We start from the raw sequence: 56,999 nt of genomic DNA on the forward strand, positions 1-56,999 counted from the left end.
CGACGGCAATTCTGTGCACCTGTCCCTGACTGCGAACCCTTCTCACCTTGAAGCGGTCAATCCTGTGGTTCTGGGCAAGGCCCGTGCTAAACAGGAACAGCTGAATGACGAAGAACGCACCAAGGTGCTGCCAATCCTGCTGCACGGCGATGCGGCCTTTGCTGGACAAGGTGTGGTTGCGGAATGTTTCGGCCTGTCCGGTCTGAAAGGCCATAAAACCGGTGGGACGATCCATTTGGTCGTAAACAACCAGATCGGCTTTACCACTGCGCCGCATAACTCGCGCTCCAGCCCTTATTGCACCGATATCGCCCTGATGGTGGAAGCACCGATCTTCCACGTAAACGGCGACGATCCCGAAGCTGTGGTCCATGCGGCGAAAGTGGCGATCGAATTCCGGCAGAAGTTCCACAAGGATGTGGTGATCGACATCATCTGTTACCGTCGTTTCGGCCACAACGAGGGCGACGAGCCCATGTTCACCAACCCCGAAATGTACACCCAGATCAAAAAACACAAAACCACGCTCGCGGTTTATACGCAGCGTCTGGTAAAGGACGGTCTGATCCCCGAGGGCGAAATCGAAGACCAGAAAGCCGCGTTTCAGGCCTATCTGAACGAAGAGTTCGAGGCCGGGAAAACATTTAAACCCAACAAGGCCGACTGGCTGGACGGACGCTGGTCCCATCTTGATAAACGGGGTGAGGAATACCAGCGCGGTGCGACTTCCGTGAACGAGGACTCCTTGCGCAGCGTCGGGGATGCCCTGACCACCCTGCCCGACGGCTTTAACGTCCACCGCACCGTGGCACGGCTGCTGGAAGCCAAAAAAGAGATGTTCAACTCCGGTAAGAACATCGACTGGGCCACAGCCGAAGCGCTTGCCTTTGGTACATTGCTGCGCGAAGGGTATCCGGTGCGACTGTCGGGTCAGGATTCCACCCGCGGTACATTCAGTCAGCGTCACTCCGGTATTATCGACCAGAAAACCGAAGAGCGCTACCTGCCGCTAAACCACATCGCGGACAAACAGGCGAAATATGAAGTCATCGACTCCATGCTGTCAGAATATGCGGTGCTTGGGTATGAATACGGCTACACCCTTGCGGAACCCAATGCGCTGACCCTCTGGGAAGCGCAATTCGGGGACTTCGCCAATGGTGCGCAGATCATGTTCGACCAGTTCATCAGCTCAGGCGAAAGCAAATGGCTGCGGATGTCGGGGCTCGTCTGTTTGCTGCCTCATGGGTATGAAGGCCAAGGGCCAGAGCACTCAAGCGCGCGTCTGGAACGCTTCCTGACCATGTGTGGCGGGGACAACTGGATCGTGGCGAACTGTACAACGCCTGCGAACTATTTCCACATCCTGCGTCGACAGATGCACCGGACCTACCGCAAGCCGCTGATCCTGATGACGCCAAAATCCCTGCTGCGCCATAAAATGGCCGTGTCCAAACTGGAAGAAATGGCCGAAGGCTCCAGCTTCCACCGCGTGCTTTGGGATGATGCGCAATACGGCAATTCCGACACGCAACTGGTGGATGACGCCAAGATCAAGCGGGTGGTTCTGTGTTCCGGCAAGGTCTACTACGATCTGCTGGAAGAACGCGACAAACGCGGGATTGATGACATCTACCTGCTGCGTCTGGAACAGTTCTACCCGTTCCCCGCCCATTCCATGGTGACAGAGCTGCAACGTTTTCAGGACGCCGATTTTGTCTGGTGTCAGGAAGAGCCCAAGAACCAAGGGGCTTGGTCCTTTGTAGAACCGAACATCGAATGGGTTCTGACCCGTATCGAACACAAAAACACCCGCCCGTCCTATGTGGGCCGTAACGCTTCGGCGTCGCCGGCAACAGGTCTGGCAAGCCAACATAAAGCAGAACAACAAGCGCTGGTGAATGACGCGCTGACATTAGAGGATAAATAACCATGGCCGACGTAAGAGTACCAACTTTGGGCGAAAGCGTAACCGAGGCGACAATCGCCACATGGTTTAAACAGCCCGGTGACAGCGTTGCAGTAGACGAAATGCTGTGCGAACTGGAAACGGATAAAGTCACCGTCGAAGTCCCTTCCCCAGTGGCAGGCACTTTGGGGGAGATCGTCGCTGCAGAGGGCGAAACTGTTGGCGTTGATGCGTTGCTGGCCGTGATCAGCGAAGGCGGCGAAGCGACTGCCGCTCCGGCCAAGAAAGACGCGCCAGCGGAAGCAAAAGCAGACGCAAAACCGGCTGACAATACGGCCAAACCGGCTGAAGGTGGGGAAGATGTGCCTGTGATGGTTCCTGCCCTCGGTGAAAGCGTCACAGAAGCCACTGTAGCCACATGGTTCAAGGCTGAAGGCGACGAAGTGGCTATGGATGAAATGCTGTGCGAATTGGAAACAGACAAAGTTTCTGTCGAGGTTCCTGCACCGGCTGCCGGAATCCTGACCAAGGTTTATGCCAACGACGGTGAGACCGTGGAAGCAGGCGCCAAACTTGCCCTTATTTCTGCCGGTGCTGGCAATGGTGCAGCGAAGTCCGACACACAAGCGGTTGCCGCAACAGCCGATCCTAAAATCACCAGCGACGGCATGAAAAACGCGCCTTCCGCGGAAAAACTGATGGCTGAAAAAGGTCTGACAGCGGATCAGATCACAGGCACAGGCCGTGACGGGCGGATCATGAAAGAGGACGTGCTTAAGGCCGAAGCCTCTGGCGGTGCGTCCAAACCGGCGGCTGCTACACCTCCACGCGCGGCAGCTTCGGCGCCGGTAGCGGCGGATCAGGCCGGGCGTGAAGAGCGGGTGAAGATGACCCGTCTGCGCCAGACCATCGCGCGTCGCTTGAAAGACAGCCAGAACACCGCCGCCATGCTGACCACCTACAATGAGGTGGACATGACCGAGGTGATGGCCCTGCGCAATGAATACAAAGACCTGTTCCTAAAGAAACACGGCGTAAAGCTCGGCTTTATGTCCTTCTTCACCAAGGCTTGTAACCACGCGCTGAAAGAAGTGCCCGAGGTGAACGCCGAAATCGACGGCACCGAAATTGTTTACAAAAACTACGTGAACATGGGGATTGCCGCAGGCACGCCGACAGGTCTGGTGGTTCCGGTGGTCAAAGACGCAGACAGCATGTCCTTTGCCGCGATCGAAAAGGAAATCGCACGTTTGGGTGGTCTCGCCCGTGACGGAAAACTGTCTATGGCAGATATGCAGGGCGGCAGCTTTACCATCTCTAACGGTGGGGTTTACGGCTCGCTTATGTCCTCGCCCATTTTGAACCCGCCACAATCGGGTATTCTGGGGATGCACAAGATTCAGGACCGTCCGATGGCAATCAACGGCGAAGTTGTTATCCGTCCGATGATGTATCTGGCCCTGTCCTACGATCACCGCATCGTGGATGGCAAAGGCGCTGTGACCTTCCTTGTACGGGTCAAAGAAGCACTGGAAGATCCCCGCCGCCTGCTTATGGATTTGTGATTGCGATAGGTTAATCCCCGCCCTACCGTGAAAGGTAGGGTGGGGTTTGCCCACCGCAAAACCAGCCAAAGGAGAATACCCATGACCTCCGAACTATCCATTCTTGCCCTCTATGGCCTGCTCGTCATCCTGACGATTGTTGTGCAGGCGTCTTTCGGTGCGGCGCAACTGGGCCTGCCCTATCTGGCGACCGCCCGTGATGAGGGGCGGGAACTGTCCGGCATGGGTGCGCGCGTTGAACGCAGTCTGAACAATTCGGTCGTCGCACTGGCCCTGTTTGCCCCTGCGGTGCTGATACTGGCCGTAAGCGGCGCAACCACAGCCAGCACCCTGCTGGCCGCACAGGTGTTTCTGATCGCGCGTATTCTTTATGCGCCAATTTACTGGTTTGGCATTCCTTGGGTACGGACCTTGGTTTGGGCTATCGGGTTTCTATCAACCATCTACCTTTATCTTGCGGCGCTCTGAGCTAGCTAAGACCGTGAGTACTTTTAAATCGCAACCCCGACGCAAAACGCGAAAAATTGTCGGGGTTGCAGCCTTCCGCCGAACTGAACCGGACAGAGTTTTATGACCACAGAGATCACAGTCCTGACCTATGCGGCCCTGCTGCAAGTGGTGCAATTCGCACTGATGTCGATTACGGCCAATCTGGATGTGGGACCGGGGAAGACCATGTCTGCCCGTGACCCTTCCCGACTGGGAAAACCGGTACAAGAACTGTTGTCGGAAAAGCCGGGCCGTCTGTTCCGCGCCTTCAACAATCACTTTGAAGGCCTGATCCTGTTCACAATCGCCGTCGTGGTGGTGACACTGGGCGAGCAATCCACAGGCTTTACCGCAATTTGCGCTTGGGTCTACCTCGGCGCACGTGTTCTTTACATTCCGGCCTATTACTATGGCCTCGCGCCCGGCCGTTCGATCATCTGGTTTGTCGGCTTCCTTGCCACGGTCTTCATGCTGCTGGCCACATTGGTATGATTGCGCTCGATCATATTGCGCTGGCGGCGGCTACCCTTTCCGAAGGCGTTGACTATGTGAAAACCCGAAGCGGCGTGACTGTGCCGTTCGGCGGTGCCCATCCGGGGCGTGGGACCCATAACGCGCTGACCGCCACTGGCGGAGGCAGCTATCTGGAGATCATCGCCCCCGATCCCGAACAGGATGAACCGCAAACCCCGCGCCTGTTTGATCTTGATGCAACAACCACAAAGGCCGCGCTGATGGGTGGGCCACGTATCCAGACCTATCTGCTGCGCACGGATGACATCGAACGGGACATGGCGATCTTTCGTGAACACGATTTTGATCTCGGCCAATCCGTCACCGCAGCGCGCGGCGATTTGCGCTGGCAGATTGCCTTGCGCGGTGATGCCAAGCTGAACGCCCAAGGGGTGGTTCCGGTGCTGTTGCAATGGCCGGACGGCCCCCACGTGAGCGAAAGCATGGACAATCAGGGCCTTAGCCTGCAGCGTCTGGATATACACACCCCACTGGCGGATGAGTTGACCGCGCTTTACCGCGCCCTTGGCCTTGTGGACGACCGTATTTCAGTGACCCCCGCAGCACATCCTGCGATCACTGCGACCTATCAAACACCCGACGGCAAACTGGCTGTATTGGGCGACTGACATTTTAAAGGAGACCTATCATGGCAGACTATGACGTAATCATCATCGGTGGTGGCCCGGGCGGCTATGTCTGTGCGATCCGCTGTGCGCAATTGGGACTGAAAACAGCCTGTGTTGAAGGCCGTGGCGCCCTTGGCGGCACTTGCCTGAACGTGGGTTGTATCCCGTCCAAAGCCCTGCTGCACGCGTCGCACATGCTGCACGAGGCAGAGCATAACTTTGCTAAAATGGGTCTGAAAGGCAAAAGCCCCTCTGTGGATTTCAAACAGATGCTGGCCTATAAAGACGAAACCATCACACAGAATACCAGCGGCATTGAGTTCCTGTTCAAAAAGAACAAAGTGGACTGGCTGCGCGGTTGGGGCAAGATCTCTGGCAAGGGCGAGGTTTCTGTGGATGGCGAAGTTCACAAAGCGAAGAATATCGTCATCGCGACAGGCTCCGAACCATCGAGCCTGAAAGGTGTCGAGGTGGACGAAAAAGTCGTCGTGAGCTCCACCGGTGCTTTGGAACTGCCTAAAGTGCCAAAAACCATGGCCGTGATCGGTGCCGGTGTGATCGGGCTGGAACTCGGGTCCGTCTATTCCCGTCTTGGCACGGAAGTGACCGTGATTGAATACCTCGACCACATCACGCCCGGCATGGACAAGGAAACCGGCAAGGCGCTGCAACGCACGTTGAAAAAGCAGGGTCTGAAGTTTGTTCTGAACGCGGCTGTGCAAAGCGTTGAGGCCTCCAAAACCAAAGCCAAACTGACCTATGAAACCCGCAAAAAAGGCGAATCCGTCACCATTGATGCGGATGTCGTTCTGGTCGCCACAGGGCGCAAACCTTACGTTGACGGTTTGGGTTTCACCGAACTTGGCGGCGAAATGACAGAGCGCGGCCAGATCAAAACCAACGGCACATGGGGCACCACCATTGAAGGTGTATATGCCATCGGTGACGTTATCGAAGGCCCGATGCTGGCCCATAAAGCAGAAGACGAAGGCATGGCCGTAGCTGAACAAATCGCAGGCAAACATGGCCATGTGAACTACGGCGTTATTCCTGGCGTGATCTACACAACCCCCGAAGTGGCTTCTGTTGGCAAAACCGAAGAGCAACTGAAAGAGGAAGGCGTGGCCTATAAGGTTGGCAAATTCCCCTTCATGGGAAACGCCCGCGCCAAAGCGGTGCATCAGGGCGATGGTTTTGTGAAACTGCTGGTGGATAAAGAAACAGACCGGATCTTGGGCTGTCACCTGATTGGGCCATCTGCTGGTGATCTGATCCACGAAATCTGTGTGGCAATGGAATTCGGTGCTTCGGCACAAGATGTGGCGCTGACCTGCCATGCCCACCCGACCTTCTCTGAAGCGGTGCGCGAAGCCGCACTTGCCTGTGGTGACGGCGCAATCCATGCGTAACGCCTAGTGGAACTCGCTCTTTTAGCCGCCGGCGCGCTCGCTGGCGGCTTTGTGAATGGACTGACAGGATTCGGCTTTGCCTTGATGTCTGCCGGATTTTGGCTGATCGTGCTTCCCCCGACAACGGTTGTGCCGCTGATGGCCGCCTGCATGACCTGTGGTCAATTGCTGACCATGCCGCGTATCTGGCGGATGATAGAGGTGAAACGCGCCCTCCCTTTAACACTGGGTGGGTTGATCGGTGTGCCCTTCGGGATCGCCCTGTTGCCCCATGTGCCACTGCCCCAGTTCAAAGCGGGGGTGGCCCTGCTGATTTGTCTCAACCTGCTGTTCGTTCTGGTCCTGCAAAACCGCCTATCCCTGCCCCGCAGCGCAGAGCGGTTTCATTTCCCAATTGGTATTCTGTCCGGTGTGTTTGGAGGGATTTCCGCGCTATCCGGCGTCGTCACAACCATTTGGGCCGGATTGTTCGGCTGGACCAAACAAGAAAAACGCGGGGTATTTCAGGCGTTTAACCTGTCGATGGGGTTGTTCTCGCTCAGTCTGTTTGCCTATTGGGGATACCTCGACAAACAGTTTTTTTACACAGCCCTGTTTGTCATCCCACTGACTATGCTTGCCGCGACAATCGGTCTGCGGGTGTTTGAGCGGATGGGCAATGCAGGCTTCACCAAGCTTATAAATCTGCTGCTCGGCCTGTCGGCACTGAACCTGTTGGTATCGGTGTTTTTCTGAACGCCTAACTGCCGAGCATTCGCAAGCCTTGGGTCACATCAGCCCGAATAGCCAGCTTAAGCCCCGGTTCATCCCCCGCCCGCAAAGCCGCAATCGCGGTACGGTGGTTTCCGGCGGCATTGGGCCTCTGCAAGCGGGCGTAAAGCGCGCTCATGGTCGGGCCAAGCTGCAACCAGACCGTTTCCACCATCGCCAGCATCGCCGGAGCCTGCGCACGCAGATAAAGCGTGCGGTGAAACTCCAGATTGCTGCGAATATACCCCACGGCATCCTTTTTTACGATCATCTGTTCAATGGTCGTGTTGATGTTCTGCAAACGCTCGATCAGTGCCAGATGCGCCCGCGGTTGGGCCCGCGCGGCAAGTTCCGGTTCCAGCAGCGCCCGGATAGAAGCCAGTTCTTCGATCCGTTCGGTGCTAAGCTGGGGGGCAGACACACGGCCGGTTTTAGACAGGGACAACGCACCTTCCGCTGTCAGGCGGCGCACCGCCTCGCGTGCGGGTGTCATTGACACGCCGTAGGTTTCAGCAATGCCCCGTATGGTAAGCGCCTGCCCCGGAGTGATCTCTCCGTGCATGATTTCAGAACGCAGCGCGCGGAAAACCCGCTCGTGGGTCGGGGTGGTGGTTTCTGCGGGGCGGTCTGGTTTTGTCATGGCTTTTTGTGATCACACTGACTGTCTTTGTCAATGACAGAGACCCGATGTTTCTGATCACCCTGCAAATATGAAGCGTCATAAATGAAGCGTCTTGTATCACGCGTCATATATGAAGCTTCTTAAATGAAGCGTCATATATGCAGTGTCATAAAAAGAAACGAACCACGAAAACCGCCCAGAAATCCTCACAGAACAACGCGGTGTAACTGCGCTCCGTGGTCTCGCAACCATTGCCTTTGCGCCTGATAGTCCGGATAGACCGCCGCGACATTGGCCCAATAGGCTGCGGAATGGTTCATCTCCAGCAGGTGACACACCTCATGTGCTGCGACATAGTCCTGCACCGCGCGGGGCGCCATAACCAGCCGCCATGAATACATTAAATTGCCATCACTGGTGCAGGAGCCCCAACGGGACCGCGTATCCCGCAGGGTAATCCGTGAAACTTTCCGCCCCACCTGTGCTGCATAGCGCTCCGATGCATCAGACAGCCGGTCCCGCGCCATCGTCTTAAGATAGGCACGCAACTTGCCGGCCAACTGCTCTGGTGTTCCTGGAACTGCCAATCCCTCAGCATTAAACACCACACGACGTCCCTGCCCTTGCAACAGCAAAACCGGCGCACCGTCGATCAGAATCGTTCCGCCAAACACCGGCACAATCCGGTCGGGCTGCTTGTCGAGATGCTTGCGCATCCAGCCTTCCTGCGCGGTTGCAAACGCCAGCGCATCACGTTTCGCCGCGCGTTTTGGCATGGTCAGGCTCACCGTGCCGTCCACATTGGAAATCCGCAGCGAAAACCGCCTCGCCCGCGCGGATTTCTTCAACACTACAGCAATGGGCGGCGCCCCGATTTCAAAACTCTCTGACATGGGCATATCCTTAGCGCCACCTGTACCAGAGGCAATCCAAAAGCGAGGAGCGGAGCCCTGGCACAGTAAAAATCCCCATTCAGCCTTTGACAACCCTCTTGCTCTATGGCAGTTGGCTGCGATACTCGCAAAAACAGTGTACCAAGGGGTTATCCAATGGCAAAAGAAGAATGGGGAGTGAAACGCGTTTGCCCTGAAACCGGCAAGCGTTTCTACGATCTCGGCAAAGACCCGGTCGTCAGCCCCTACACCGGGAAAGAATATCCTCTGTCCCAGTTCGTGTCCGACAAGTCCAAAACGTCCATGGCCGACAAAGAAGACAAATCCGCGATCAAGAAAGCCACCGAGGCTGAAGAATCCGATGATCTCGATGTGCTCGATGATGACGACGACGTGGATGTGGATCTGGGCGATGACGTGCTCGAAGATGACGACGACGAGACCGTTCCGCTGGAAGAAATTGCGGATGTTGCATCTTCGGATGACGATAGCTGAAAAAAAATGGATTTTCCGCTTGCACCTGCAAGCGGGTTTTCCTAAACACCACAGGCGCACTGCAGAGTGCGCATCGGGGCCTTAGCTCAGCTGGGAGAGCGCTTCGCTGGCAGCGAAGAGGTCAGGAGTTCGATCCTCCTAGGCTCCACCAAAACTTTCTTACATTTATGTTTGTTTTGCGTGGGTTACGGAGAAATCCGACCCGCCCCCGATGTTCGGGGCATTATTGGCACTGCGCAACATTCGCGCAGAAGCAGATCGGATTTTCGCTGGTCGCGGATCGGTACTTTTGCCTGTTCATTCAGGCGGCTCCGCTAACCCACAGCTAAATCGATCAGACGAATCCCCCTCCCCTTCAGCCCCAAGTTTGGCCAGTGTTCCACACATCTGCGCCCGTCTTCTAATGCGGCGATTCTTCCAGCATCCAGTCCCGAAACACCATCGCGGTTGTGTTGCGCGGATCGGCACGCAGGTAATACCCCTCCTGTGATGGTGCGATATGGGAATCGGCCAGCACGAGCGTTCCAGAGTCCAGCGCGGGTTGGGACAGTGCCTCGCTCACTAGGGCCACACCGTTGCCATGCACCGCCATGTTGAGCGCGGCACCAAAGGAATCCACATAGATTCGCGGCGCAAGGTCCAAATTCCGTCCCTCTTGCCAATTTTTCCATCCCGAAGACGTGCCGACAGCCTCGATCAGGGGCAGACGCTCCAGCGGCCCGTCCAATGCAGGGGACTTCATCGCCACCAGCCCGTTTGGTTCCAACAGCACAGCCCCCTGACCGAATTGTTTTTCCGATCCGAAAGGAATTTCCACATCCGCGCTAATTGAATTAAAATCATCCGGCCAAATCGTGCTGAGAAACCGGAAACGCACATCAGGATGGCGCATCCTGAATGTCGCGAGTCGCGGCGCAATAAACCACTGCGCCACCGTTACCGAGGTCGCAATCGTCAGCAGGTTCTGCGTTGTACCGATCTCAAACGATCGCGCCGCTGCCCCCAGTGTTTCGAGCGCTGATGTCACCTGCGGCATCAGCTTGCGCCCGTCATCTGTGATCATCAAGCCTCTCGCTTGGCGCACAAAAAGCGCCACCCCAAGGCGGCTTTCCAATGATTTCACCTGCTGGCTGACAGCGGATTGAGTCATGCCGATTTCTTCAGCAGCGGCGGTAAAACTCAGGTGGCGGGCGGCGGCCTCGAACGCGCGAAACCACGTCAACGGCGGCAGGGATTTTGCCATGGTCAATCCATCCATTAGTAAAGCTAATACCTAAGCCTGCGAATCCTTCGTTTGTCAATTCTCGGCCATAGCGCGATGATCCTTTCAACGCTTTTAAGGAACATCCCAATGACCCCAGAAATCCGAAAGATCGTCACCTTTGATGAGGAAGTCCTCGTGGAAGGTTTCAAACCCGCACAAACACCGTGGCGCATGTTTGCCGTGGCGGCTGTGGTGAAAAACCCTTGGGCCGGTCGCTATGTGGAGGATCTGAAACCGGAAATCATGGCCTACGGCCCCGTCTTGGGGGAGCTGTTAACAGAGCGGATGATCACGCTGGCCGGATCCGGCGACAATATCGAGGCCTATGGCAAAGCTGCTGTTGTCGGACTGAACGGAGAGATCGAACACGCATCCGGCCTGATCCACACCCTGCGCTTTGGCAATCACTACCGCGAGGCGGTTGGTGCGAAATCCTACCTTGCATTCACCAACACACGCGGCGGGGCCAACGCGCCGATTGCCGTGCCGCTGATGGATAAAAACGATGCGGGTCGCCGCTCTTATTATCTGACTGTGCAATTCGCCATCCCTGACGCCCCGCGCGACGATGAAATCGTCGTGGTGCTTGGCGCGGCCACCAGCGGGCGTCCGCACCACCGTATCGGAGACCGCTATCAGGATTTGAAGGATTTGGGTCATGACCTGGACAATCCGGCCGCGGTCTAAAATCGGCGCTCTGGCGGCGATCACCGCAGGAGAAGGCCCGCTTGTGGTGCTGATCCACGGCGTTGGTTTACGCGCAGAGGCTTGGGGCGCACAGATTGACGCGCTCGCCAAAAGCCACCGCGTTGTTGCGGTGGATATGCCGGGCCACGGGAAAAGCGCGCGATTGGCGGGCACCCCGACACTCGCGGCGTATACCGACCGGATTGCAGAAGTGATCGACGGGCCGGCCACGGTGATCGGCCACTCTTTCGGAGCGATGATCGCGCTTGATCTGGCGATCCGGTATCGGGCCAAGGTTTCGCGTTTGGCAGCGCTGAACGCGATCTACCACCGCAGCCCGCAAGCACGCCAGGCCGTTCTTGCCCGTGCAGACAGTCTGGACGGTGAAAGCCACGCCGATCCGGCAGGGCCTCTCGAACGGTGGTTCGGACCTACCGCATCCACGGCACGATCGGCTTGCGAAGTCTGGCTGCGGGACGCTGATCCGGCGGGCTACCGTGATGCCTACCGCGTTTTTGCGCAGGAGAACGGAGCGCAGGACGATTATCTGCGATCCCTGCCCTGTCCGGCGCTGTTCCTGACGGGTGGGCAGGAACCGAATTCCACGCCTGCCATGTCGCAACAAATGGCGGCTTTGGTCCCGCACGGTCGGGCGGAAATCTTGCCAGATGCGGCACATATGGCCCCGATGACCCACGGGGATGACGTGAACAGAATTTTAACCGATTTCATGAAGGAGGCGTAGCGATGCAAACCATCGACCCGAAAGAATTGCGTGTAGCCTTTAGCAGCTACCCCACCGGCGTCACCGTGGTGACGGCACGGCGCGCTGACGGCACGCCGGTCGGTTTTACCGCCAATTCTTTTTCTTCTGTATCGCTCGACCCGCCGCTTTTGCTGGTTTGTCCGGGCAAATTCCTCTCAAGCTATTCAGCTTTCGCCGAATGCACCCGTTTTGCGGTCAACGTGCTGGCACAGGGGCAAGATGACATCGCGGATGTTTTCGCCCGCTCCAAAGGCGACCGTTTTGCGCAAGTGGCCCACCGGATTGACGCCCACGGGCTGCCGCTGATCAATAATGCCGCCGCGCAGTTTTCCTGCCAGACCCACCGGTCGATCCCGATGGGAGACCACAGCATTCTGATCGGTCAGGTGTTGGAGTTCACCCAGAACGACCCGCTTGGCCTTGGCTATGGCGGCGGTCGTTACCTCAACCTCGCCCCGCAACTCGCAGCAGAATAAACCGTTTCGTAAAGGACGCACCCGATGGATTTTTCGCTTTTCGCGCATATGGAACGCATCACACCGCAGCAGACCCACCGCAGCCTGCGGGACGAGCTGATCTCGCTGGCTAAGATGGCTGATAGCGGGGGCATGCGGGCGATCTGGACCGGCGAGCATCACGGCATGGATTTCACCATCGCGCCCAACCCGTTCCTCACACTTGTGGACCTAAGCCACCACACCAAGAACCTGCGTCTTGGGACCGGCACGGTCGTGGCCCCCTTCTGGCACCCCATCAAGCTGGCCGGAGAAGCCGCTGCCGCTGATCTGATCACCGACGGGCGTATCGAACTTGGCATCGCGCGGGGTGCTTATTCCTATGAATACGAGCGGCTTCACCCGGGACTGGACGCTTGGGAGGCTGGCCAAAGGATGCGCGAGACCGCACCATTGCTGCGCCCGCTCTGGGAGGGCGACTGTGCCCATGACGGAGAGTTCTTCCAGTTCCCGTCAACCACCTCCGCCCCCAAACCGCTGCAACTAGACGGCCCGCCGATCTGGATCGCCGCGCGGGACATTAACAGCCACAGTTTTGGCGTGGAAAACGGGTTCAACATTCAGGTGACACCGCTTTGGCAGGGGATGGGCGAAATCAAAAGCCTGATGGAGAAATTCAACGAGGCTTGCACCGCCCACAATAGTCCGCGCCCCAAAATCATGCTGCTGCATCACACCTATGTGGCCTCTGATGACGCAGACACAGCGCAGGCTGCCAAAGACCTGTCGCAGTTTTACAACTACTTTGGCGCGTGGTTCAAAAACCAGCGCCCCGTGCATCAAGGGTTGATCGAAACCCTGTCAGAGGATGAAATGGCGGCGAACACAATGATGAGCCCCGAAAACATGCAACGCGACCTGACCATAGGCACCGCGCAAGAAGTGATAGACCAGATCAAGCGCTATGAGGATCTGGGCTACGATGAATACGCCTTCTGGATCGATAGCGGCATGGATTTCGCCCGCAAGCGCGCGTCCCTTGCGCGGTTTATTGACGATGTAATGCCAGCTTTCGCTTAAGGATTAAGATGACCGATCTCCCCCATTTCCAGCTTTATATCGATGGCAGCTTCACCGAAGGACAGGATGGGCAGGTTCTACGCTCCAAAAATCCGGCCACGGGTGTGGATTGGGCGAGCTTTGCCTGCGCCAATCCTGCGGATGTAGACCGCGCAGTCAGCGCGGCGCGGCGCGTGCTGGACGATCCCACATGGCGCGATATGACCCAGACCCGACGGGGCAAGCTGCTCTATCGTTTGGCAGAATTGATAGAGGAAAACGCCCAAGCGCTTGGCCGATTAGAGACCACGGACAGTGGCAAGCTGCTGGCTGAAACCGCCAGCCAGACCGGATATGTGGGTGATTATTACCGCTATTATGCAGGGCTTGCAGATAAGATCGAGGGCGCGGTGCTGCCCATCGACAAGCCCGATATGCACGTATTTACCCGCCGCGAACCCATCGGCGTGGTGGTGGCCGTGGTGCCGTGGAATGCGCAGATGTTCCTGACGGCAACAAAACTGGGTCCGGCACTGGCGGCGGGGTGTTCGGTGGTGCTGAAAGCATCCGAAATTGCACCCGCGCCGATGCTGGAGTTTGCAAAACTGGTGGATCAGGCTGGCTTTCCTGCGGGTGTGGTGTCGGTCATCACCGGGGATGCGGAAAACTGCGCCATTCCGTTGACCCGTCACAAGGATGTGGACCGGATCGCCTTTACCGGCGGGCCGGACACAGCGCGCCATGTGGTGCGCAATTCGGCTGAAAACTTCGCTGTGACCTCGCTTGAACTGGGCGGTAAATCCCCGATCCTTGTGTTTGAGGATGCGGATCTGGATAGTGCGGCGAACGGGCTGATCGCAGGCAATTTCGGCGCTTCGGGGCAAAGCTGCGTTGCAGGATCGCGCGGGTTGGTGCAGCGCTCTGTCCTAAAAGAGCTGATCGCGCGGATCGCAAAAGCAAGCGAGGGTATCACCGTTGGCGACCCGCTGGCGGCGGACACCCATGTCGGCCCGCTGTGTACCCGCGCGCAGATAGAGAATATCACCGCGACGTTGGATAAAGCCCGCGATCAGGGGGCAGAAATCCACTTTGGCGGCGCACCGCTGGACCGCGCCGGAAATTATATGGCGCCAACACTGGTGGAATGCGGCGATCACAGCATCGAAACGCTGAACACCGAACTGTTCGGCCCCGTCATGTCGCTACTGGCGTTTGACACCGAAGAAGAGGCAATCGCGCTGGCCAACAGCACTCCTTTCGGACTCGGCTCTGGCGTGTTTACCCGGAACCTTGCCCGTGCCCACAGGGTGTCGGAGCGGTTGAAAGCGGGGATTTGCTGGGTAAACACCTACCGCGCCGTATCACCCATCGCGCCCTTTGGCGGGTCCAACCATTCAGGCTATGGCCGCGAGGCTGGCTTAGACGCAATACACGATTATACCCGTACGAAAACCACATGGATCAACACATCAGATGCGCCGATGGCCAACCCTTTTGTGATGCGTTGAACAGCCTGCTACCCGTCTTGTTGCACCTCTGATAGGCGGCTTCCGACAAACACCGCCGCGCCGCTTAGCGCTGCCATGATCCCCAGCACCAGTTGTGGTCCGGCGGCGTCTGCGATCACGCCAAAGATGCCGCCCGCCAGCAGCAGTGCGCCGATCATCGTATTGGACAGCGCCGTGTAGACCGGTTTGCGGTCATGGCTGTCCATGTCGGTCAGATGGGTTTTGCGCCCTGCCCGCGCCCCCTGATAGGCGATCTGGGCGAAGAAGACATAGGCCGCGATCAGCCAACCTCCGCCCCCCATTCCAAACAGGCCACCAACCGCGGCGAGTGCGAAGATCACACCGGACACGCCCCCCGCAACCATCAGGGTCTGGCGGCTGGAGTAATCGGCGAAGGTGCCCCACAGGTAGGACGACACAATGGATGCGATGGAGGATGCAAGGATCAGCAGCCCAAGATTGCCAAAGCCGCTTTCGCTCTCCCCGCCGCCAAGCATGATCAGGAAAGGCGGCGCCAGCGCTGTAGAGATAAGCAAGGCGCGGGTGGCGATGTACGTACGAAACTCGCTATCCTCACGCAGGGGTTGGCTTAGCCCTTTCAAGGATTGCTCTGCATCCTTCGAAGTTTCGGCTTCCGGTTCGTCGAGCGTGGTAAAGATAAAGGACGCCAGCAGCCAGAGCCCTCCGGCCAGTGCAATGGCAATTGCGATCACAGCGGGGTCTCGTGGCAGGATTTGAAAGCTCAGCAATAAAGCAAACACAAAAACCACGACCGCCGACAGGGTTCCGGCAAGGCCTGACACCCGCCCCCGACGCCCCTTTTCAACCGTGCGGGCGAGAATATCCTTGAAGCTGGCAGAACAGACCGACCGCGCCACCGCAAGAACCGCAAGGCAGAGCAGGATCGCCCAACCCGCCGCCGCACCTTCCAACAGGATCGCCGCTGCGGCCATTCCGAATGCCGCCAACCCTTGAACAGCGGCGCCACCCGCCCAGAAATATTTGCGAAGATGGCGGCGCTCCAGCATTCGGGCGAATAACAATTGTGGAAATAACGAACCGGATTCGCGCACCGGCACCAGAAAGCCGATCAGATACCCCGGCGCACCGAGCGCGTTTAGCAACCACGCAAGCACAAGTTTCGGATTGATTAGCCCATCGGCCGTTTTGGTCAGGGCCAGCGCGCTGACGTGGGTGATAAATGCTTTGTTCATGTAGCGGATATATGCCGAACTGCGACAGCCGCCAGAAAAAAGCTCCGGACACGAAAAAGCCGCGCGACGGCATCCCGACGCGCGGCTTTGGATCAAGCGGATTAGCGGCTTAGCCGATAATGCTGTTCAGCGTTTCAGATGGACGCATCACCGCAGCGGTTTTTGCGTCGTCTGTGTGGAAATACCCACCCAGATCAACCGCTTTACCCTGTGCAGCCGCCAGTTCGGAAACGATTTTATCTTCGTTTTCTGCCAGTGCCTTGGCGATCGGTTCAAAGTGGGACGCCATGTCTGCATCATCACCTTGTGCCGCAAGTGCCTCGGCCCAGTAGCGCGCAAACCAGTAGTGGCTGTCGCGGTTGTCAGGCTCTCCCACTTTGCGCGAAGGTGAGCGGTCGTTGTCGAGAATACCTTGCGTCGCCGCATCCACAGCTTCGCCCAGAACACGCGCTTTGGCATTGCCCCGTGCATCCGCAAGGAAGGTCAGGCTTTCGCCCAAGGCACAGAATTCGCCCAGAGAATCCCAGCGCAGGTGGTTTTCTTCCATCAACTGCTGAACGTGTTTCGGGGCGGACCCGCCAGCACCTGTTTCAAACAGACCGCCGCCGTTCATCAACTTGACGATGGACAACATCTTGGCCGACGTCGCCAGTTCTAAAATCGGGAACAGGTCTGTCAGGTAATCCCGCAGCACGTTACCGGTGATGGCAATGGTGTTTTCGCCTTTGGTGATGGTTTCAAGGCTGGCACGGGTGGCTTCGCGCGGGGCCATGATCTCAAACTTGTCGGCAACGCCTTTGGTTTCAAGGATCGGCTTCACATAGGCGATCAGTTCGGCGTCATGGGCGCGGTCCGCGTCAAGCCAGAAGATCGCGCGGCAACCTTCGGCCTTTTGACGGTCAATCGCGAGGTTCACCCAGTCTTCGATCGGGGCTTTGCGCGCAGAGGCAGAACGCCAGATGTCACCAGCTTCAACCTTGTGGCTGTGCAGAACGGTACCATCGTCGAGGATCATCTTCACTGTGCCTGCTTCGGACAGTTCGAATGTGGTCGGGTGGGAGCCGTACTCTTCCGCCTTTTGCGCCATCAGGCCGATGTTCTGAACCGTACCAGCCGTGGCAGGGTTCAGTTTGCCGTTGGCTTTGAAGAACTTGATCGATTCATCGTAAACCGGCGCGTAAGAATTGTCAGGGATCACGCAGTTTGCATCGGATTCCTGCCCATCTGGCCCCCAACCTTTACCACCCGCACGGATCAGCGCAGGCATGGAGGCGTCGATGATCACATCGGACGGCACGTGCAGGTTGGTGATGCCTTTGTCGGAATCAACCATGTACATTGGTGGGCGGGAGTCCATGCAGGCTTTGATGTCGGCCATGATCTCGTCATTGCCAGCAACATTCGCCATCAATGCACCCAGACCGGAGTTCGGGTTCACACCCAGTTCTTTCAGGGCTTCGCCGTGCTTTTCAAACACCGGCGCAAGGTAGGCTTTTACAGCATGGCCAAAGATGATCGGGTCAGAGACCTTCATCATGGTGGCTTTCATGTGAAGCGAGAACAGCGTGCCTTCGGCTTTGGTCTTCTCGATCTCATCCGCCAGAAACGCATCCAGTGCAGCCGCGCTCATGTATGTGGCGTCAACCACGGTGCCAGCCGGATAGGACAGACCGTCCTTCAGAACAGTTTCGCCATTTGCGGTTTCCAGAACGATCTTCGCGCCTGTTTCCTTGTCAAGAGTAGCCGAAACTTCGTTAGAGAAGAAATCACCGCCCGACATGGACGCAACGCGGGTCTTGCTGTCTGCGGTCCATTCACCCATGCGGTGGGGGTTGTTCTGGGCAAAGCTTTTCACCGCTTTGGCCGCACGACGGTCAGAGTTGCCTTCGCGCAGGACAGGGTTCACAGCCGAGCCTTTCAGCGTGTCATATTTTGCGCGAATTTCCTTTTCCGCGTCGCTGGAAGGCGTTTCTGGATAATCTGGCAGCGCGTACCCTTGTGTCTGAAGCTCTTTCACGGCGGCAACCAGTTGTGGTACCGAAGCCGAGATATTTGGCAGTTTGATGACATTGGCTTCTGCGGTCTTCACCAGACGGCCCAGCTCTGCGAGATCATCGGACTGGCGTTGGTCCTCTTTCAGATGCTCGGGGAAAGTTGCCAGAATGCGCCCGGCAAGGCTGATGTCCTTTGTGCCAACGGAAACACCTGCGGCCGCGGCGAATTTCTGGATGATCGGCAGGAAGGATGCGGAAGCCAGTTCCGGCGCTTCATCCACTTTGGTGTAGATAATATCTGACATGGGAAACCTCTCGAATGTTGCTCGCTGCCTCATAACGGATAGATCCGGTGAAGTCGATAGTATACCGTTGCATACAGAGCGAAAACTTGCGGAACAGGAAAATTGTCTCATTAAACGAGTGGTGAACCTGTCTTTTCCGATGTTAAAGCAACGAGACGCAGATGTTTTTAATCCGCCCCCTTGCACCCCGCTGGCGGGGGCACTACCTCAAGCGGAAATGCCGGAATAACACGAGTGGGATAAGCCTTGGGCCAATCAATGATTTTTTTGCTGGCGGCTCTCCCTCTGTGCCTCGCCATTGTGGTGGTATCCGCCGGATTTTTCGTTAAAGGCGCAGTCTCTATTGCACACCGCCTGTCTGTGCCGGAGTTTCTGGTCGGCTCGGTGATCGTAGCCATCGGCACATCCGCCCCCGAAGTTGCAATTAACGTGTCTGCGGTGCTGGAAGGTGCCGGGGATATTGTGATTTCCAACATTGTTGGATCCAATATTGTGAACATCGGTCTGGGTGTCGGTCTTGCGGGCTTCATGCTGAGCTTTGATCGGGCGCGACCCGAATATATGAAGAGCATTCTGGTTGGCCTGCTTGGCACGGTTGCCTTGCTCGCCAACACGATCCTCACCAGCAACGGCATGGTGTCTTCCCACTTTGGCCTTTTGTACTCTGCGCTGATCCTGATCATTTTCGCCTATTACATGTACAGTTCCATCAAGAACGCAGATGGTTCGGACGATGAGGAAATCGACGCGGGCGCCCCGCTTTGGCTCGCCCTGATCTTTGTGGTTGGCGGCGCGATTGCTATGGCTTTCTTTTCGGATATGGCCGTCCATTTCGCGGTGTCCCTGTCCAAAAGTATGGGCATTTCCGAAGCTGTTATCGGCGCGACAGTTATTGCCGCAGGTGGCAGCCTGCCGGAAGTCTCCTCGTGCATTGCAGCAGCGCGGATCAAGCGTCCAAATCTGATTCTGGGCAATGTTGCTGGCAGCCAGATTTTCAATATTCTCGGCATACTTGGCCTGTCCGGCCTGATCCGCCCGTTTGACTATTCAACGGTGCTTTGGGTGGACATCGCGATCCTTGCGGCAATGACCGTGTTCCTACTAGCCTGCATTCGCTACTTCGCATTGCGCCGCTTTATTGGCACGTTGCTGTTCGGGTCATACGCCTGCTACGCTGGTTACCTGATCTATATTTCCACCTGACAATAAGGGGGCGCGGTTCAGCAGATCGGGGATCATCTGCGAGCCATAACTTTAGGCCGGATTTGCGTATTCTGTGCCAACATCTAATGGTGTGTTTCACCTGCAACTACCAAGACTGAAATAGCCGCATCACTAACTTCAGTTCGCCGCAGTTGCGCCACTATTGTTTATCATAGTGTGCAAAAATACCGCCAAGAAAGACATTATATGTTAACCGTCCTCCATTCAGTACATTCCGAACACGACATCGCGCTAGTGCTCCTTGCGGCTCTGTTATGCACCTTTGGCAGTTGGGTCGTGTCCAGCTTGTACCGACACGCCTTGCGTCGCCCGAACACGCAGGCTGTGATCTGGTATTTTGTGGCGGCTGTCACGTCGGGCATCGCGATTTGGTGCACACATTTCATCGCTATCCTCGCGTATCAACCCAATGCGCCCGTCAGTTTTAATTTAAATCTGACCTTCGCCTCTCTGATGATCGCAATTCTTGGCTGCACGATCGGCATCATGACCGCGGGCATGTTTAAAACCAAGCTTACCACAGTCATTGGCGGTACCATATTCGGGCTGTCCGTGTCTGCTATGCACTACACGGGAATGGTCGCCTATCGGGTCGACGGGATTGTCACTTGGGACAAGACCTATCTGGTCGCATCCGTAATCCTCGCGGTGTTGCTGTCTACTTTGGCCCTGTTCTTGGGCGGCAAACGGAGAAACCGCTCGACTGCGGGAATGACAATTGCGCTAAGTCTTGGAATCATTGCACTGCATTTCACTGGCGTGGCTGCGTTCAATGTGATCCCGTTCGAATTTTCAGCGGGCTTCTCTAATCCGGACGAGTTCAAACTGATCGCTTTTGTCATCGCCGGAACAGCAAGCATGATCGTTCTTGGGGGGCTCTTTACCTACTACGTTGAGAATCGCACCCGAATGGAGAGCATTGAAGAGCTGCGCAAAGCACGGGACGAAGCCGAAAGCGCAAGCCGTGCAAAATCCGAATTCATGAGCGTGCTCAGCCATGAGCTGCGCACCCCCCTGACAATCATCATCGGCTACGCCGGTTTCCTGTCGGTTCTTAAAGATAAAACCACAAGCAAACTGAAGCCTGGTGAACCGATAACTGAAACCCACTTCAATACTGTTGGTGATCAGGCGCAGCAGTACGGCGAACGGGTCAAGGTCGCAGGTAAACATCTTTTAACTATCATCAACGAAATCCTCGATTACACCAGCATTGAGCTGAACGACATTACGTTAGCTAAAACCGCATTCGATCCACGCGAAGTGCTGGTCGAGGTTCAAGACCAGTTTAAAGGCCTTGCTGGCGAGAAGAACACCATGTTGGAAATTGAATGCGATGAAATGACTGTGATGGCTGACCGCAGCCGGTGCCAGCAAATCCTGATCAACCTGATCGGCAACGCGCTGAAATTTTCCCAAGCCTCGAAAATCTCTGTCCGTGCGAAACTGCAAGGCAAGGGTTTCCGGTTTGAAGTGGAAGACAACGGGCGTGGTATTCCACAGAAGGATCTAGAACTGATCTTTCAGGCCTTCACGCAGCTTGAAGACTCGGACAATCGCAAAGAAGGCGGCACAGGACTCGGCCTTTCGATCAGCAAAAAACTATCCGTTGCCCACGGCGGCGAAATCAACGTCGAGAGCAAAGTTGGCTCTGGAACGAAATTTTCCGTCGTCATTCCCGATAGCCTCGTGACGGAGAAAGTTGAAACGCGGAACGTCAGGGCGGACTACAAAGAGAGAAACATCACCCTTGCAGCGTAGCCAAGGCGCTGTCGAACTCCCCTACTCCTTTCCCGTCAAAAATGGCGGTAAGCCGCGTTACACAAAAGAAAAGCGCCCTAGGGCGCTTTTTTGTTTCCACCAGAAATCGAAGGTTTTGCCGTGCTGTATAAGGTCTTTCCTAGCAAGTGAAGCGTGACAAGCTTCAGCTTAGTTGCAAGCCGCGCCGTGCGGCCAGATCGACAACATATTGCCATGCCACCCGCCCCGAACGGTTTCCACGGGTTTGTTGCCATTCTATTGCCTCGGCGCGCAAATCCTCATCCGTAATCTTGATCCCGTATTCGTCACAATAGCCGCGGATCATCGCGAGGTACTGGTCCTGATCGCAAGGGTGAAAGCCCAGCCACAGGCCGAAACGGTCTGACAGAGACACTTTTTCCTCAACCGCCTCAGACGGATTGATCGCGGTGGAACGCTCGTTTTCGATCATGTCGCGGGGCATCAAGTGGCGCCGGTTAGATGTGGCATAAAACGCCACGTTCTCGGGCCGCCCCTCGATCCCGCCGTCCAAAACTGCTTTCAGCGATTTGTAGTGTGCGTCATCGTGGCCAAAGCTCAGATCATCACAGAACAGCAAGAACCGTTCGGACGCAGCGCGCAATACGTTCAGCAACCGGCCAATTGACGGCAGGTCCTCGCGTTGAACTTCGACCAGCTTCAGACCACCAACCTGACGGTTCGCTTCGGCATGAGCGGCTTTCACCAATGATGATTTACCCATGCCTCGCGCGCCCCACAAAAGGACGTTATTGGCAGGCAGACCACGCGCGAATTGCACCGTGTTCTCCATCAGAATATCGCGGGACCGGTCGATCCCGACCAGCAGACCGATATCAACGCGGTTCACCTGCGCAACCGGTTCCAGCCGGTCTGGTCCAACGTGCCAGACAAAGGCATCGGTCTGTGTGAAATCCGGTGCCGGCATCGGGCGCGGGCTGATCCGCTCCAGTGCTTCGGCAATGCGGGTCAGCGCGTCTAGCTCACTCATCGTTTATTCCATGTCTTCGGGGTGTTTTTCCATTTCGCCATCACCAGCTAGTTCATCCTCGCGCAGGCGTTCTTCCTGTTTGCGTTCGACCATAATGACCAGCCAGATCGAAATCTCATAGAGCATATAGACCACGACAAAGAGGATCATCTGGGTGATCACATCCGGCGGCGTCACAACCGCTGCCAGCACAAGAATGCCAACAACCGCGTATTTGCGCACGGAACGCAGACCTGCGGAACTGACCAGACCAGCCATCCCCATCAGGGTCAACAATACCGGAAGCTGGAAACAAATGCCAAAGGCAAAGATAAATTTCAGCGTAATATCAAGGCTTTCCTTGATCGACGGCAGGATGACAGTTTTGATTTGGGACGGATCTTGCGCCATGACATCCGCATCGTCCCCCGCCACTGCATCCGCAAGGGCGGGAATAATATCAGCGAAGCCGACGAAGAACCGCATGGCCAGCGGGGTTACAATGTAATGGGCAAAGGCCGCGCCCAGCAGAAACAACATTGGAGAGGCGACCATAAAGGGCAAAAACGCGCCCTTCTCGTTCTTGTAAAGTCCGGGCGCCACAAACCGCCAAAGCTGGTAGCCCACCACTGGAAAGGCCAACATAAAGCCGCCAAGAAAGGAGATGCGGAAGAAGGCAAAGAACTTTTCCTGCGGCGAGGTGAAAATCAGCGTCGGGTCCTGACCGTATTCAATCAGGATCTTCGCCAGAGGCCGCACCAGAAAATCCAGCAGCGGATCGGCAAAATAAAAGGTGATCATCACGCCAGCCAACAACGCATAAACGCAGTAGATCAGCCGGTTGCGCAACTCTGCCAGATGCTCGATCAGAGGGGCCGAGCTGTCTTCGATTTCATCCGTGCTCATGATTTGGTCTCAGCCGCCTTGCTGGGTTTCTTGGCCGCGGTCTTTTTCGCCGCAGCAGGTTTTTTCGCCGGTGTTTTTGATGCGCTGGTCTTGGCCGCCGCTTTCGCAGGTGCCTTGGCAGCCGCCGGTTTCTTGGCCGCCGGCTTCTTAGCAACAGCAGGCTTTTTTGCTGCAGGTTTCTTTGCCGCGGACTTCTTCGCTGCGGGTTTCTTCGCTTCAGCAGGTCTCTTGGCCGCCGCCTTTTTCGCAGGCGCTTTCACCTTAGCCGGTACAGCCGATTGAACCGTCTCCTCAACGACTTCGGAATTCTCCACCTCGGGCACCGCTTCTGGCAGCCATTTGGTTGCCGCCTTGTTCGCTTCAGCCACAGCCGCCTCACGGCGCGCTTTTTCGGCAGCAGCATCTACTTTTTCAGGCTCGAAATTCTTCTGATAGTCCTGAAAAGACTTAGTCGCATCATCCAGACCAAGGTTTTTCATAGAAGTGACGCTTTTAAGATCAGAGGCGATTTCATTCACCCCTGTGCCATCCGCCGCTTGTTCCATAGCGCGCTGGAAGTCACGGGCCATGCCCCGCGCCTTGCCCACAAACTGTCCCACTTTGCGGAACATTTGCGGCAGATCTTTTGGCCCGACCACAATCAGCGCAACCACGCCGATCACGATCATTTCAGCCATGCCAATATCAAACATGCAGGCGCTCCGCGCTTCTTAGACTGAAGTTTTGTCTTTTTCCGGTGTCACGTCTTTGGCGTCTTCGGAAGAGGCTGATTCCAGCTCGTCTTTGCCTTCGGCCACGCCCTTTTTGAACGATGTGATGCCTTTGCCCACTTCGCCCATCAGGTTGGAAATCTTGCCGCGCCCGAACAGGACCAGCACGACAACGGCGATCAGAAGGAGGCCGGGAAGGCCGATGTTTTGAATAAACATTGGTGTAGGTAGCATTTTATGTCTCCGAGTGCGGCGCAATATCTGTGCGCCAGTGCAGTACGAAACACATCTATGGGGATTCACCAGCTGTTTCAAACCCCCAATCCCCCCCGATCACGCAGAATTTCCCCAAATCTTCTATCAGATCGCGCCACTTTCCGGCACAGCCACCGGAAAATTGCTTTCAGGGCTCGTCCGTTTCAGTCGCCTGCCCTGTGATCCCCCTCGCCGCGCAAGCCGTTTGCGGATCGCGATACTACCAAGAAATATCCACACGATCTGGATCATAGCCGACGCAAGATTGAAGTTCTGGCTGAGGCTGATCAGCACAAGTGTCGCGGCCAGTGTGTTCAACGAAAAGAAAAGCACTCCCCGACTGTCGATCCTCTGGAAGGTCACAAGGGTGTAGTTGGTCATATACAGCATGAAGCCCGCAACCCCGATACCGTTACAAATCAGAGAGACAGCAGACATGCTGCGGAAAAATTCGGGCAGGATGAAATCTTCTGACATGACGGTCCCCAAAGGCATGTGGATACCCTTGCGTAAACCTGTGCAATGCCGCCAAACAGTGAAAAAAATCACTATCCTGAACGCTTTCACGAAAACGCCCACGGCATGGCGCATTTTTCACGACAGACTCACAGCCGATTCACATCGGGCTTAGTTTTTCGGGAAAACGAAGCACCGGTCACGCCGCATCGACAGCCACAATGGCCTGCCCTTTTCCGGAAGAAACACACCGGGAACCGTTACCTGCAACTGCGATCCGTCATAATCCATCGTAAATTCCACCAACGAATAATGCCCCAGATACCGTGCACGGCTGACGATACCGCGCGCAGGCGTGCCTTCCTTGGTGGTCGGGTTGGGGCCACGCCCGTCCCGATCAAAATCAAGCCGCAGATGTTGAGGGCGGATAATAATTTCAACTTCGTCACCGTCCTGACTTCCAGGCACCAGAAACTGCCCAAAAGGCGTTTCCGTCAGGGCGTTTTTCACCACCCCCGGCACAACATTAACGTCAGAGAAGAAAGCAGCCGCCGCCTTATCCACGGGGGCGTTATAGATGTTATATGGCGCGCCCATCTGCACGACTTGCCCGCCCCGCATCAAAGCAATCTTATCGGCCATGCGCATCGCCTCAACCGGTTCGTGGGTGACCAGCAAAACCGCCGAACCTTCGTCTTTGAGGAGTTCCAACGTAGCATCGCGCACATCATCGCGCAGCCGGTCATCAAGCCCCGAAAACGGCTCGTCCATAAGCAGAACACGAGGTTTAGGGGCAAGCGCACGGGCCAGTGCGACTCGCTGCTGTTCACCGCCCGACAGTTCATGCGGATATTTCCGGTTATAACCCGAAAGATCAACGCGCTCTAGCAAGTCATTGATGCGGCGCTCTTTTTCGGCCTTAGAGCCGCGCAGACCAAAGCCTACATTGCCAGCAACATCCAGATGGGGAAACAGCGCAAAGTCCTGAAACATCAACCCGATAGAGCGATGCTCGGGTTCTTGATGATGCAGGTCGTCAGACACCACCGCCCCGTCAATCAATACCGTGCCACCACTTTGCCGGTCCACCCCTGCAGCAATGCGCAACGTGGTGGATTTTCCGCATCCAGACGGGCCAAGTAAGCAAATCACCTCCCCAGCATCAAGTGTCAGAGACACATCTGCGACGGCCTTCTGACCGCCGAACCGGCGCGTGATATTCTGTAATTCCAGACGAGGGGGATCTTGGACGGCCAAAGGGCACTCCGCTGTGATTAACCACTGAATTTTGTCAGATAACAGCGCAAGGCGCTTACAGCAAGGCCACTTTGGGTCAAGCCTGCGTCAGCACGAACTCCTCCGCCCCACGCAGGACGCCGTTTACTTGCAATTTTACCCGCTGGACACCCGCGACAAGCCGGTAAGTGGTCGCATCGCCGCGCAACCTGTGCCGTTTGCGCAAGCTAACAACCTGCCCCGCCTTCAACGTCACCTGTTTCAGCTTGAACACTTTGACGCGATGGCTGCCATCGGCCTTGAGAAACTCCAGCACATAATCGACCATAAGGTTCGTATCCACCACGGCCCGCAGGGTCGCCTCAAACTCCAGCGCCTCACCAATACCGACATCAGGCGTCAGCACCCGCAGTTCCGGGTCAACTATCGGCGGGTCTACCTGATAGCCCAAATGCTCCATCGCCCCCCTGTGCCCCTGTTTGATCAACCCGCGCAGCGCATGACGCGTGATCCAGTCCATTTCTTTCCCAGTTTGCCGACCTTCGACCTGCCAGCGTTCAAGACGGGACAGCACCAGATCCGGATCAATTTTTGCTATATCATTCAGATGGTTCGCCACCGATCGGGTCACATAACGGGTCGGATCACAGTAAAGCCGGTCCAAAAGAGCCAGCGGTGTGTGATGATCCAGCACAATCTTACGCCCCCACGGCAAACGCGGGCGGGTTCCCTCGCTAACCAGACGGCGCAGATGGTAATTATCGGCCTGCGCCCACTCCTGCATGACCTTCATCACAAGGGTTTCATGCGCGTTTATAAAATCCCGTATCGCATATTCCATTGAAAAACGCTTGGTGATCGCTGCCAAGGTTTCCAACGCACGTTCCGGCTGATTGATCCCTTGCGTCGCCACAAATGCGCCGAGAGGGGCAAAGATGAAATCGCCAAAGTCATCATCGCTCTTGTGCGGGTCAAGCTCTGGCGGAAGCGCGCGTTCAATAGTGGCGGCGGCCCCGTCAAACTCTTCGGGCAAATAGGACGTCAGAACCTGCGCAATGTGATCAATCCGCTGCTTTAGCTCCAGTTCGGGCAGCAGGGCCATCACGTCCCGCTGAAATCCCGCCCGATCAAACCGACTGTCAGCCCGCGCAAGCAAGCCTCCAAGATACTCGACCTTTGCCTCGTTAAACAAAGCATCCTTCAGACTGAATTGCGCTTGTGTCATGGTTGCCCCTGCCTCAATGTTCCCCAAATACTTAAAATCCGGCCGCGCATCACGCGACCGGACCCTAAGCTAAACACGTCCTGCTGCCAGATCACGGCAGCAAAACCTGCCTTACATCGTTGAATTTACCGCCCCGCCATCCAGCAGGATGTTCTGGCCAACGATGAACCCCGCATGTTGAGAGCAGAGAAACGCACACGTTGCGCCGAACTCTGCGGCGGTGCCGTAACGACGGGCAGGAATGGTTTCACAACGCTGCGCTTTGGCTTCATCCGCGCTGATGCCCTGTTGTGCCGCCACACCATTATCAAGCGATTCCGCACGGTCCGTGGCATGAATACCGGGTTGCAGGTTATTGATTGTCACCCCCTTCGGTGCCACCTGACGGGAGGTTCCCGCCACATAACCGGTCAGTCCAGCGCGCGCAGAGTTGGACAGCCCCAGAACTGCGATCGGTGCTTTCACGGATTGAGAGGTGATGTTAACCACACGGCCCCAGCCTTTGTCCATCATCGCCGGCAGACACGCCTTCATCATCGCAATGGGTGCCAACATGTTGGAATCCAGCGCTTTAATGAAATCCTCACGTTCCCAATCGCTCCACATACCGGGGGGGGGGCCACCGGCGTTATTCACCAGAATATCGACTTCACCCGCGGCCTTCAAAACGGCTGCGCGCCCGTGTTCGGTGCTGATGTCAGCAGCAACGGTTGTCACCTCAACCCCGTGCGCCCGCAGTTTTTCAGCGGCCTCTTGCAGCGGCCCCTCGGAACGGGCGTTGATCACCAGATCGACACCAGCTTCTGCCAATGCCTCGGCACAGCCGTACCCCAAACCTTTGGACGCCGCACAAACAATCGCGCGCTTACCCTTGATGCCCAAATCCATATCCGAATCTCCTCTTTTCGTGTTGGGCTCAAACTACGAAGACTGGCACGCGAACACAATCGCGCGTGATTGGATGGTAATTGGGACAGCTGAACCAATCGGCGGTCCGTCGCTTGGAACTGCAGGGCCGAAAGGGGAAGCTTGCAGTGAACCGCTTTCTGCCAAATAAGACCGCCAGTCCCCCGGAAAACCTTAAAGTGGAAAACCGAATGCCCCGTTTGATTCAAACCCTGTTAACAGGCCTCCGCCTGAGCGGACTGGTGTTTCTTGCGGCCTGCACACAAAGCGACCGGCCCACGCCCCCCCAGTCGTCAACGCAAATCCCGTCAGGCGTAACTGCGCAAAGAAACGTACTCCTCAGCGAGGGGCTAATCCGTTTCGCCCGCGTCCACAAACGCCTGCTGCCCGTGGCAAAAGAGGCCTGCCAAAAGGCGCACCCCACACAAAAAGCCGTGCGCTGTGCCTTTCAGTTCGTCGTCGCGCTCGATCGGGGCAGTCCGCCGGACGCAAAGTTCACCCGCGATGCTTCTGGGCGTCCTGTAATCATATTCAACCACGCAATGGTTAAGTTTTTGAAAACCGACGACGAGTTCGCAATGGTGATGGCCCATGAAATGGCCCATCAGATCGCCCGTCATATCACGCGCGGTCAGAAAGAGGTGCTGCGCGGTGCGATGAACAGCGCTAAAACCGCCAAGGCTGAAGGGCGCGATATCAATCAGGCCGCCCGCAGCGGGGCACAACAGGCGCTGGCGTCTTACACAAAGCAATTTGAACTGGAAGCGGATCGCAACGGCACGATTCTGATGATGAAAGCTGGTTACGACCCCGATCAGGCAATTACCCTTCTTAACCGCCTGCCCAAATCATCAGAGCGGACCAACCGGCATCCCGCTGATCCCGACCGGATCGACAGAGTGCGCGCGCTGTCCAGTCAAATCCGCGCCAGCAGGTCCACGGGGCGTACGGTGCCGCTGCTTTTCTGAACGACTACTGGTCTAGCTGGGCCCAAATCGGCCGCGCAGCCCGTTAGAAGCACTGAATTTATTGACAGGACGCCCGACCCGCCGCAAAGTTTCCACTAAGATAAATCAGGAGTCTTAAATGCCCGACGGTCAGCCACTCGTGTCTTTTGAAAATCTGCGGGTGGAGTTTGAGACCAACTCCGGCGTTGTGGTCGGGGTTGAGGATGTCAGCTTTCACATAAATCCGGGCGAAACCGTCTGTGTGGTCGGCGAAAGTGGCTCTGGCAAATCGGTGTCGTCCCTGTCCCTGATGCGGCTGATCGAATACGGCGGCGGCAAAATTGCGTCAGGCAAGCTGAATTTCACGGCGGCAGACGGCACGGTGAACGATTTAACCGATGCTGATGCGGATTTGATGCGCACTATTCGGGGCAACCAGATCGGAATGATTTTTCAAGAACCGATGACCTCTTTGAACCCTGTGTTCACTGTGGGGCGACAGCTGACCGAAGGCTTGCGGGTTCACAAAAAGATGTCACGCACTGCGGCAGAGGCCCGCGCGCTGGAGCTTTTGCAGCGGGTGCGAATCCCCGAACCGGAACGGCGGCTGACGCAATATCCCCACGAGTTATCGGGCGGGATGCGCCAGCGGGTGATGATCGCAATGGCGCTGGCTTGCGAACCGCGCCTGTTGATCGCGGATGAACCTACGACCGCGCTTGACGTGACAATTCAGGCCGAAATTCTGTCTCTTATCAATCGGTTAAAGGAAGAAACCGGAACGGCGGTTCTGTTTATCACCCATGATATGGCGGTGGTGGCGCAGATGGCGGATCGCGTGGTGGTCATGTTCCGTGGCAATCTGGTGGAAGAAGGTCCGGTTACCGAGATCTTTAACAATCCCAAAGAGGAATACACCCGCGCGTTGCTGGCTGCGGTGCCAAAGCTGGGCGAGATGACAGGCAAGGCCAATCCCGAACCGATGGCGATCATGGGGGAAACCCGAACAGAGCCACCAAAACCGATCATTGCGGGAATCGAAACGCTTTTGGAGGTTAAAAACCTGACTACCCGCTATCCCGTTAAGGGCGGGTTGCTGCGGCGCACCGTGGCCAATGTCCACGCGGTTGAAGACGTGTCATTTACCTTGAAACGGGGCGAAACCCTGTCTTTGGTCGGAGAAAGCGGCTGCGGCAAATCCTCGGCCGGACGATCCGTTTTGCGCCTAGAAGAACCGCTCAGCGGCGAAGTTGTTATAAATGGCGTCAACATACTAGAGATGAGCGGTTCGGACCTGCACGAAGCGCGACGCAACATGCAGATGATCTTTCAGGACCCGTTTGCCTCGTTAAATCCGACCCGCAAAGTGGTGGATCAGGTGATTGAACCGATGATAAACTACGGCATCGGGAAACGCTCTGAAATGCGGGAACGCGCGCGACAGTTGTTCGACCGCTGTGGTCTGAACGAAACCTTTCTTGACCGTTACCCCCACGAGTTTTCCGGCGGGCAACGCCAAAGGGTGGCGATTGCCCGCGCGTTGGCGCTGAACCCGAAGCTGATTGTCGCGGATGAAGCAGTCTCGGCGCTGGATGTTTCGGTGCAGGCGCAGGTGTTAAACCTGATGATGGAGCTACAGGCAGAGCTGGAGCTGTCCTATCTGTTTATCAGTCACGATATGGCGGTGGTAGAACGGGTGTCCCATCAGGTGGCGGTGATGTATCTCGGGCGCATTGTGGAAATCGGCCCGCGCGCGGCGATCTTTGAGAACCCACAGCATGATTACACGCGCACCCTGTTGTCCGCCGTTCCCCGTCCGGACCCCCATGATCGCCAGATCGACAAGGAACTGAATTTCAAACCAATCCCAAGCCCGATCTTTCCGGTGGGCTACACCCCGTCTCCCTCTCGCTACCGAGAGGTTTCTCCCGGACATCGGGTGCTTGAGGGCGTGCAATAAAATCGGGTTGGGCTGTGTGCCACGCCGCTCATGGCGTTGGCCGTAGTACTCTTTACGCGACACTAGAAACTCCGGCCAACGCCCCCGAGCACGACACCGCTTCGGGTACCCTCTTCTCGACGGTACAAAGTGGGAAAACAACGCCGTTTACGTGAAATGCATGGGTTGTTTCGTGAATGGAATGGCTTGGAGATTTTCGACAAAACTTTTCAACCGCTAGTAGAACCACTTGCCTTAGGGAGTATTCTCTACGATATTACAACATATTAGCACTAAATCGGGGCACTTTACGATGTGCGATTCCTGATTGATCCCCAAAGCACGGCCGACCCGTAATTGAGATAGAAATTACAAACGCATGACCCTTTTTCGTAAAAATCCATTCTCTTTACCCTTTCTTAAACGGGTTTTTTTCGCAGCTCAGCGCCGCGTTTCCCATCCGGCCACGCTGACAATCATGATCGGCGCCACAATTATCTGCACCCTTGTCGGACCATTTGACACTTATTATCAGGACACTTTTCTGTTCCGGCTCTATTTCTGGGGAGCGATTGTTTTGACGTCCACCACCTATGGCTGTCTAGCCTCTGTATGGACAAATCTGACATTCCGGCACTTGTCCTTTTGGCAGCGCACGTTAATCAATCTGCCGATTTTCACCCTGCCGTTTTCACTGGTCAGCTGGGAGTTCTCCAGTATTTACTACACTCGGCAGGCCATGCCGCACCCAATGGTGGTCGTCATTCTTGTGGGTGCCGTCGACCTGTTTGTACACGCCTGCATTTATGTCAGCCGTGCCAGTCGCCGTCCGGTAAGTCTGTCACAACAAACGCTGCCACAAATGCCAGCCAAAGCGCCCCCCATGCACGACCCAGCGGTTGAACCACAAGAGAACGCAAAGCCGGAACCGGACGATAAGCCCGACGAGTGTGCATTTCTGCGCAGGCTCGGTCCAAACAGCGGTAGTTATCTTATCCGTCTTGCGATGAACGACCACTATATTGAAGCCCATACAGACACAGGAATCCACATGCTGTACATGCGGTTCGGGGATGCTATCGCCGAGCTAAACGCCGAAGATGGCGCAAAGGTTCACCGATCCCACTGGGTCCGTTTTGCCGAGATTATCGATGTGGAACGCAGCGGCCCGAAGGTGGCTCTTGTGATGTCTGATGGTGTCTCTGTGCCAGTATCACGCAGCCACAAAACCTTCCTTCAGGAGAAGGGCATTATCTAGACGTGCTACCGTGGGCTTTGCGGATCAGGGCAAGACTGGATTCAATTTCGTCAACCAATACCGCAACATCCCCTGCGCCAGTTCCGTCATCGACACGCAATTCTTTCAACTTCTGCTTCAACATATCTTCAATCAGGGAATAATCCTTCGGCCCCACCGCATCCGCGTCCCAATGGGATTTCACCGCCCCCGATTGCAGCGCGTGCCAATAGATGCGCAGAATAGAATTGATCCGCGCCTCAAAGCCTGTGCCAAATTTGCGGAACCACTTTAGCAGGTCATCATCAAGGTTAAGCGTGACTTCCGTTTTTTGCGGCTCAATCGGGTGCAATAGCGGGATGTCATTCCAACCTTGCGGCAGGGATCCCTTGACCCAGTGGCGCTGAAAATCGCTTTGCAACCGCTTTAGTTCATAAACAAGATTTGCATTAGCGGTGTCTTGGGTTTTTGTGGTCACGGGGCGGCTCCTACAGAATTCAAATACCGCAACTCTAATTAAATTCCGTTAACACAGCCTCGCCGCAGCGTTCTCTCCCCCGAATGCTGGCAATTCGCAACAATTCCCCCTGCCCCAACGCAGTTTTCTTGCCACGCTTGCAAAGCTTAACTATACGCACACCCATGTTAGATCGCACCTCAAACCAGCCCGTGCTGCCGCCGGAAATCGACCGCCGCCGCACTTTCGCAATCATCTCGCATCCCGATGCGGGGAAAACCACGCTGACAGAGAAGTTTTTGCTCTATGGTGGTGCGATCCAGATGGCAGGTCAGGTACGCGCCAAAGGTGAAGCCCGCCGTACCCGTTCTGATTTTATGCAAATGGAAAAAGACCGTGGCATTTCGGTGTCCGCTTCTGCCATGTCTTTTGAATTCCGTGATTATTGGTTTAATCTGGTGGATACACCCGGCCACTCCGACTTTTCTGAAGACACCTACCGCACGCTGACAGCGGTGGATGCCGCGATCATGGTGATCGACGGGGCCAAAGGTGTTGAAAGCCAGACACAAAAACTGTTCGAAGTGTGCCGGATGCGGGATATGCCGATCCTGACCTTCTGTAACAAGATGGACCGAGAGAGCCGCGAAACCTTTGACATCATTGATGAAATTCAGGAGAATCTGGCGATTGACGTGAGCCCTGCAAGCTGGCCTATCGGTGTCGGGCGGGAGTTCATGGGGTGTTACGATCTGCTGAACGACCGGCTGGAACTGATGGATCGGGCCGACCGGAACGTGGTTTCAGAGTCGGTTAAGATTAGCGGGCTGGACGATCCGAAACTGGCTGAACATGTCCCTCCACACCTGCTGGAAAAGCTGCTTGAAGAGGTGGAAATGGCACGGGAGTTGCTTCCGGCTCTGGACCATCAGGCGTTTCTGGACGGCACAATGACGCCAATCTGGTTTGGCTCCGCGATCAACTCCTTCGGGGTGCAGGAATTGATGGACGGCATCGGCAACTTTGGCCCCAAGCCCCAAGTACGTCCTGCCGCTGAAAGACAGGTCTCGCCGGACGAAAAGAAGGTTTCCGGCTTTGTTTTCAAGGTACAGGCCAACATGGACCCCAAACACCGCGACCGGATTGCCTTTGTGCGGCTGTGTTCGGGCCATTTCAAACGGGGGATGAAGCTGACCCATGTGCGGACCAAAAAACCGATGGCGATTGCCTCTCCCATGTTGTTTCTGGCATCGGACCGAGAATTAGCGGAAGAAGCCTGGGCAGGCGACATCATCGGCATTCCGAACCATGGGCAGTTGCGGATCGGCGATGCACTGACCGAAGGGGAAGCCCTGCACTTTGCTGGTATCCCGTCCTTTGCGCCCGAACTGCTGCAATCTGTAAGGGCGACCGACCCGATGAAGGCGAAACATCTGGACAAGGCACTGAACCAGTTTGCCGAAGAAGGTGCTGCGAAACTGTTTAAACCAGCCATCGGCGCGGGTTGGATCGTCGGCGTTGTGGGGGCCCTGCAATTTGAAGTGCTCGCCAGCCGGATCGAGCTGGAATACGGCATTCCGGTACGCTTTGAGCCATCGCAATTCACCTCAGCCCGCTGGCTGAACGGACCGCAGGACAAGCTCGACAGGTTTATCAACGTAAACAAAGGCCACATCGCCTATGATCACGACGGCGATCCGGTGTTCATGACCCGCCTGCAATGGGATATCGACCGCGTGGAACGGGACTATCCGGACCTGAAACTGACCAGCACGAAAGAAATGCTGGTGGTGTGAACCTAACTGAAGGCGGGCTAAACCGGTCCGCTTTCACACAGATACCTTCGGCTTTTTGTCGTCCTTGATCTCCATCTTCCCCAATTCACGGGAGCAATCAATCACAGGATTGTGGTAAATATCCATTTTTTCTTGCAACGCTTCTTTATCGGCATCCTCCTTCACTTTATATTGGCCGAGTAAGGGCTTTAATGCCTTATAAGCCTTAAGAAACTCTTTATTCTTCAATTTTTTATTGTTCTTCGCCCAAAGCGAGGCAGCGCCGTAGGCCTTATCCAAGGGCTTAATCATCTTGGGAAACTCGGCGTTCCATTTCTTAATATCGGCTTTCTTTTCAAGCTGTTCCTTCCATTTGAAGAAGGCTTTATAGTGTTTCTCCTCCTTCCCCTGTAAATCGATGATGGCCTTGGCAGATTTTTCCGCTTTTGCCTCGTCGCCTTTAATTTCCTGCTTCATTCCTTTGATCTGGCTCTCCGCTTGATCCACCAGCGTTTGTAAATCCTTAACCAATACGGTGTAGGATGTATCAAAGGTCTTCTGCATCACCTTCGCCTTGGGCCTGTATTTGTTGTAATTCGTCTTCAACTTCCCTGCGAAAGCTTTATGGCTTGTTTTACAAACTGTTACCGCACCGGTGTAGGGTTCCAGAAACGGTTCCCTGTTGCCATCCCGCGCCATTGCGAAACCGTTGATCAACTTGTCGGCTTTTTTAAGGTTTTCGACCACTCGTTTGTGATCTTTCAAACTGTCGGTAAATTTCTTGTCGATATTCATCGAGGCATAGGTTTTGGGAAAATCGCTGATCAAAGAGGCATAAGTCTTGCCCCAACTGCCGGACATCAGTCGCATGGTACTTCCTCTGGATAAATAAAAATTTTATTGAATTGTCTTCACTATACTACGAACCCGCTTTCACGGAAATACCCTGCCTTGACCGGTTTGGTGCCGAAAGTCACGGTTTTGCAGAAAACACTGTCCAATATGCAGCAACAGACCGCGCATTTTGGGCTTATTGTTTCGAAACCAACCCGCCGCGTTGACTCCTCTGTAAAAACATTTATGTCAGTGCGCAGAGGAACGGGCCCAATACGGGGCCCCAGCCGCAGCCAACTTTGCGGTATGAATCAACGCCGTAACGATAAGGCTCGAATGATAAAATTTTCCGATCTGGACCTGGACCCAAAGGTCCTAAAGGCCATTGATGAGGCCGGGTATGTTTCCCCGACCCCAATCCAAGCTTCTGCTATTCCCCTTGCTTTGCAAGGCCGTGACGTGCTGGGTATTGCCCAGACCGGTACCGGCAAAACGGCCAGTTTCACCCTGCCGATGATTACAAAGCTTGCCAAAGGGCGCGCGCGGGCACGGATGCCCCGTTCTTTGGTGCTTTGCCCCACGCGGGAACTGGCAGCGCAGGTTGCTGAGAACTTTGAAGTCTATGCAAAACACCTGAAACTGACGATGGCGCTTCTGATTGGGGGTGTCAGCTTTAAGGAACAGGACCAGAAAATCGACCGTGGTGTTGATGTGCTGATCGCAACGCCGGGCCGCCTGCTCGACCATTTCGAACGTGGTAAGCTGATGCTGAACGGCGTTCAGATCATGGTTGTAGATGAAGCAGACCGGATGCTCGATATGGGGTTCATCCCAGATATCGAACGCATCTTCAAACTGACGCCGTTCACCCGCCAGACACTGTTTTTCTCTGCCACTATGGCGCCCGAAATCACGCGGATCACGCAGGAATTTCTGCAAAACCCCGAGCGTGTCGAAGTCGCCCGTCAGGCGACAACGGGAGAGAACATCACGCAGAAGATCTGCATGTTCACACCGTCCCATCGCAGTAACGAAGCCAAGGAAAAACGCGAGATCCTGCGCGAGATCCTGAAAGGTGAAGGCGATGCGGTCGACAATGGTATCATCTTCTGCAATCGCAAATCGAATGTAGATATTGTGATGAAGTCTTTGAAAAAGCACGGTTTTGATGCTGGCGCCATTCACGGTGATCTTGATCAAAGCGTACGTACAAAGACATTGGAAGCATTCCGCAGCGGCGATTTGAAACTGCTTGTGGCGTCTGATGTGGCCGCCCGCGGTCTTGATGTCCCCGCCGTGAGCCATGTGATCAATTTTGATGTGCCGATCCATTCCGAAGACTATGTTCACCGGATCGGACGCACAGGTCGCGCTGGCCGTGACGGCAAAGCGATCACCATCTGCGCCCCTTTTGAGGAAAAATACCTCGAGAAGATCGAAGAGCTGGTGGAGAAAAAAATCGACCGGATGGAGCCGCCTGCCCTGTCTGGTGGTAAAAAATCCCGCAGCAATTCTCGCAAATCCGAGCCGCAGAAATCTGACGCGTCTGACAAAAAGACCAACGACAAACCGGAGCAGTCCGACAGCCAGCCAGCGAAGCCGGTTGCCAAGGACGAGGGCACTGCGAAATCAGACAATAGCCGGAATTCCCGCAACCGGAATGACAAAAACTCCGGTAATGGCAATCAGAAGTCGGATCAGCAGAAACGCGGTCGTTCCGAGCCTAAAAACCCGGTTGTCGGTATGGGCGACCACGTCCCTGCCTTCCTGATGCGCTCTTTTGAGATCAAGCGGACGAAGACCAAAAAATCCGACCAGCCTGCAGAGACCGAGGTTGATGTGGTCGAGAATCAGGTGACTGAAACTCAGCCAGCCGAGGAAAAGCCGGTTGCAGAGAAAAAGAAACGTGCGCCGCGTAAGAAAGCTGTCAAAAAGACTGCGCCTAAGGGAGAAACTGTAGAAACTACAGAGACTTCCACGGAAGCACCGGCTGAAACGCCAGAAGCACAGACGCAAGAAGCTCCGGTAGAGGATAAGGCGAATGCTCCTGCATTGGATGCGGAAGCGGACGCACCTGTTGCTGACGAGGCTGCCAAAGGCGACGCAGACAAAGACGAAGCGGGCAAAGGCGACGCTGCGGCTGCGGAAGATGCGAGCGAAAGCAAAACCTGATACGCAGCGACGAACACGCGCTGACACTTACAGATAAAAAAGGGCGTTCCGAGATACTCGGAACGCCCTTTTTAGTGCCTTAACATCAGGCCTTAGTCGACCAGGCGGTTGATCAGAACCTTAGCAACTGGCTTTTTACCGGTCAGATCCTTACAGACCCGCGAAACCGTGCGCAGGACCAGTTTTTCAAGTTGTTCGTCGCTTGCCAGCAAATTCCGTTTTGCGCCGGAAAGTTCACCGTCGATTTCACGCTCAAGCGTTTCTTGCAACGACGGACTGTTTGAATCCGTTTCCGGAAGCCCCAGAACCTCGGCCCAGCTTTCGCCGATTTGCTGGTTGTCTTCCAACAACAGGCTGACGACAACCGTGCCGCGCAGTGCCATCCGCATCCGTTCCAGCACAACGCCGTCGTAAGCTCCGATCAACTGCTTCCCGTCAAGGTACAGCCGTCCGGTTTCAATGCTTTCAACCACCTTAGGGGCGTCGCCGCCAAGATCGACCATTGCGCCGTTGCCAGCGATAACCGCTTGAATACCTTTGGATTCCGCCAGTTCGGCATGGGCACGCAGGTGGCGGTGTTCGCCGTGCATCGGCACCAGCATTTTGGGTTTAAAGATGCCGTGGATTTCCTCCAGATCAGGACGGTTCGCGTGTCCCGATACGTGGTACATCCCTCCGTTATCATCGATAACTTTGACGCCCATCTCACTGAAACTGTTCATGATTCTTCCAACACCGATCTCGTTTCCGGGGATGGTTTTGGAAGAAAACAGGAAGGTGTCCCCCTCGCGCAGTTCCATACCCAGATACTTGCCGTTGGCGAGCTGGGCAGAAGCGGCGCGGCGTTCGCCCTGACTGCCTGTTACCAGCAACATCAGGTTTTCGCGCGGCACATCACGGGCGTCTTCGATATCAAGCGTTGGTGGGAAATTGTCGATCAATCCGGCAAAATTCGCATAGCCGAGCATCTTTTTCATCGCCCGTCCCAGCACCACAACAGAGCGGCCGGAGTCCACGCCAGCCTGCGCCAGTGTCTTCAACCGCGCCACGTTAGACGCAAAAGTCGTGGCAACGACCATACCCGTCGCCTCTTTCATCATCTGGGTGATATTGCCGCCAAGCCCCGCTTCGGAGCGGCCCGCCAGTGGGGAGAAGACATTCGTGCTGTCACAGACCAGCGCCTGCACGCCGTCTTTGGCAATCTCGCGGTACAAAGCGGGATTATACGCCTCACCCACGATCGGATCAGGGTCGAGCTTGAAGTCGCCGGTATGCACGATCCGCCCTTTCGGCGTGTCGATCACCAGACCTGAAGCTTCGGGAATGGAGTGGGACACGGGCATGAAACCCACTTTGAAGGGGCCAAGTTCGACCATTTCAGGATAGCTGCCGATAACTTCGATCCGGTCAATATCTTGACCATGCTCTTCCATTTTCGCCCGCGCCACGGCGCCGGTGAATTTACGGGTATAAACCGGCACGCCCAAACGACCGTACAGCAGGCCCAAAGCCCCGATGTGATCTTCGTGGGCGTGGGTGATAAAGATCGCTTCCAGCCGGTCAGCGCGGGCCTCAATATAGGCGGTGTCCGCCATGATCAGGTCCACACCCGGTGTGCCGTCCATCGTCGGGAAGGTTACGCCCACATCCACAAGGATATACCGTTCCTTGCCTTTGGGGCCATAGCCGTAAAGATACATATTCATACCGATCTCTCCTGCGCCACCCAGCGGCAGGAAGATCAAACGTTCGGATTTACTCATTTATTCGCCTCGGTTTTTATCTGCAATCAGGACAAGCCCGTGCATGGTTAGGTCACCGTCAATACTGTCAAAAAGGTCGGTGCCCCGTTCAAACAGGCCCGCCAGCCCCCCCGTCCCGACGATTTTCATCGGACGCGGATGCTCTTCGCGGATTTTCTTACATACGCCTTCAATCAGGCCGATATAGCCCCAGAAGACACCCGCCTGCATACAGACGAGCGTGTTGGTGCCGATTACATTGTCCGGCATGGTCACATCAATATGGGGCAGCGCGGCAGCGGCTTCGTGCAGCGCCTTGATGGACAGGTTCACACCGGGGGAAATCACCCCGCCGATGTAAGCACCATCCTGATCCACCACATCGAATGTGGTCGCGGTGCCGAAATCTACAACGATCAGATCGCCGCCGTAGCGGTCAAAGGCACCAACAGTGTTGACCAAACGATCCGCCCCGACCAGTGTCCCTGCGTCCACACGGACCGGAACCCCCAGATCGACCTCTGGTTTGCCGACCACTATGGGGCGGCATTCGAAATATTTGTCGCTCAGAACCCGCAGGTTGAATACCACTTGGGGCACCACCGAAGAAATTACCACACGGTCAATTTCCGGTTCGATCCCGTTTAGCAGCATCAGATTGCGAAGCCAGACATAGTATTGGTCTGCGGTGCGGGCTTGCTCTGTTGCGCAGCGCCATTCCGATAGAAACGTGGTCCCGTCATGGATTGCAAAGACGGTGTTTGTATTGCCTACGTCGATGGCTAACAGCATGAGAGATCCTTACAATGAGATATCGGCAGCTGTGATCACGTGCTGCCTGTCGGGTGCTTGTAGTATGAGCGCGCCTGTTTCGTCCACCGTCTTGAAAACACCCTCAATCACCTGATCCGAAAATCGGGCAGTGACCGGTTTGCCGATATTGGCCGCCCGCGCCAGCCAGGCTTCGCGGATCGGGGCAAAACCGTAGGTTTGCAACCTAGTTTCCCAATCCGCATAGGCAATGGCCAAAGCGTCAAGAAATGTTGCGGGCGCGATGGCGACACCCATATCCTGCTTCAGGGATTTGGGTGCCAGCGAACGGGATTCGAGCTTTTCGACCTCGGGGCGGCTGGCCAGATTAACGCCAATGCCGATCACCAAGGCCCAGCGGTTCGGCCCCTCTGCGATGGTTTCCAGCAAAATACCGGCGAGTTTTCCACCGTTTAACAAAACATCATTTGGCCATTTCAGTTGAAACGGCTCTGTGCGTCCCGTGCATTCAACCAGCGCATCATAAAGCGCAAGGGCGGCAACGAAACTGCGCAGGGCCAGTTTATCCGGTGTGTCATCGGGACGGATCAACAGAGAGGCTGCAAAGTTGCCTTTTTGACTGGACCAAGGGCGGCCGCGCCTGCCCGATCCGGCAGTTTGTTCATGGGACAAAAACCAAGCCGCCCCCGCGATTGCGGGGGCTTGCCGGCGTGCTTCGGCCATCGTGCTGTCGATGGTGTCAAAGACGAATTTGCCTGTGCCCTCCGGCCAGCCTTGCATCAGTTCAGCAAGGACTGCGCAGCCAGAGCGGCATAGTTTTCCAGACCGAAAGGATTGATGATCCCGATCAGCATCAGGGCAGCAGCCCCCATCAGCGCAACGTAATGCAGGCCGGGCATTTTGCCGTCCAGACCGTCAACCTCGTCGCCGAAGTACATGTAGTAGATGATCCGCAGATAGTAGAACACGCCGATCACGGATGCAATCGCACCGCCAACTGCCAGCCAGACCATATCGGCCCCGACCGCAGCGCGGAACACATACAGCTTACCGATGAAGCCCACCATTGGCGGAATACCAGCCAGCGAGAACAGCAGCACAGTCAGCGCGGCGGCACGGCCCGGCGCCTGTTTGGAGAACTGGCCGAGGCTGCGAATGTCTGTGACAGGGCGGCCATCTTTTTCCATGTTCAGGATAAAGGCAAACGTCCCGATGTTCATCACCACATAGATCGCAAGGTAGATAAGCAGCGCCTTAATACCTTCTTCGGTTCCAGCGGCCAACCCCATCAGCGCAAAGCCCATGTGAGAGATCGAGGAATAAGCCATCAGACGTTTGATGTTGGTCTGCCCGATCGCGGCAACCGCCCCAAGGAACATAGACACCAGCGACAGGAAGGCGACGATCTGTGTCCAGTCCGCCTGCGCGCCGTTGAAAGCGTCAAACATAACACGGGCAAACAGACCACCAGCAGCAACTTTTGGTGCTGTGGCGAAGAAGGCGGTGACCGGTGTTGGCGAACCTTCATAAACGTCCGGTGTCCACATGTGGAATGGTGCAGCGGAAATTTTAAACGCCAGACCAACGCAAAGGAACACAAGACCAAAGACAAGACCCAGCTCCAGATGCTCACCCGCCGTAATGGTGGAGGCGATACCGGCAAAGTTCGTGGTGCCTGTGTAGCCGTAAACAAAGGATGCCCCGTACAGCAACATACCAGAGGACAGCGCCCCGAGAACAAAATACTTCAAACCGGCCTCGGTGGATTTCAGGCTGTCACGGCGGAAAGCCGCGATCACGTAAAGCGCAAGAGATTGCAGCTCCAGCCCCATGTAAAGGGACATCAGATCACCGGCAGACACCATCATCATCATACCCAAAGTCGCAAGCGCGATCAGGATCGGGTATTCAAACTTGAACATATCGTTACGGCGCAGGTAGTCTTGGCTCAGCAGCAACATGATCGCGCTGGCCCAAAGCATCAGCACCTTGGCGAAACGGGCAAACGTGTCGTCAATGAAAGCACCGTTGAAGGCATCGCGGTTTGCCATCGGAGAGAAGGCAATCCACAGGCCGAGCACAATCATCACCCCTGCCGTGGCCCAGGTGATCACAGGCGCGGTCTCGTCCTTTTTCGTGTAAACCCCGAACATCAGCGCCAACATGGCGAAGGCTGCAAGGATCAGTTCTGGCAGAACAATATTCAGATCGCTGGAAATCATCTAATTGCGCTTTCGTTAATGGCTGGGCGCACTGGCAACCGCGGTAACGGTTTCAGGCAGTGCAGATTGGACGTTATCGACAAGATTGGCGACCGATGGCCCGATCAGATCGAGCACAAGCGCGGGGTAAACCCCAAGCAACAGGGTCATCACCACCAGCGGCACCATCATTAGACGCTCGCGGGTGTTCATGTCGGTTATTGTTTTCAGGCTTTCCTTGATAAGGTCCCCAAATACCACGCGGCGGTACAGCCACAGGGCATAACAGGCCGAGAAAATCACGCCGGTGGTGGCAAGGAAGGCAATCCATGTGTTCACCTGAAAGGCAGCTGACAGGGTCAGGAATTCCCCGACAAAGCCGGATGTGCCCGGAAGGCCGACGTTGGCCATTGTGAAGAACATAAAGACCATCGCATAGGCCGGCATCCGCACCACAAGACCGCCGTAAGCGTCGATCTCGCGGGTGTGCATCCGGTCGTAGATCACGCCGACTGACAGGAACAACGCACCAGAGATAAAGCCGTGGCTGATCATCTGGAAGATCGCACCGTCAAGACCCTGCTGGTTCATCGCAAAGATACCCATTGTCACAAAACCCATGTGCGCAACCGAGGAATAAGCGATCAGCTTTTTCATATCTTGCTGCATCATCGCCACCAAGGACGTGTAGATAATCGCAATCACCGACAGGGACATCACGAAGGTCGCCAGCAGATCACTTGCCACTGGGAACATCGGCAGGCTGAACCGCAGGAAGCCATAGCCTCCCATTTTCAGCAGGATCGCCGCCAGCACCACAGAACCCGCAGTCGGGGCCTGAACGTGTGCGTCAGGCAACCATGTGTGAACCGGCCACATCGGCATCTTCACTGCAAAGCTGGCAAAGAAGGCGAGGAACATCAGGGTTTGCATCCCGCCGACAATCTGGAAGCCCATCAGGGAGAATGCCTCGGAAGAGAACTCATGGTTCAGCAGCGTCGGAATATCCGTCGTGCCCGCGTCCCACCACATGGCGAGCATGGCAACCAGCATCAGTACCGAGCCGAACAGCGTATAAAGGAAGAACTTGAACGCCGCGTAGACTTTGTTCTGACCGCCCCAGATGCCGATAATCAGGAACATCGGGATCAGACCGGCTTCGAACACCACATAGAACAGCACCAGATCGAGCGCACAGAATACGGCGATCATCAGTGTTTCAAGGATCAGGAACAGGATCATGTATTCCTTGACCCGCTCGTTCACGCTCCAACAGGCACCGATTACGACCGGCATCAGGAAGGTGGTCAGCAGGACAAACAGAACCGAAATCCCGTCAACGCCCAGTTTGTAGGTCAGACCGCCAAACCATTCGTATTCCTCAACCAGCTGGAAGCCGGTGTTGGAGGGATCGAATTCTGTGTAGATCGCGATAGAGATCACAAAGGTCGCGATTGTTGCCACCAATGCCAGTATCTTGGCATTGCGCTGTGCAGCTTCATCCGTTCCCCGCAGGAAAACCGCGAGGATGAGGGCTGCCAGCATGGGCAGGAAGGTAACAATAGATAGAAGATTGTCCATCAGTGTGCGCCTCCGCCGATCGCAAACCATGTAATAAGTGCAGCCAGTCCGACAAACATCGCGAAGGCATAGTGGAACAGGTAGCCGGATTGTGCCCGACCCGCCAGTTTGGTGAACCAAGGCACGATGCCCATGGCCAGACCATTCAATCCGCCGTCAATCACAGCCCCGTCGCCTTTCTTCCACAAGAAGGTGCCAAGCCATTTTGCCGGACGCACGAAGATCACGTCGTAAATCTCGTCGAAATACCATTTGTTCAGCAGGAAGCGGTACAGGATATGCTGTTGCGCCGCCAGTTTCTTGGGCAGTGAAGTGTTCTTGATGTAGAACATCCAAGACACGATAAAGCCGAGCAGCATGGCAACGAACGGGCTGACTTTGACCCACTTCGGCACGTCATGGGCATCATGGATGACCGAATTCGTGTCGTGGTTCATGTAAACCGCGTATTCAAACCATTCTTCAACGTGGTGACCGAAGAAATCGTCATACCAGAACATACCCGCAAAGATCGCGCCAAGGGCCAGTACCGCCAGAGGGATAACCATGACCATTGGGCTTTCGTGGGCGTGTTCGTGGGTGTGATGATCGCCCCGCTCTTCCCCAAAGAAGGTCAGGAAGATCAGACGCCAGGAATAGAACGATGTGAAACAGGCCGCGATCACCAGCATGATGAAGGCGTATGTTGCAACGCCGGTACCACCTGCAAAGGCGCTCTCGATGATGGCATCTTTTGACAGGAAGCCGGCAAAACCGATGTGTGTCAGCGGAATACCAACGCCGGTGATGGCCAGCGTACCGATCATCATCGCCCAGAAGGTGTAAGGGATTTTCTTACGCAGGTTGCCATAGTTCCGCATGTCCTGTTCGTGGTGCATCGCGTGGATCACGGAACCGGCCCCAAGGAACAACATCGCCTTAAAGAACGCGTGTGTGAACAGGTGGAACATGGCAACCGGATAGGCGCCAACCCCTGCGGCCACAAACATATAACCAAGCTGCGAACAGGTGGAATAGGCGATAACCCGTTTGATGTCGTTCTGAACCAGGCCAACAGTCGCCGCAAAGAAGGCTGTCGTGGCGCCGATGAACACGATGAAGTTCGGTGTAAACGTCGCGTATTCCATCAGAGGAGACATGCGGCAGACCATGAACACACCCGCAGTAACCATAGTCGCGGCGTGGATCAGCGCGGACACAGGTGTCGGGCCTTCCATCGCGTCTGGCAACCATGTGTGTAGCAGCAGTTGCGCCGATTTACCCATCGCACCGACGAACAGCAGGAAGGTAATAACCTCCAGCGCGTTCACGTCCCAGCTGAGGAAGCGGATCGACTGCTCAGCGATATTATGCGCGTTTTCGGGATCAAGGATTTCAGAAAAGTTGATGCTGTCGGACAGGTAATACAGGCCGAAAATCCCCAGCAGAAAGCCAAAGTCCCCGACACGGTTCACAACAAAAGCTTTGATGTTCGCCGCATTCGCGCTTGGCTTGCGGAAGTAGAACCCGATCAACAGGTAAGAGGCAACGCCCACACCTTCCCAGCCAAAGAACATCTGCAACAGGTTGTCCGCTGTCACCAGCATCAACATCGCGAATGTAAAGAAGGACAGGTAAGCAAAGAAACGGGGGCGATAGCTCTCGCCTTCTTTGAAGTTCTCGTCATGGGCCATATAGCCAAGCGAGTACATGTGAACCAGTGCGGACACCGTGTTGATCACAACCAACATGATCGCTGTCAAACGGTCGATCCGGATGGACCAGTCGGTGGACATCGAACCGCTTTCGATGAAGCGGAAGATCGGTGTCACTTGAACGCCGTCATGGGCATCATAACTAAAGAAGATGATCCAGGACAGGACAGCCGCCAGCATCAGCAAACCGGTAGAGACATACGTCGCCGCCGTTTCGCCCAATACCCGCCAGCCAAAGCCGCAGATCAGCGCGCCCACCAGAGGGGCAAAGAGGAGAATGGTTTCCATTGGTACGTTCTACCCCTTCATCACATTCACATCTTCCACCGCGATCGTGCCACGGTTCCGGAAGAAACAGACTAGAATTGCAAGGCCGATGGCGGCCTCTGCTGCGGCCACAGTAAGCACGAACAGCGTAAATATCTGGCCGACCAGATCCCCCAGATGGGTGGAAAAGGCGACGAGGTTGATGTTGACCGACAAAAGGATCAACTCGATGGACATCAGAATGACGATCACGTTCTTCCGGTTAAGGAAGATGCCGAAGATGCCGATTACGAACATCATCGCGGCAACTGTGAGGTAGTGTTCAAGCGTAATCATCACAATGCTCCGGTTCTGGTACAGGCAACAGTCATCACAACCCCTGCCCTGATTTGACGTCTTTAAGTTCCATCGCTTTGGCCGGATCGCGGTGCATTTGCTGCACAACGTTCTGGCGTTTGACGTCTACGCGGTGGCGCAGTGTCAGCACGATAGCCCCGATCATCGCCACCAGCAGGATCAAACCAGAGGCTTGAAACAGGTAGATATAATCGGTGTAGATCAACTGGCCGAGCGCCAGCGTGTTATGGGCTTCGGACAGTTCGGGAGTTGGTGATTGCAGCAGTGCATCCGCGTTGTCGGCCATGTTCCAGTGGCCGTATACAAGACCGAGTTCGATCAACAGGATCAGACCGATCAGCAGCCCCAGCGGCATAAAGCGCTGAATGCCGCCGCGCAGTTCTGCGAAGTCTACGTCCAGCATCATCACAACGAAAAGGAACAGAACTGCAACCGCGCCCACATAGACAATCGCCAGCAACATGGCGACAAATTCCGCGCCCATCAGCACGAACAAGCCCGCCGCACTAAAGAAGGACAGGATCAGCCAGAGCACCGAGTGCACCGGATTGCGCGAAAGCACCACCATCAGGGAACCCCCGACGCCGGTTATCGCAAAGAGATAGAATGCCATTGCACTGACGCTCATGTTTTCGCTCCATCCATGGCAAAGGCGGACATAGCCACCATGATTGCTTTTTGTGCGCCTGTCACAGCGCCAACGCTGGTCATTTGCAGGATTGTTTCGGTTATTTCACGTTTCGACGCACCGGCAGACAGGGCCAGATTGATCGCAGTAGTCAAAACCACAGTGTCTTCAGCGCCCTTGGCCGTCAGACCGGCAATTGTTGCAAGCGCGCGGGTTTTGGCGTCAATGCCTTCCCCCACCAGTTCCTGCATCATAGCGGCGACACCTTCGGGCATCATGTCCTTTGTGGCGTCAAACCACTGGGTCTGGGTTTTCGCAAACTCCTTACCCATCTGGTCCGCCATTTGCTGGCTTTGCTTGAGAAACCCCTCAAACATTTTGTTTAAGTCGTTCATACCGCCCCCCCGCAAATGGACAGAAAGACTGTCCCTTTGGGATAGCTATCAATGCCTGGCTTGTCGGTCATCGGTACGGTGCATCCATTTCGATATTACGTGCGATCTCGGCTTCCCAGCGGTCCCCGTTCGACAGCAGTTTGGCCTTGTCGTAGAACAGTTCCTCGCGGGTTTCTGTGGCGAATTCGAAGTTCGGACCTTCGACAATCGCATCCACCGGACAGGCTTCCTGACAGAAACCGCAGTAAATGCACTTGGTCATGTCGATGTCATAACGGGTGGTCCGGCGGGAGCCGTCCTCGCGCGGTTCGGCATCAATGGTGATAGCCTGTGCAGGGCAGATCGCCTCGCACAGCTTACAGGCGATGCAACGCTCTTCCCCGTTCGGGTAGCGGCGCAGGGCGTGTTCACCACGGAACCGCGGGCTGAGTGGCCCTTTTTCATGGGGGTAGTTCAGGGTCGCCTTGGGGCCGAAGAAATACTTCAGACCCAGTTTCATGCCGACAAAGAAATCCTGAAGCAGGAAATATTTGGTTGCGCGTGCGTAGTCAAAAGCCATTAGTTTGACGCCTCCACTTGCCAGCGTGCCCACAGGCCGCCGAGATTACGATCATCGCCATCGGAGAATGCCAGAATAGACACAACCACAACCCAGATCAGGGACATTGGCAGGAAGACTTTCCAACCGATGCGCATCAACTGGTCATAGCGGTAGCGCGGAACCACAGCCTTCACCATCGCGAAGAGGAAGAAGAAGAAGGACATCTTCAGAACGAGCCACAGCGCACCGTCCGGCAGACCCGGGATCGGGGAGAGCCAGCCACCGAAGAAGAAGATAGAGGTCAGCGCACACATCAGCCAGATCGCGATGTATTCACCCGCCATGAACAGCAGGAACGGGGTGGAGGAATATTCAACCTGATAGCCTGCAACCAGTTCGGATTCTGCCTCGGGCAGGTCGAACGGCGGGCGGTTTGTTTCTGCCAGCGCGCTGATAAAGAACAGGAAAACCATCGGGAAGTGTGGCAGCCAGTACCAATTGAACAGGCCCCAGTTGCCCTCTTGTGCTTTTACGATGTCAACAAGGCTGAGAGAGCCGGTAGAGATGATGATCCCCACGATGATGAAACCGATGGAAACCTCGTAAGAGATCATCTGTGCGGCAGAGCGCAAAGAGCCAAGGAAGGGGTATTTGGAGTTCGATGCCCAACCGCCCATGATCACGCCGTAGACTTCAAGAGAGCCAATCGCGAAGATATAAAGAACCGCTACGTTGAGGTTGGCCAGAACCATATCCTCGGAAAACGGAATAACCGCCCAAGCAATCAGGGCGAGGATGAAAGAGGCCAGTGGCGCCAGCAGGAAGACCGTTTTATCGGCTCCGTCGGGGATCAGTACCTCTTTGAAGATGTATTTCGCAGCATCGGCTACGGTTTGCATCAGGCCCCAAGGACCAACTACGTTGGGCCCGCGCCGCATCTGCACCGCGCCCCAGACTTTACGATCGCCGTAAACCAGAAACAGCAGGCTGATCATCACGAAAGCCGTGACCAACAGACACTGGCCGATCACAATCACCAGTGTGCCAAGGTTGGTTGCAAAAAATCCGTCCATAATCCGCCTCTTAAACCATCGGAATGTTGTTAGCTCGGCAGTCGGCTGCCGTAACTTCTGCATCTATAACGTAACGACCGCCCGGGTGGGCGGATGACAGGGTATAAACCCCCTGCCCGATCCAGTTGCCGCGCTGATGGTCCACATCATTGCGCACCCTGCGGGCGAACCCGCTGCCGCGGATCAACGCATATTGTGCCGCAACGCAATCGGTGAACGCCAGAACATCTTTGTCCGACGCCGCACCACGCATGTTTACATCAAAGCTGACCAGATCGCCTTCCAGCAGTTTGGTCTGAACTGTCCCGTATTCCGGCACGATATCACTCTCCACAGCCGGAGTCTCTCCGGTTGTGCAGGCAGCCAGAGCCGCGCAAGTGGATATGAGCAGTGCCGCTTTCACCCGTTACTCCGCCGCCAGCTTGCCAGCACGCCGTGCTGCTGCATTGGCGGTAAGTTCGGCCATCACCTGACTGGCGCGGGCGATCGGGTTGGTTTGATAATGCTCTGAAATCGCATTAACCAGCGCACCTTTGCCAAGCGCCTTGCCTGAAACAGCCTGCCAGTCGTTTTCAGGCACCTGATCAATTGCGCCAAGATGGGGAACTTCGCCCATCATCGCGGTGCGAAGCGCTGCAAGGCTGTCAAATGGCAGCGTGTGACCCAACTCTGCGGACAATGCCCGCAGGATCGCCCAGTTTTCCCGCGCATCGCCCGGTGCAAAACCGGCGCGCAGAGTCATTTGGGGGCGACCTTCGGTATTCACAAAGATGCCGCTTTCTTCGGTGTAGGCCGCACCCGGCAGGATCACATCAGCGCGGTGCGCCCCACGATCCCCATGACTGCCCTGATAGACCACGAACGGACCGGCTGCGATCTCGGTTTCATCAACGCCAAGGTTGAACACCACATCTGCACGCGAGACGAGAGCCTCTGGCCCCTCTTCGCTAGTGCAGCCCAGATCCATCGCACCCACGCGACCAGCGGCCGTGTGCAATACCATGAATTTGGAGTTGGTTTTCTCGGCCAGCGCCATAGCTGCTGCCAGAACATCCGCGCCATTGTCACCCTGCAAGGCACCCTGCCCGATGATGATAAGCGACGGCTTGTCCTGCACTTCTCCGTGGTCGCCATCCAGCAGACCCGCCAGATCCGACACATCCGTACCAGCGTGTGCATAGTCATAGGTCAGATCAACCGCTTCGCCCACCAGACCGATATCCGCACCGCGCATCCATGCCTTGCGCAGACGCGCGTTCAGCACAGGAGCTTCGGCCCGTGGATTGGTGCCGATCAGCTGGATCATCTCCGCGCTGTCGATATCTTCGATTGTACCGGTTCCAACATAGCCCGAACGGTTGCCCGCTGGCAGCTTGGCCCCATCAACACGGCAATCCACTTCACCGCCCATAGCAGTGATCAGGGATTTCAGCGCAAACGCAGCTTCCGTGCTAACCAGATCGCCGATCAGACCGGCAACGGATTTACCTTCAACAGCGGTCTTGATCGCGGCGAACGCCTCATCCCAAGTTGCAGGCTTCAGCTTACCATCAATCCGCACATACGGCCGGTCGAGACGCTGGCGGCGCAGACCATCCCACACAAAGCGGGATTTGTCAGACAGCCATTCTTCGTTCACACCATCATGGTTGCGCGGCAAAATACGCATCACTTCGCGACCTTTGGTGTCCACACGAATGTTAGAGCCAAGCGCATCCATCACATCGATGGTTTCGGTTTTCTTCAGCTCCCAAGGACGGGCGGTGAAGGCATACGGCTTGGACGTCAGCGCCCCAACGGGACACAGATCAATGATATTGCCCTGCAATTCCGAATCGAGCGTCTGGTTCAGGTAGCTTGTAATTTCGGCATCTTCGCCGCGACCGGTTTGGCCCATCTGGGTGATACCGGCAACTTCGCTAGTGAAACGCACGCAGCGGGTGCAGGAAATACAACGGGTCATCTGGGTATCGACAAGCGGGCCCAGATCCAAATCATCCACAGCACGCTTGGCTTCGCGGAAACGGGAGAAATCCACCCCGTAGGCCATTGCCTGATCCTGCAAGTCACACTCACCGCCCTGATCGCAAATCGGGCAATCGAGCGGGTGGTTGATCAACAGAAATTCCATGACCCCTTCGCGGGCCTTTTTAACCATGGGCGATTTGGTCTTCACCACAGGCGCCTGACCTTCCGGTCCGGGGCGCAAATCGCGCACCTGCATAGCACAGGAGGCCGCAGGTTTGGGCGGGCCGCCGACAACTTCGACAAGACACATACGGCAGTTGCCAGCGATGGTCAGTCTTTCGTGATAACAAAACCGGGGAATTTCGACGCCAGCTACTTCGCAGGCTTGGATCAGCGTCATCGCGCCATCCACTTCTACTTCGGTATCGTCGATGATGATTTTGCGCAAATCGGTCATGCCGCCTCCCAAATCGAGCGCGACGCGCTCTGGGCTTACTTTTGAGTAACAGCGGTCTAACACCGCCGTACTGCCAGATACCGCAGCTTGGCGCGGGCCTCAACCAAAGAAAAGCAATTTAGGGGGTAAAAAAGTCACAAAGTTCCATTTCAAAGCCATAGCAGCCCTGAAACGGAAACCCTTGCGAAAGCGGTCAAATATCCGAGTATTTAACTTGGTTAATTTTCGTAAAGCAGCGTGCCGATCGGACTGCCCTTGGCAATCTCCTTGCGCCCAAGCGCACACATGGACGCCTTGTCCTCAAGGCGCGCACCATTCGCTTTCAAATAGGCTTTGCCCCGCGCCTTCAGCCGGTTCTTTTCAGCGCGGCTGTCGACAAATGTCTCGATCTCATCTTTGGTGTAACCCATGTCCTGTGCCGATTTATGGATCGCACGAAGGCGCCCTATCCCCTTGAAGATACGACCGGAAATACTGTCACAGTTTTTGCGGATTTCATCAGCCAGCCCTACATAGAGCAATCCATCGTTGATCTGCTTTACCTCCCGCAAGGGAGGATTCGCCATAGCGGTTGTCGCCATCATGCCGGTCAGCACGGCGGTGAGTAGAATACGCATAATAGTCTCCTGTCTTGCCCGATGGATCGGGCCAATGCTCAGGCGAATAGATGGTGCGATGGGGGGTGTTATGCAATAACACGCCGTTCACAGCGTGTTACAGGGGCGAAATATTGCTTTCGCCAAGCGAAAAACGCGCCCCGATGTCCGGAGCGCGTGTCAAAAGCGTTTGTCTTATTCCGCAGCAACCGCGCTGACGCGGCCTGTGCGTTTGTGTTTGATGCGGTCCTCGATTTCATCGCGGAAGTGACGGATCAGGCCCTGAATTGGCCACGCCGCAGCATCGCCGAGCGCGCAGATTGTGTGTCCCTCGACCTGCTTGGTCACGTCCAGCAGCATGTCGATTTCCTCGACCTCTGCTTCTCCTTTGACCAGCCGATCCATGACCCGCATCATCCAGCCGGTGCCTTCACGGCACGGTGTGCACTGCCCGCAGGATTCGTGTTTGTAGAAGGCAGACAACCGCCAGATCGCTTTGATCACATCGGTGTTCTGATCCATCACGATCACCGCAGCCGTCCCAAGACCGGAACGTTGCTCCCGCAGCCAGTCAAAATCCATGATCGCTTCGTCGCACATGTCTTTTGGCAGCAGCGGCACAGACGCGCCCCCCGGAATAACTGCTTTCAGGTTGTCCCAACCGCCCCGAACGCCGCCGCAGTGACGGTCGATCAGCTCGCGCAGCGGTGTGGACATGGCGTCCTCCACCACACAAGGGTTGTTCACATGCCCGGAAAACGCAAACAGCTTGGTGCCCGCGTTGTTCGGACGGCCAAAGCCGGTGAACCATTCCGCACCACGGCGCAAGATGGTTGGCACTACAGCAATGGATTCCACGTTGTTCACAGTGGTCGGACAGCCATAAAGACCCGCGCCCGCAGGGAACGGTGGCTTCATGCGCGGCATGCCTTTTTTGCCTTCAAGGCTTTCAAGCAGCGCGGTTTCTTCGCCACAGATATAGGCACCCGCCCCGTGGGAAAGAAACAAATCGAAGTCCCAACCGGATTTTGCAGCGTTTTTGCCAAGCAAACCCGCATCATATGCTTCGTCGATGGCCGCTTGCAGGGCTTCGCGTTCGCGGATGAATTCACCACGGATATAGATGTAGCAAGTGTTCGCATTCATCGCGAAACTGGCGATCAGCGCACCTTCGATCAATGTGTGGGGATCATGGCGCATGATCTCGCGGTCTTTACAGGTGCCCGGCTCTGATTCATCGGCGTTGATCACCAGATAGGACGGACGACCATCGCTTTCTTTGGGCATGAAGGACCACTTCAGACCCGTCGGAAAGCCCGCCCCGCCCCGTCCGCGCAGGCCGGATTTCTTCATCTCGTCGATGATCCAGTCGCGGCCTTTCTTGATGATACTGGCCGTGCCATCCCAATGGCCACGCTGCTGCGCGCCTTTGAGCGTGCGCTCGTGCATACCGTAAATATTTGTAAAGATGCGGTCCTGATCAGCGAGCATCGTCTAATCCTTCATGTTCTGGCGTTTGCGCCAGGCTTGATACAAAACAACCAGCGCCCAGAAGAACGCGGCCAAAGCGGCGAAATCGAACAGAAACGCAAAGCGCGTCGGCAGTCCGATCATCCCGCCTATCCAACTGGCCCCCATCCATATCACCATCGTCACGATTATGACGATAGATGCGATCCGTATTTGCGCGGACGCCGGATCAGGTTGGTTTTTGGCCAATCGGTCTTCCTTTCATACTAGCAAAGCCGAACGACTTTACCACACCCGCCCTGACGGTCAGGTTTAAGCTGTTGTCTCCGACGGTTAGCTGTCGGAGCTTTTACCTTTGGTCCCTGCAAGCTCGCTCGCGTGGGCAATCCAGCCGTCCCGTTCGATCCGGCCTTTGAACTTCAAACGCGCATCGACCCAAGACACCTCTTCAGGGCCCCATTTGGCAATCTGGTCGAAGTGATAGAACCCCAAGTCGTTCAGAGTTGCCTCCAGCTTTGGCCCGACACCTTTGATCAGTTTCAGATCATCGGCCCCTGCCTTGCGCGGCGCTTTCAAAGTGCGTGGTTTCTTTTCCGCAACCTTGGCAACACCGGAGGAACTGGCCACAGCCGGTGCCTCTTCTTCAGCGGCTTTTGCAGCGGTTGTGACCTTGGGCTTGCCTTTGCTCCGCTCTGCTTCCGTCTCGGATTTGGTAGCGCCTTTGGGTGCGCTACTGGTGTGCTTGGGCGTTGCCGAAACACCGTCTTTTGCCGCAGGTTTGGCCTTTTTAGCTGTGGCTTTCTTTTTGCCACTGTCCAGCCAAGGCGTCAGGATCGGAACCTCGTCCCCCTGAATACGCTTCACCGTGTCACCAATATTTGTCGCGAGCCCGACAGAGGCGTTATGTTCCGCGCGACCCGCTTCATAGTCTTTCAGAACCGTCGCACCACCCAGAGGCTCCGCCGCGTAGCGACCGTTTTGGGGGCCAGGTGTCGGGACCTTACCGGCGGAAAACTCTTCGATGATCTCGGCAAACCGTTCGGTTGTCAGATCCTCGTAAAAGTCCTTACCGATTTGAACCATCGGCGCGTTGGCGCAGGCGCCCAGACATTCAACTTCTTCCCAGCTGAATTTGCCGTCCGCAGAAATCGCATGAGGTTGCGCTGCGATCTTTTCCTTACAGACGCCAATCAAATCTTCCGCGCCGCAGATCATGCAGGATGTGGTCCCGCAAACCTGAAAATGCGCAACGGAGCCAACAGGTTGCAGCTGAAACATAAAGTAAAAAGTCGCAACTTCCAGCACGCGGATATAGGCCATGCCCAGCATGTCAGCCACGGCTTCAAGCGCAGGTTGGGAAATCCAGCCCTCTTGCTCTTGAACCCGCCACAACAGTGGGATCACGGCGCTGGCCTGACGGCCTTCGGGGAATTTGGTCATCTGCGCTTCGGCCCATTTCTGGTTCAGGGGCGTGAAGGCAAAACTGTCGGGTTGTTCGTGGTGCAGACGGCGTAGCATTAGCGGTCAATCTCTCCGAAAACGATATCAAGTGTTCCGATAATGGCCGCAACATCAGCAAGTTGGTGGCCTTTGGATATGTGGTCCATAGCGGCAAGATGCAAATATCCTGGCGCTCGGATCTTGGCTTTGTAAGGTTTGTTGCTGCCATCTGAAACAAGGTAGACGCCGAACTCGCCCTTGGGCGCTTCAACACAGGCGTAAACCTCACCCTCGGGAACGTGGAACCCTTCGGTATACAGCTTGAAGTGGTGGATCAGCGCTTCCATCGAGGTTTTCATCTCCGCCCGTTTGGGTGGCGTGATCTTACCCCGTGCCAGAACATCGCCCGGCCCTTCGGCATTCAGCTTGTCGATACACTGGTGGATGATTTTGATGCTTTCCAGCATTTCCTGCATCCGGCAGAGGTAACGGTCATAACAGTCCCCGTTGGTCCCGACCGGAATCTGGAAATCCATCTCGTCGTAGCATTCGTAAGGCTGCGAACGGCGCAAATCCCACGCCATGCCAGAGCCACGCACCATCACACCAGAGAAACCCCAGTCGAGCGCCTCTTGCTGGCTGACAACGGCAATATCGACGTTCCGCTGTTTGAAAATACGGTTTTCGGTCAGCAGATTTTCGATGTCTTTCAAGATCGCCGGAAAGGCCGTGGCCCAAGTTCCGATGTCATCAATCAGATCTTGCGGCAGGTCCTGATGCACCCCACCAGGGCGGAAATAGGCGGCGTGCAAGCGCGCACCACAAGCCCGCTCGTAGAAGATCATCAGCTTTTCACGCTCTTCAAAACCCCAGAGCGGTGGCGTCAGTGCGCCAACATCCATCGCCTGAGTAGTCACGTTCATCAAGTGATTGAGAATACGACCAATTTCAGAGAATAGTACGCGGATCAGGCTGGCACGGCGGGGCACTTCAACCCCTGTCAGCTTTTCGATCGCCAGACACCAGGTGTGTTCCTGATTCATCGGCGCCACATAATCCAGCCGATCAAAATACGGCAGGTTTTGCAGGTAGGTCCGGCTTTCCATCAGCTTTTCGGTGCCACGGTGCAGCAGACCAACGTGAGGGTCGCAACGCTCTACAATCTCGCCGTCCAGCTCCAGCACCAGACGCAAAACGCCGTGGGCCGCAGGGTGCTGCGGTCCGAAGTTGATATTGAAATTCCGGATGCGCTGCTCGCCGGTTTGGGCGTCGTTAAAGGTGCCGTCCATCATTTCGCAGCCTCTTCTTTCTTCTCGTCACCGGGCAGGATGTATTCCGCACCCTCCCACGGGGACATGAAATCGAACTGGCGGTATTCCTGAACAAGGCTTACCGGTTCGTAAACAACCCGCTTCTCCACCTCGTCGTAACGCAGTTCGGTGTAGCCGGTTGTCGGGAAATCCTTGCGGAGCGGATAACCGCGGAAACCATAATCTGTCAGCAGGCGGCGCAGGTCCGGATGCCCCGAGAACATGATCCCGTACATATCAAACACTTCCCGTTCAAACCAGTCCGCCGAGGGGTGAACGGAGGTGATGGAAGGCACCACTTCGTCCACATGTACGGCCGCTTTCACGCGAATGCGCTGGTTCGTGTACATGGACAGAAAGTGGTAAACCACCTCAAACCGTTTGTCGCGACCGGGATAGTCCACTGCGGTGATATCCACCAACGTAGAGAACCGCGCGTTGCTTTCGGTTTTGATGAATTCCACAAAGTCCGGCAGGGAAGCGGCAGATACATGCACCACCAGCTCGCCGGTTTTGGTCACTTCGGTGGCCAGCACAGCATCGCTGCGGCCAGCGGCCAGTGCGGTGCCCAGTTCTGTAAGAGCCTCTGTCATAAGAGCGTCTTCCTTTCGCAGCTTAGCGAACGATTGTGCCGGTGCGGCGGATTTTGCGTTGCAGTTGCAGGATGCCATAAAGCAGTGCTTCTGCGGATGGCGGGCAACCTGGAACGTAAACATCAACCGGAACGATCCGGTCACAGCCCCGCACCACGGAATAACTATAGTGGTAATACCCGCCACCATTCGCACAGGACCCCATAGAGATCACATAGCGGGGTTCGGGCATCTGGTCGTAAACCTTGCGCAGCGCAGGTGCCATTTTGTTGGTCAGCGTACCTGCAACGATCATCAGATCAGACTGGCGGGGGGATGCGCGGGGCGCAGTGCCGAAGCGTTCCATATCATATCGCGGCAT

At 55.9% G+C, this 56,999-nt stretch carries 55 protein-coding genes and 1 tRNA gene (2 of these 56 only partly in view); 21 read left to right on the forward strand and 35 right to left on the reverse strand.

Going from position 1 to position 56,999, the window contains the following annotated elements; genetic code table 11:
• The 7 genes from IEX10_RS11675 to IEX10_RS11705 form a co-directional block, all read left to right on the forward strand.
• Positions 1-1,930 carry the 3' portion of a 2-oxoglutarate dehydrogenase E1 component gene (locus tag IEX10_RS11675; protein WP_188675285.1) on the forward strand. Its footprint begins 1,028 nt before the window's first position, so the window shows 1,930 of its 2,958 coding nt (coding positions 1,029-2,958); its start codon lies beyond the left edge, outside the window; its stop codon occupies positions 1,928-1,930.
• Positions 1,931-1,932: 2 nt separating this feature from the next.
• Positions 1,933-3,474 (forward strand): 2-oxoglutarate dehydrogenase complex dihydrolipoyllysine-residue succinyltransferase, encoded by a 1,542-nt coding sequence (gene odhB, locus IEX10_RS11680; protein ID WP_188675289.1) that lies wholly within the window; start codon positions 1,933-1,935, stop codon positions 3,472-3,474.
• A gap of 81 nt (positions 3,475-3,555) precedes the next feature.
• Positions 3,556-3,942 (forward strand): MAPEG family protein, encoded by a 387-nt coding sequence (locus IEX10_RS11685; protein ID WP_188675292.1) that lies wholly within the window; start codon positions 3,556-3,558, stop codon positions 3,940-3,942.
• A 102-nt stretch (positions 3,943-4,044) separates the two neighbouring features.
• Positions 4,045-4,455: an MAPEG family protein gene (locus IEX10_RS11690; RefSeq protein ID WP_188675296.1), complete on the forward strand. Its 411-nt coding sequence runs from the start codon at positions 4,045-4,047 to the stop codon at positions 4,453-4,455.
• The gene (locus IEX10_RS11695; protein WP_188675299.1) at positions 4,452-5,105 is read left to right on the forward strand and encodes a VOC family protein; all 654 of its coding nucleotides are present in this window, start codon (positions 4,452-4,454) and stop codon (positions 5,103-5,105) included. The genes IEX10_RS11690 and IEX10_RS11695 overlap by 4 nt, the downstream gene beginning before the upstream one ends.
• A 20-nt stretch (positions 5,106-5,125) precedes the next feature.
• Positions 5,126-6,514 (forward strand): dihydrolipoyl dehydrogenase, encoded by a 1,389-nt coding sequence (gene lpdA, locus IEX10_RS11700; RefSeq protein WP_188675302.1) that lies wholly within the window; start codon positions 5,126-5,128, stop codon positions 6,512-6,514.
• Between the two features lie 6 nt (positions 6,515-6,520).
• Positions 6,521-7,249 carry a sulfite exporter TauE/SafE family protein gene (locus IEX10_RS11705; RefSeq protein ID WP_268237046.1) on the forward strand — a complete coding sequence of 243 codons (729 nt, stop codon included), beginning with the start codon at positions 6,521-6,523 and terminating at the stop codon, positions 7,247-7,249.
• 4 nt (positions 7,250-7,253) lie between these two features.
• Here IEX10_RS11705 and IEX10_RS11710 read toward each other — a convergent pair whose 3' ends face one another.
• The gene (locus IEX10_RS11710) at positions 7,254-7,904 is read right to left on the reverse strand and encodes a GntR family transcriptional regulator (RefSeq protein ID WP_188675308.1); all 651 of its coding nucleotides are present in this window, start codon (positions 7,902-7,904) and stop codon (positions 7,254-7,256) included.
• 188 nt (positions 7,905-8,092) lie between these two features.
• Positions 8,093-8,779 carry a M48 family metallopeptidase gene (locus IEX10_RS11715; RefSeq protein WP_188675310.1) on the reverse strand — a complete coding sequence of 229 codons (687 nt, stop codon included), beginning with the start codon at positions 8,777-8,779 and terminating at the stop codon, positions 8,093-8,095.
• Positions 8,780-8,935: 156 nt separating this feature from the next.
• On the opposite strand from IEX10_RS11715, the gene IEX10_RS11720 reads away from it, so the two are divergent.
• Both IEX10_RS11720 and IEX10_RS11725 read left to right on the forward strand, forming a co-directional pair.
• Positions 8,936-9,274: a TIGR02300 family protein gene (locus tag IEX10_RS11720; protein ID WP_188675312.1), complete on the forward strand. Its 339-nt coding sequence runs from the start codon at positions 8,936-8,938 to the stop codon at positions 9,272-9,274.
• Between the two features lie 75 nt (positions 9,275-9,349).
• Positions 9,350-9,425, forward strand: a tRNA-Ala gene (locus IEX10_RS11725).
• A gap of 249 nt (positions 9,426-9,674) precedes the next feature.
• On the opposite strand, the gene IEX10_RS11730 is transcribed toward IEX10_RS11725, so the two are convergent.
• Entirely contained in the window at positions 9,675-10,517 is an 843-nt protein-coding gene (locus IEX10_RS11730; protein WP_188675314.1) for a LysR family transcriptional regulator, read from the reverse strand.
• Between the two features lie 108 nt (positions 10,518-10,625).
• Here IEX10_RS11730 and IEX10_RS11735 point away from each other — a divergent pair, with 108 nt between their 5' ends.
• Genes IEX10_RS11735 through IEX10_RS11755 form a run of 5 tightly spaced genes read left to right on the forward strand, consistent with a single transcriptional unit; the run spans position 10,626 to position 15,013 of the window.
• Complete coding sequence (locus IEX10_RS11735) at positions 10,626-11,225, forward strand: amino acid synthesis family protein (protein WP_188675316.1); 600 nt, start codon at positions 10,626-10,628, stop codon at positions 11,223-11,225.
• Positions 11,197-11,970, forward strand: coding sequence for an alpha/beta fold hydrolase (locus tag IEX10_RS11740; RefSeq protein WP_188675317.1), 774 nt, complete (start codon positions 11,197-11,199; stop codon positions 11,968-11,970). The genes IEX10_RS11735 and IEX10_RS11740 overlap by 29 nt, the downstream gene beginning before the upstream one ends.
• Positions 11,971-11,972: 2 nt before the next feature.
• A complete protein-coding gene (locus tag IEX10_RS11745) occupies positions 11,973-12,467 on the forward strand; it encodes a flavin reductase family protein (protein WP_188675319.1) in 495 nt (164 codons plus the stop codon).
• A 24-nt stretch (positions 12,468-12,491) separates the two neighbouring features.
• A complete protein-coding gene (locus tag IEX10_RS11750) occupies positions 12,492-13,526 on the forward strand; it encodes an LLM class flavin-dependent oxidoreductase (RefSeq protein WP_188675322.1) in 1,035 nt (344 codons plus the stop codon).
• An 8-nt stretch (positions 13,527-13,534) separates the two neighbouring features.
• Complete coding sequence (locus IEX10_RS11755) at positions 13,535-15,013, forward strand: aldehyde dehydrogenase (protein ID WP_188675325.1); 1,479 nt, start codon at positions 13,535-13,537, stop codon at positions 15,011-15,013.
• 8 nt (positions 15,014-15,021) lie between these two features.
• Here IEX10_RS11755 and IEX10_RS11760 read toward each other — a convergent pair whose 3' ends face one another.
• Both IEX10_RS11760 and IEX10_RS11765 read right to left on the reverse strand, forming a co-directional pair.
• Positions 15,022-16,227 (reverse strand): MFS transporter, encoded by a 1,206-nt coding sequence (locus tag IEX10_RS11760; RefSeq protein WP_188675328.1) that lies wholly within the window; start codon positions 16,225-16,227, stop codon positions 15,022-15,024.
• 109 nt (positions 16,228-16,336) lie between these two features.
• Entirely contained in the window at positions 16,337-18,526 is a 2,190-nt protein-coding gene (locus tag IEX10_RS11765; protein ID WP_188675331.1) for an NADP-dependent isocitrate dehydrogenase, read from the reverse strand.
• Between the two features lie 258 nt (positions 18,527-18,784).
• Between IEX10_RS11765 and IEX10_RS11770 the strand changes: the two genes are divergently transcribed.
• Together IEX10_RS11770 and IEX10_RS11775 are read left to right on the forward strand one after the other, a co-directional pair.
• Positions 18,785-19,729 (forward strand): sodium:calcium antiporter, encoded by a 945-nt coding sequence (locus IEX10_RS11770; protein WP_188675334.1) that lies wholly within the window; start codon positions 18,785-18,787, stop codon positions 19,727-19,729.
• 207 nt (positions 19,730-19,936) lie between these two features.
• On the forward strand, positions 19,937-21,511 hold the full coding sequence (locus IEX10_RS11775; protein ID WP_188675337.1) for a sensor histidine kinase: 1,575 nt from the start codon (positions 19,937-19,939) through the stop codon (positions 21,509-21,511).
• Positions 21,512-21,674: 163 nt separating this feature from the next.
• Here the strand turns inward: IEX10_RS11775 and IEX10_RS11780 are convergent, their stop codons facing one another.
• From IEX10_RS11780 to IEX10_RS11815, 8 genes are all read right to left on the reverse strand, one after another.
• Entirely contained in the window at positions 21,675-22,520 is an 846-nt protein-coding gene (locus IEX10_RS11780) for an ATP-binding protein (RefSeq protein WP_188675340.1), read from the reverse strand.
• A 3-nt stretch (positions 22,521-22,523) separates the two neighbouring features.
• Complete coding sequence (gene tatC / locus IEX10_RS11785; RefSeq protein WP_229678557.1) at positions 22,524-23,408, reverse strand: twin-arginine translocase subunit TatC; 885 nt, start codon at positions 23,406-23,408, stop codon at positions 22,524-22,526.
• The gene (gene tatB, locus IEX10_RS11790) at positions 23,402-24,097 is read right to left on the reverse strand and encodes a Sec-independent protein translocase protein TatB (RefSeq protein ID WP_188675345.1); all 696 of its coding nucleotides are present in this window, start codon (positions 24,095-24,097) and stop codon (positions 23,402-23,404) included. Before tatB ends, tatC begins: the two co-directional genes overlap by 7 nt.
• 18 nt (positions 24,098-24,115) lie before the next feature.
• Positions 24,116-24,349 (reverse strand): twin-arginine translocase TatA/TatE family subunit, encoded by a 234-nt coding sequence (locus IEX10_RS11795; protein ID WP_229678533.1) that lies wholly within the window; start codon positions 24,347-24,349, stop codon positions 24,116-24,118.
• Between the two features lie 126 nt (positions 24,350-24,475).
• Positions 24,476-24,865, reverse strand: a complete 390-nt coding sequence (locus IEX10_RS11800) for a CBU_0592 family membrane protein (protein ID WP_188675348.1) — start codon at positions 24,863-24,865, stop codon at positions 24,476-24,478.
• A 132-nt stretch (positions 24,866-24,997) separates the two neighbouring features.
• Positions 24,998-26,083: an ABC transporter ATP-binding protein gene (locus tag IEX10_RS11805; RefSeq protein WP_188675352.1), complete on the reverse strand. Its 1,086-nt coding sequence runs from the start codon at positions 26,081-26,083 to the stop codon at positions 24,998-25,000.
• A 76-nt stretch (positions 26,084-26,159) separates the two neighbouring features.
• The gene (locus IEX10_RS11810; protein WP_188675355.1) at positions 26,160-27,287 is read right to left on the reverse strand and encodes a YhaZ family DNA alkylation repair protein; all 1,128 of its coding nucleotides are present in this window, start codon (positions 27,285-27,287) and stop codon (positions 26,160-26,162) included.
• 111 nt (positions 27,288-27,398) lie between these two features.
• Positions 27,399-28,175 (reverse strand): SDR family oxidoreductase, encoded by a 777-nt coding sequence (locus IEX10_RS11815; protein WP_188675359.1) that lies wholly within the window; start codon positions 28,173-28,175, stop codon positions 27,399-27,401.
• Positions 28,176-28,384: 209 nt separating this feature from the next.
• Here IEX10_RS11815 and IEX10_RS11820 point away from each other — a divergent pair, with 209 nt between their 5' ends.
• The 3 genes from IEX10_RS11820 to IEX10_RS11830 all read left to right on the forward strand — a co-directional run bounded on the left by IEX10_RS11820 (position 28,385) and on the right by IEX10_RS11830 (position 32,337).
• Complete coding sequence (locus tag IEX10_RS11820) at positions 28,385-29,161, forward strand: M48 family metallopeptidase (RefSeq protein WP_188675362.1); 777 nt, start codon at positions 28,385-28,387, stop codon at positions 29,159-29,161.
• Between the two features lie 118 nt (positions 29,162-29,279).
• Positions 29,280-31,100 carry an ABC transporter ATP-binding protein gene (locus tag IEX10_RS11825; protein ID WP_188675365.1) on the forward strand — a complete coding sequence of 607 codons (1,821 nt, stop codon included), beginning with the start codon at positions 29,280-29,282 and terminating at the stop codon, positions 31,098-31,100.
• Between the two features lie 457 nt (positions 31,101-31,557).
• Positions 31,558-32,337 (forward strand): LytTR family DNA-binding domain-containing protein, encoded by a 780-nt coding sequence (locus tag IEX10_RS11830; protein WP_188675368.1) that lies wholly within the window; start codon positions 31,558-31,560, stop codon positions 32,335-32,337.
• Here the strand turns inward: IEX10_RS11830 and IEX10_RS11835 are convergent.
• Positions 32,330-32,794, reverse strand: coding sequence for a BrnA antitoxin family protein (locus IEX10_RS11835; protein WP_188675371.1), 465 nt, complete (start codon positions 32,792-32,794; stop codon positions 32,330-32,332). The genes IEX10_RS11830 and IEX10_RS11835 overlap by 8 nt on opposite strands.
• A gap of 164 nt (positions 32,795-32,958) precedes the next feature.
• On the opposite strand from IEX10_RS11835, the gene IEX10_RS11840 reads away from it, so the two are divergent.
• Complete coding sequence (locus IEX10_RS11840) at positions 32,959-34,569, forward strand: peptide chain release factor 3 (protein ID WP_188675374.1); 1,611 nt, start codon at positions 32,959-32,961, stop codon at positions 34,567-34,569.
• Positions 34,570-34,602: 33 nt separating this feature from the next.
• Here the strand turns inward: IEX10_RS11840 and IEX10_RS11845 are convergent, their stop codons facing one another.
• Entirely contained in the window at positions 34,603-35,418 is an 816-nt protein-coding gene (locus tag IEX10_RS11845) for a hypothetical protein (protein WP_188675378.1), read from the reverse strand.
• A 300-nt stretch (positions 35,419-35,718) separates the two neighbouring features.
• Between IEX10_RS11845 and IEX10_RS11850 the strand changes: the two genes are divergently transcribed.
• Positions 35,719-37,554 carry a DEAD/DEAH box helicase gene (locus tag IEX10_RS11850; RefSeq protein WP_188675381.1) on the forward strand — a complete coding sequence of 612 codons (1,836 nt, stop codon included), beginning with the start codon at positions 35,719-35,721 and terminating at the stop codon, positions 37,552-37,554.
• Positions 37,555-37,646: 92 nt separating this feature from the next.
• Here the strand turns inward: IEX10_RS11850 and IEX10_RS11855 are convergent, their stop codons facing one another.
• The 20 genes from IEX10_RS11855 to IEX10_RS11950 all read right to left on the reverse strand — a co-directional run.
• The gene (locus IEX10_RS11855) at positions 37,647-39,317 is read right to left on the reverse strand and encodes a ribonuclease J (RefSeq protein ID WP_188675384.1); all 1,671 of its coding nucleotides are present in this window, start codon (positions 39,315-39,317) and stop codon (positions 37,647-37,649) included.
• Entirely contained in the window at positions 39,318-40,088 is a 771-nt protein-coding gene (locus tag IEX10_RS11860) for a type III pantothenate kinase (RefSeq protein WP_188675387.1), read from the reverse strand.
• 9 nt (positions 40,089-40,097) lie between these two features.
• Complete coding sequence (locus IEX10_RS11865) at positions 40,098-40,847, reverse strand: biotin--[acetyl-CoA-carboxylase] ligase (RefSeq protein WP_188675390.1); 750 nt, start codon at positions 40,845-40,847, stop codon at positions 40,098-40,100.
• Entirely contained in the window at positions 40,847-42,289 is a 1,443-nt protein-coding gene (gene nuoN / locus IEX10_RS11870; RefSeq protein WP_188675393.1) for an NADH-quinone oxidoreductase subunit NuoN, read from the reverse strand. The genes IEX10_RS11865 and nuoN overlap by 1 nt, the downstream gene beginning before the upstream one ends.
• Positions 42,290-42,304: 15 nt before the next feature.
• Positions 42,305-43,849, reverse strand: a complete 1,545-nt coding sequence (locus IEX10_RS11875) for an NADH-quinone oxidoreductase subunit M (protein WP_188675396.1) — start codon at positions 43,847-43,849, stop codon at positions 42,305-42,307.
• Entirely contained in the window at positions 43,849-45,831 is a 1,983-nt protein-coding gene (nuoL, locus tag IEX10_RS11880) for an NADH-quinone oxidoreductase subunit L (RefSeq protein WP_188675399.1), read from the reverse strand. The genes IEX10_RS11875 and nuoL overlap by 1 nt, the downstream gene beginning before the upstream one ends.
• A 9-nt stretch (positions 45,832-45,840) precedes the next feature.
• A complete protein-coding gene (gene nuoK / locus IEX10_RS11885; protein WP_069299728.1) occupies positions 45,841-46,146 on the reverse strand; it encodes an NADH-quinone oxidoreductase subunit NuoK in 306 nt (101 codons plus the stop codon).
• Positions 46,147-46,180: 34 nt separating this feature from the next.
• Positions 46,181-46,795 carry an NADH-quinone oxidoreductase subunit J gene (locus IEX10_RS11890; RefSeq protein ID WP_188675402.1) on the reverse strand — a complete coding sequence of 205 codons (615 nt, stop codon included), beginning with the start codon at positions 46,793-46,795 and terminating at the stop codon, positions 46,181-46,183.
• On the reverse strand, positions 46,792-47,190 hold the full coding sequence (locus tag IEX10_RS11895) for a carboxymuconolactone decarboxylase family protein (RefSeq protein ID WP_188675405.1): 399 nt from the start codon (positions 47,188-47,190) through the stop codon (positions 46,792-46,794). Before IEX10_RS11895 ends, IEX10_RS11890 begins: the two co-directional genes overlap by 4 nt.
• A gap of 67 nt (positions 47,191-47,257) precedes the next feature.
• Complete coding sequence (gene nuoI, locus IEX10_RS11900) at positions 47,258-47,749, reverse strand: NADH-quinone oxidoreductase subunit NuoI (RefSeq protein ID WP_069299725.1); 492 nt, start codon at positions 47,747-47,749, stop codon at positions 47,258-47,260.
• Complete coding sequence (nuoH, locus tag IEX10_RS11905; RefSeq protein WP_188675407.1) at positions 47,749-48,804, reverse strand: NADH-quinone oxidoreductase subunit NuoH; 1,056 nt, start codon at positions 48,802-48,804, stop codon at positions 47,749-47,751. The genes nuoI and nuoH overlap by 1 nt, the downstream gene beginning before the upstream one ends.
• Positions 48,805-48,814: 10 nt before the next feature.
• Positions 48,815-49,207: a YNQ4 family lipoprotein gene (locus IEX10_RS11910; RefSeq protein WP_188675410.1), complete on the reverse strand. Its 393-nt coding sequence runs from the start codon at positions 49,205-49,207 to the stop codon at positions 48,815-48,817.
• A gap of 3 nt (positions 49,208-49,210) precedes the next feature.
• Positions 49,211-51,229, reverse strand: a complete 2,019-nt coding sequence (gene nuoG / locus IEX10_RS11915) for an NADH-quinone oxidoreductase subunit NuoG (protein ID WP_188675413.1) — start codon at positions 51,227-51,229, stop codon at positions 49,211-49,213.
• A 218-nt stretch (positions 51,230-51,447) separates the two neighbouring features.
• Positions 51,448-51,846, reverse strand: a complete 399-nt coding sequence (locus IEX10_RS11920; RefSeq protein WP_188675417.1) for a DUF5333 domain-containing protein — start codon at positions 51,844-51,846, stop codon at positions 51,448-51,450.
• Positions 51,847-52,020: 174 nt separating this feature from the next.
• Positions 52,021-53,316 (reverse strand): NADH-quinone oxidoreductase subunit NuoF, encoded by a 1,296-nt coding sequence (gene nuoF / locus IEX10_RS11925; RefSeq protein ID WP_188675420.1) that lies wholly within the window; start codon positions 53,314-53,316, stop codon positions 52,021-52,023.
• Positions 53,317-53,319: 3 nt separating this feature from the next.
• Positions 53,320-53,544, reverse strand: coding sequence for a DUF5337 family protein (locus tag IEX10_RS11930; protein ID WP_188675423.1), 225 nt, complete (start codon positions 53,542-53,544; stop codon positions 53,320-53,322).
• A gap of 84 nt (positions 53,545-53,628) precedes the next feature.
• Positions 53,629-54,813, reverse strand: a complete 1,185-nt coding sequence (locus tag IEX10_RS11935) for an NADH-quinone oxidoreductase subunit E (protein ID WP_188675426.1) — start codon at positions 54,811-54,813, stop codon at positions 53,629-53,631.
• On the reverse strand, positions 54,813-56,024 hold the full coding sequence (locus IEX10_RS11940) for an NADH-quinone oxidoreductase subunit D (RefSeq protein WP_188676414.1): 1,212 nt from the start codon (positions 56,022-56,024) through the stop codon (positions 54,813-54,815). The genes IEX10_RS11935 and IEX10_RS11940 overlap by 1 nt, the downstream gene beginning before the upstream one ends.
• Positions 56,024-56,638, reverse strand: coding sequence for an NADH-quinone oxidoreductase subunit C (locus tag IEX10_RS11945; protein WP_188675428.1), 615 nt, complete (start codon positions 56,636-56,638; stop codon positions 56,024-56,026). The genes IEX10_RS11940 and IEX10_RS11945 overlap by 1 nt, the downstream gene beginning before the upstream one ends.
• A 22-nt stretch (positions 56,639-56,660) precedes the next feature.
• Positions 56,661-56,999 carry the 3' portion of a NuoB/complex I 20 kDa subunit family protein gene (locus IEX10_RS11950; RefSeq protein WP_069299717.1) on the reverse strand. It continues 195 nt past the right edge of the window, so only the last 339 of its 534 coding nucleotides appear in the window; its start codon lies beyond the right edge, outside the window — the gene reads right to left on this strand; it ends in the stop codon at positions 56,661-56,663.

The sequence above is a fragment of the Neptunicoccus cionae genome (genome assembly GCF_014643735.1).
Lineage (GTDB): Bacteria > Pseudomonadota > Alphaproteobacteria > Rhodobacterales > Rhodobacteraceae > Amylibacter > Amylibacter cionae.

Excerpts from the sequence above, each read along its gene's own strand:
- IEX10_RS11690 (WP_188675296.1), top strand. The coding sequence starts at position 4,045 with ATGACCACAGAGATCACAGTCCTGACCTATGCGGCCCTGCTGCAAGTG.
- IEX10_RS11740 (WP_188675317.1), top strand. The coding sequence starts at position 11,197 with ATGACCTGGACAATCCGGCCGCGGTCTAAAATCGGCGCTCTGGCGGCG.
- nuoF (WP_188675420.1), bottom strand. The coding sequence starts at position 53,316 with ATGCTCGCTGATCAGGACCGCATCTTTACAAATATTTACGGTATGCAC.
- IEX10_RS11945 (WP_188675428.1), bottom strand. The coding sequence starts at position 56,638 with ATGACAGAGGCTCTTACAGAACTGGGCACCGCACTGGCCGCTGGCCGC.
- IEX10_RS11760 (WP_188675328.1), bottom strand. The coding sequence starts at position 16,227 with ATGAACAAAGCATTTATCACCCACGTCAGCGCGCTGGCCCTGACCAAA.
- nuoL (WP_188675399.1), bottom strand. The coding sequence starts at position 45,831 with ATGGAAACCATTCTCCTCTTTGCCCCTCTGGTGGGCGCGCTGATCTGC.
- IEX10_RS11710 (WP_188675308.1), bottom strand. The coding sequence starts at position 7,904 with ATGACAAAACCAGACCGCCCCGCAGAAACCACCACCCCGACCCACGAG.
- IEX10_RS11780 (WP_188675340.1), bottom strand. The coding sequence starts at position 22,520 with ATGAGTGAGCTAGACGCGCTGACCCGCATTGCCGAAGCACTGGAGCGG.
- IEX10_RS11715 (WP_188675310.1), bottom strand. The coding sequence starts at position 8,779 with ATGTCAGAGAGTTTTGAAATCGGGGCGCCGCCCATTGCTGTAGTGTTG.
- IEX10_RS11800 (WP_188675348.1), bottom strand. The coding sequence starts at position 24,865 with ATGCCTTTGGGGACCGTCATGTCAGAAGATTTCATCCTGCCCGAATTT.
- IEX10_RS11735 (WP_188675316.1), top strand. The coding sequence starts at position 10,626 with ATGACCCCAGAAATCCGAAAGATCGTCACCTTTGATGAGGAAGTCCTC.
- lpdA (WP_188675302.1), top strand. The coding sequence starts at position 5,126 with ATGGCAGACTATGACGTAATCATCATCGGTGGTGGCCCGGGCGGCTAT.
- IEX10_RS11810 (WP_188675355.1), bottom strand. The coding sequence starts at position 27,287 with ATGACACAAGCGCAATTCAGTCTGAAGGATGCTTTGTTTAACGAGGCA.
- IEX10_RS11750 (WP_188675322.1), top strand. The coding sequence starts at position 12,492 with ATGGATTTTTCGCTTTTCGCGCATATGGAACGCATCACACCGCAGCAG.
- odhB (WP_188675289.1), top strand. The coding sequence starts at position 1,933 with ATGGCCGACGTAAGAGTACCAACTTTGGGCGAAAGCGTAACCGAGGCG.
- IEX10_RS11685 (WP_188675292.1), top strand. The coding sequence starts at position 3,556 with ATGACCTCCGAACTATCCATTCTTGCCCTCTATGGCCTGCTCGTCATC.
- IEX10_RS11845 (WP_188675378.1), bottom strand. The coding sequence starts at position 35,418 with ATGCGACTGATGTCCGGCAGTTGGGGCAAGACTTATGCCTCTTTGATC.
- IEX10_RS11940 (WP_188676414.1), bottom strand. The coding sequence starts at position 56,024 with ATGGACGGCACCTTTAACGACGCCCAAACCGGCGAGCAGCGCATCCGG.
- IEX10_RS11770 (WP_188675334.1), top strand. The coding sequence starts at position 18,785 with ATGATTTTTTTGCTGGCGGCTCTCCCTCTGTGCCTCGCCATTGTGGTG.
- IEX10_RS11865 (WP_188675390.1), bottom strand. The coding sequence starts at position 40,847 with ATGCAAGGCTGGCCGGAGGGCACAGGCAAATTCGTCTTTGACACCATC.
- IEX10_RS11795 (WP_229678533.1), bottom strand. The coding sequence starts at position 24,349 with ATGCTACCTACACCAATGTTTATTCAAAACATCGGCCTTCCCGGCCTC.
- IEX10_RS11890 (WP_188675402.1), bottom strand. The coding sequence starts at position 46,795 with ATGAGCGTCAGTGCAATGGCATTCTATCTCTTTGCGATAACCGGCGTC.
- nuoH (WP_188675407.1), bottom strand. The coding sequence starts at position 48,804 with ATGGACGGATTTTTTGCAACCAACCTTGGCACACTGGTGATTGTGATC.
- IEX10_RS11730 (WP_188675314.1), bottom strand. The coding sequence starts at position 10,517 with ATGGCAAAATCCCTGCCGCCGTTGACGTGGTTTCGCGCGTTCGAGGCC.
- IEX10_RS11815 (WP_188675359.1), bottom strand. The coding sequence starts at position 28,175 with ATGGATTTGGGCATCAAGGGTAAGCGCGCGATTGTTTGTGCGGCGTCC.
- IEX10_RS11895 (WP_188675405.1), bottom strand. The coding sequence starts at position 47,190 with ATGAACGACTTAAACAAAATGTTTGAGGGGTTTCTCAAGCAAAGCCAG.
- IEX10_RS11855 (WP_188675384.1), bottom strand. The coding sequence starts at position 39,317 with ATGAGTAAATCCGAACGTTTGATCTTCCTGCCGCTGGGTGGCGCAGGA.
- IEX10_RS11825 (WP_188675365.1), top strand. The coding sequence starts at position 29,280 with ATGCCCGACGGTCAGCCACTCGTGTCTTTTGAAAATCTGCGGGTGGAG.
- IEX10_RS11920 (WP_188675417.1), bottom strand. The coding sequence starts at position 51,846 with ATGCGTATTCTACTCACCGCCGTGCTGACCGGCATGATGGCGACAACC.
- IEX10_RS11695 (WP_188675299.1), top strand. The coding sequence starts at position 4,452 with ATGATTGCGCTCGATCATATTGCGCTGGCGGCGGCTACCCTTTCCGAA.
- IEX10_RS11775 (WP_188675337.1), top strand. The coding sequence starts at position 19,937 with ATGTTAACCGTCCTCCATTCAGTACATTCCGAACACGACATCGCGCTA.
- IEX10_RS11860 (WP_188675387.1), bottom strand. The coding sequence starts at position 40,088 with ATGCTGTTAGCCATCGACGTAGGCAATACAAACACCGTCTTTGCAATC.
- nuoG (WP_188675413.1), bottom strand. The coding sequence starts at position 51,229 with ATGACCGATTTGCGCAAAATCATCATCGACGATACCGAAGTAGAAGTG.
- IEX10_RS11850 (WP_188675381.1), top strand. The coding sequence starts at position 35,719 with ATGATAAAATTTTCCGATCTGGACCTGGACCCAAAGGTCCTAAAGGCC.
- IEX10_RS11755 (WP_188675325.1), top strand. The coding sequence starts at position 13,535 with ATGACCGATCTCCCCCATTTCCAGCTTTATATCGATGGCAGCTTCACC.
- IEX10_RS11875 (WP_188675396.1), bottom strand. The coding sequence starts at position 43,849 with ATGGACAATCTTCTATCTATTGTTACCTTCCTGCCCATGCTGGCAGCC.
- IEX10_RS11720 (WP_188675312.1), top strand. The coding sequence starts at position 8,936 with ATGGCAAAAGAAGAATGGGGAGTGAAACGCGTTTGCCCTGAAACCGGC.
- nuoK (WP_069299728.1), bottom strand. The coding sequence starts at position 46,146 with ATGATTACGCTTGAACACTACCTCACAGTTGCCGCGATGATGTTCGTA.
- IEX10_RS11765 (WP_188675331.1), bottom strand. The coding sequence starts at position 18,526 with ATGTCAGATATTATCTACACCAAAGTGGATGAAGCGCCGGAACTGGCT.
- nuoN (WP_188675393.1), bottom strand. The coding sequence starts at position 42,289 with ATGATTTCCAGCGATCTGAATATTGTTCTGCCAGAACTGATCCTTGCA.
- nuoI (WP_069299725.1), bottom strand. The coding sequence starts at position 47,749 with ATGGCTTTTGACTACGCACGCGCAACCAAATATTTCCTGCTTCAGGAT.
- IEX10_RS11830 (WP_188675368.1), top strand. The coding sequence starts at position 31,558 with ATGATCGGCGCCACAATTATCTGCACCCTTGTCGGACCATTTGACACT.
- IEX10_RS11840 (WP_188675374.1), top strand. The coding sequence starts at position 32,959 with ATGTTAGATCGCACCTCAAACCAGCCCGTGCTGCCGCCGGAAATCGAC.
- IEX10_RS11820 (WP_188675362.1), top strand. The coding sequence starts at position 28,385 with ATGCCCCGTTTGATTCAAACCCTGTTAACAGGCCTCCGCCTGAGCGGA.
- IEX10_RS11935 (WP_188675426.1), bottom strand. The coding sequence starts at position 54,813 with ATGCTACGCCGTCTGCACCACGAACAACCCGACAGTTTTGCCTTCACG.
- tatB (WP_188675345.1), bottom strand. The coding sequence starts at position 24,097 with ATGTTTGATATTGGCATGGCTGAAATGATCGTGATCGGCGTGGTTGCG.
- IEX10_RS11745 (WP_188675319.1), top strand. The coding sequence starts at position 11,973 with ATGCAAACCATCGACCCGAAAGAATTGCGTGTAGCCTTTAGCAGCTAC.